The organism is Marmoricola sp. URHB0036 (assembly GCF_000426045.1).
GTDB lineage: Bacteria > Actinomycetota > Actinomycetes > Propionibacteriales > Nocardioidaceae > Marmoricola.
Genome location: NZ_KE384490.1, coordinates 402,690 through 459,836, shown reverse-complemented (window position 1 = coordinate 459,836; position 57,147 = coordinate 402,690). Strand labels below are relative to the sequence as shown.

49 protein-coding genes (2 of these 49 running past the window's edge) are annotated in these 57,147 nt (G+C 70.4%); 18 read left to right on the top strand and 31 right to left on the bottom strand.

Features of this window, described 5'->3' with window-relative positions:
- From cimA to H976_RS30965, 6 genes are all read right to left on the bottom strand, one after another.
- Window positions 1-1,516, bottom strand: the 5' portion of a protein-coding gene (gene cimA / locus H976_RS0122360; RefSeq protein WP_027863333.1) for a citramalate synthase. The gene continues 56 nt to the left of window position 1, outside the view; 1,516 of the gene's 1,572 nt are visible here — the first part of the coding sequence; it begins with the start codon at window positions 1,514-1,516; its stop codon lies beyond the left edge, outside the window.
- 184 nt (window positions 1,517-1,700) lie between these two features.
- Entirely contained in the window at window positions 1,701-4,562 is a 2,862-nt protein-coding gene (locus tag H976_RS0122355; protein ID WP_155918647.1) for a matrixin family metalloprotease, read from the bottom strand.
- 68 nt (window positions 4,563-4,630) lie between these two features.
- Window positions 4,631-6,301: a serine/threonine-protein kinase gene (locus H976_RS29290; protein ID WP_155918645.1), complete on the bottom strand. Its 1,671-nt coding sequence runs from the start codon at window positions 6,299-6,301 to the stop codon at window positions 4,631-4,633.
- Window positions 6,302-6,322: 21 nt separating this feature from the next.
- Entirely contained in the window at window positions 6,323-7,411 is a 1,089-nt protein-coding gene (locus H976_RS0122345) for a branched-chain amino acid aminotransferase (protein WP_027863331.1), read from the bottom strand.
- Window positions 7,412-7,487: 76 nt separating this feature from the next.
- A complete protein-coding gene (locus H976_RS0122340) occupies window positions 7,488-8,558 on the bottom strand; it encodes a 3-isopropylmalate dehydrogenase (protein ID WP_027863330.1) in 1,071 nt (356 codons plus the stop codon).
- Between the two features lie 9 nt (window positions 8,559-8,567).
- The gene (locus tag H976_RS30965; protein ID WP_255337330.1) at window positions 8,568-8,693 is read right to left on the bottom strand and encodes a hypothetical protein; all 126 of its coding nucleotides are present in this window, start codon (window positions 8,691-8,693) and stop codon (window positions 8,568-8,570) included.
- 365 nt (window positions 8,694-9,058) lie between these two features.
- On the opposite strand from H976_RS30965, the gene H976_RS0122330 reads away from it, so the two are divergent.
- Window positions 9,059-9,625 carry an O-methyltransferase gene (locus H976_RS0122330; protein ID WP_027863329.1) on the top strand — a complete coding sequence of 189 codons (567 nt, stop codon included), beginning with the start codon at window positions 9,059-9,061 and terminating at the stop codon, window positions 9,623-9,625.
- 34 nt (window positions 9,626-9,659) lie between these two features.
- Here the strand turns inward: H976_RS0122330 and H976_RS0122325 are convergent, their stop codons facing one another.
- Window positions 9,660-11,315, bottom strand: a complete 1,656-nt coding sequence (locus H976_RS0122325; RefSeq protein WP_081683120.1) for an APC family permease — start codon at window positions 11,313-11,315, stop codon at window positions 9,660-9,662.
- Between the two features lie 72 nt (window positions 11,316-11,387).
- A complete protein-coding gene (locus H976_RS28085; RefSeq protein ID WP_051277346.1) occupies window positions 11,388-12,119 on the bottom strand; it encodes a YitT family protein in 732 nt (243 codons plus the stop codon).
- A 61-nt stretch (window positions 12,120-12,180) separates the two neighbouring features.
- Between H976_RS28085 and H976_RS0122315 the strand changes: the two genes are divergently transcribed.
- Complete coding sequence (locus tag H976_RS0122315; RefSeq protein WP_027863327.1) at window positions 12,181-13,626, top strand: PLP-dependent aminotransferase family protein; 1,446 nt, start codon at window positions 12,181-12,183, stop codon at window positions 13,624-13,626.
- A gap of 14 nt (window positions 13,627-13,640) precedes the next feature.
- Here the strand turns inward: H976_RS0122315 and serA are convergent, their stop codons facing one another.
- Both serA and H976_RS30225 read right to left on the bottom strand, forming a co-directional pair.
- Entirely contained in the window at window positions 13,641-15,248 is a 1,608-nt protein-coding gene (gene serA, locus H976_RS0122310; protein ID WP_027863326.1) for a phosphoglycerate dehydrogenase, read from the bottom strand.
- 84 nt (window positions 15,249-15,332) lie between these two features.
- Entirely contained in the window at window positions 15,333-15,485 is a 153-nt protein-coding gene (locus tag H976_RS30225) for a hypothetical protein (RefSeq protein WP_196804186.1), read from the bottom strand.
- Between the two features lie 429 nt (window positions 15,486-15,914).
- On the opposite strand from H976_RS30225, the gene H976_RS0122300 reads away from it, so the two are divergent.
- Both H976_RS0122300 and H976_RS0122295 read left to right on the top strand, forming a co-directional pair.
- On the top strand, window positions 15,915-18,542 hold the full coding sequence (locus tag H976_RS0122300) for an AAA family ATPase (RefSeq protein ID WP_051277344.1): 2,628 nt from the start codon (window positions 15,915-15,917) through the stop codon (window positions 18,540-18,542).
- Between the two features lie 61 nt (window positions 18,543-18,603).
- Entirely contained in the window at window positions 18,604-18,858 is a 255-nt protein-coding gene (locus H976_RS0122295) for a DUF4242 domain-containing protein (protein ID WP_027863324.1), read from the top strand.
- A gap of 28 nt (window positions 18,859-18,886) precedes the next feature.
- Here the strand turns inward: H976_RS0122295 and H976_RS0122290 are convergent, their stop codons facing one another.
- A complete protein-coding gene (locus tag H976_RS0122290; protein ID WP_027863323.1) occupies window positions 18,887-19,600 on the bottom strand; it encodes a DsbA family oxidoreductase in 714 nt (237 codons plus the stop codon).
- Between the two features lie 240 nt (window positions 19,601-19,840).
- On the opposite strand from H976_RS0122290, the gene H976_RS0122285 reads away from it, so the two are divergent.
- The 3 genes from H976_RS0122285 to H976_RS0122275 all read left to right on the top strand — a co-directional run bounded on the left by H976_RS0122285 (window position 19,841) and on the right by H976_RS0122275 (window position 23,305).
- A complete protein-coding gene (locus H976_RS0122285) occupies window positions 19,841-20,740 on the top strand; it encodes an ABC transporter ATP-binding protein (protein WP_027863322.1) in 900 nt (299 codons plus the stop codon).
- On the top strand, window positions 20,737-21,549 hold the full coding sequence (locus H976_RS0122280) for an ABC transporter permease subunit (protein ID WP_027863321.1): 813 nt from the start codon (window positions 20,737-20,739) through the stop codon (window positions 21,547-21,549). The genes H976_RS0122285 and H976_RS0122280 overlap by 4 nt, the downstream gene beginning before the upstream one ends.
- A gap of 142 nt (window positions 21,550-21,691) precedes the next feature.
- Entirely contained in the window at window positions 21,692-23,305 is a 1,614-nt protein-coding gene (locus H976_RS0122275; RefSeq protein ID WP_027863320.1) for an ABC-F family ATP-binding cassette domain-containing protein, read from the top strand.
- Window positions 23,306-23,309: 4 nt separating this feature from the next.
- On the opposite strand, the gene H976_RS0122270 is transcribed toward H976_RS0122275, so the two are convergent.
- From H976_RS0122270 to H976_RS0122245, 6 genes are all read right to left on the bottom strand, one after another.
- Window positions 23,310-23,846 (bottom strand): rhomboid family intramembrane serine protease, encoded by a 537-nt coding sequence (locus tag H976_RS0122270; protein ID WP_027863319.1) that lies wholly within the window; start codon window positions 23,844-23,846, stop codon window positions 23,310-23,312.
- A gap of 92 nt (window positions 23,847-23,938) precedes the next feature.
- Complete coding sequence (locus tag H976_RS0122265) at window positions 23,939-24,433, bottom strand: nuclear transport factor 2 family protein (protein WP_027863318.1); 495 nt, start codon at window positions 24,431-24,433, stop codon at window positions 23,939-23,941.
- Between the two features lie 75 nt (window positions 24,434-24,508).
- On the bottom strand, window positions 24,509-25,537 hold the full coding sequence (ilvC, locus tag H976_RS0122260; RefSeq protein WP_027863317.1) for a ketol-acid reductoisomerase: 1,029 nt from the start codon (window positions 25,535-25,537) through the stop codon (window positions 24,509-24,511).
- 117 nt (window positions 25,538-25,654) lie between these two features.
- On the bottom strand, window positions 25,655-26,209 hold the full coding sequence (gene ilvN / locus H976_RS0122255) for an acetolactate synthase small subunit (RefSeq protein ID WP_027863316.1): 555 nt from the start codon (window positions 26,207-26,209) through the stop codon (window positions 25,655-25,657).
- A complete protein-coding gene (locus tag H976_RS0122250) occupies window positions 26,209-27,996 on the bottom strand; it encodes an acetolactate synthase large subunit (RefSeq protein WP_081683157.1) in 1,788 nt (595 codons plus the stop codon). Before H976_RS0122250 ends, ilvN begins: the two co-directional genes overlap by 1 nt.
- 263 nt (window positions 27,997-28,259) lie before the next feature.
- Entirely contained in the window at window positions 28,260-28,931 is a 672-nt protein-coding gene (locus H976_RS0122245; protein ID WP_027863314.1) for a VOC family protein, read from the bottom strand.
- Window positions 28,932-29,087: 156 nt separating this feature from the next.
- Between H976_RS0122245 and H976_RS28080 the strand changes: the two genes are divergently transcribed.
- Window positions 29,088-32,408, top strand: a complete 3,321-nt coding sequence (locus tag H976_RS28080; RefSeq protein WP_051277342.1) for a S8 family serine peptidase — start codon at window positions 29,088-29,090, stop codon at window positions 32,406-32,408.
- A 31-nt stretch (window positions 32,409-32,439) separates the two neighbouring features.
- Here H976_RS28080 and H976_RS0122235 read toward each other — a convergent pair whose 3' ends face one another.
- The gene (locus H976_RS0122235) at window positions 32,440-33,138 is read right to left on the bottom strand and encodes a GNAT family N-acetyltransferase (RefSeq protein WP_027863313.1); all 699 of its coding nucleotides are present in this window, start codon (window positions 33,136-33,138) and stop codon (window positions 32,440-32,442) included.
- Window positions 33,139-33,206: 68 nt separating this feature from the next.
- Here H976_RS0122235 and H976_RS0122230 point away from each other — a divergent pair, with 68 nt between their 5' ends.
- From H976_RS0122230 to H976_RS0122220, 3 genes are read left to right on the top strand one after another with little or no spacing between them, the layout of a single operon-like run.
- Window positions 33,207-34,598, top strand: a complete 1,392-nt coding sequence (locus tag H976_RS0122230; protein ID WP_027863312.1) for an aminotransferase class V-fold PLP-dependent enzyme — start codon at window positions 33,207-33,209, stop codon at window positions 34,596-34,598.
- A 10-nt stretch (window positions 34,599-34,608) separates the two neighbouring features.
- On the top strand, window positions 34,609-36,309 hold the full coding sequence (locus tag H976_RS0122225) for an aminotransferase class V-fold PLP-dependent enzyme (protein WP_027863311.1): 1,701 nt from the start codon (window positions 34,609-34,611) through the stop codon (window positions 36,307-36,309).
- 24 nt (window positions 36,310-36,333) lie between these two features.
- Window positions 36,334-36,642 (top strand): antibiotic biosynthesis monooxygenase, encoded by a 309-nt coding sequence (locus H976_RS0122220; protein WP_027863310.1) that lies wholly within the window; start codon window positions 36,334-36,336, stop codon window positions 36,640-36,642.
- Here the strand turns inward: H976_RS0122220 and H976_RS28075 are convergent.
- The 6 genes from H976_RS28075 to H976_RS0122190 are packed head-to-tail and all read right to left on the bottom strand — an operon-like array spanning window position 36,617 to window position 41,490.
- Entirely contained in the window at window positions 36,617-37,144 is a 528-nt protein-coding gene (locus tag H976_RS28075; protein ID WP_196804185.1) for a GNAT family N-acetyltransferase, read from the bottom strand. The genes H976_RS0122220 and H976_RS28075 overlap by 26 nt on opposite strands.
- A complete protein-coding gene (locus H976_RS0122210) occupies window positions 37,141-37,554 on the bottom strand; it encodes a VOC family protein (RefSeq protein ID WP_027863309.1) in 414 nt (137 codons plus the stop codon). Before H976_RS0122210 ends, H976_RS28075 begins: the two co-directional genes overlap by 4 nt.
- Before the next feature lie 27 nt (window positions 37,555-37,581).
- Window positions 37,582-39,264 (bottom strand): dihydroxy-acid dehydratase, encoded by a 1,683-nt coding sequence (gene ilvD, locus H976_RS0122205; RefSeq protein ID WP_027863308.1) that lies wholly within the window; start codon window positions 39,262-39,264, stop codon window positions 37,582-37,584.
- On the bottom strand, window positions 39,261-40,187 hold the full coding sequence (locus H976_RS0122200; RefSeq protein ID WP_027863307.1) for a carbohydrate kinase family protein: 927 nt from the start codon (window positions 40,185-40,187) through the stop codon (window positions 39,261-39,263). The genes ilvD and H976_RS0122200 overlap by 4 nt, the downstream gene beginning before the upstream one ends.
- Entirely contained in the window at window positions 40,184-40,837 is a 654-nt protein-coding gene (locus tag H976_RS0122195) for a class II aldolase/adducin family protein (protein ID WP_027863306.1), read from the bottom strand. Before H976_RS0122195 ends, H976_RS0122200 begins: the two co-directional genes overlap by 4 nt.
- The gene (locus H976_RS0122190; protein ID WP_081683116.1) at window positions 40,834-41,490 is read right to left on the bottom strand and encodes a TetR/AcrR family transcriptional regulator; all 657 of its coding nucleotides are present in this window, start codon (window positions 41,488-41,490) and stop codon (window positions 40,834-40,836) included. Before H976_RS0122190 ends, H976_RS0122195 begins: the two co-directional genes overlap by 4 nt.
- 65 nt (window positions 41,491-41,555) lie before the next feature.
- On the opposite strand from H976_RS0122190, the gene H976_RS0122185 reads away from it, so the two are divergent.
- A complete protein-coding gene (locus H976_RS0122185) occupies window positions 41,556-42,602 on the top strand; it encodes a hypothetical protein (RefSeq protein WP_027863304.1) in 1,047 nt (348 codons plus the stop codon).
- 12 nt (window positions 42,603-42,614) lie between these two features.
- On the opposite strand, the gene H976_RS0122180 is transcribed toward H976_RS0122185, so the two are convergent.
- Entirely contained in the window at window positions 42,615-43,694 is a 1,080-nt protein-coding gene (locus H976_RS0122180) for a glycosyl hydrolase (RefSeq protein ID WP_027863303.1), read from the bottom strand.
- Between the two features lie 218 nt (window positions 43,695-43,912).
- On the opposite strand from H976_RS0122180, the gene H976_RS0122175 reads away from it, so the two are divergent.
- The 3 genes from H976_RS0122175 to H976_RS0122165 all read left to right on the top strand — a co-directional run bounded on the left by H976_RS0122175 (window position 43,913) and on the right by H976_RS0122165 (window position 46,302).
- Entirely contained in the window at window positions 43,913-44,131 is a 219-nt protein-coding gene (locus H976_RS0122175; protein WP_027863302.1) for a hypothetical protein, read from the top strand.
- Window positions 44,132-44,227: 96 nt separating this feature from the next.
- Window positions 44,228-45,148: an alpha/beta fold hydrolase gene (locus H976_RS0122170; RefSeq protein ID WP_081683115.1), complete on the top strand. Its 921-nt coding sequence runs from the start codon at window positions 44,228-44,230 to the stop codon at window positions 45,146-45,148.
- Window positions 45,149-45,171: 23 nt separating this feature from the next.
- On the top strand, window positions 45,172-46,302 hold the full coding sequence (locus H976_RS0122165) for a sorbosone dehydrogenase family protein (RefSeq protein ID WP_027863300.1): 1,131 nt from the start codon (window positions 45,172-45,174) through the stop codon (window positions 46,300-46,302).
- Window positions 46,303-46,305: 3 nt separating this feature from the next.
- On the opposite strand, the gene gatB is transcribed toward H976_RS0122165, so the two are convergent.
- From gatB to gatC, 3 genes are read right to left on the bottom strand one after another with little or no spacing between them, the layout of a single operon-like run.
- Window positions 46,306-47,814, bottom strand: coding sequence for an Asp-tRNA(Asn)/Glu-tRNA(Gln) amidotransferase subunit GatB (gatB, locus tag H976_RS0122160; RefSeq protein WP_027863299.1), 1,509 nt, complete (start codon window positions 47,812-47,814; stop codon window positions 46,306-46,308).
- A complete protein-coding gene (gene gatA, locus H976_RS0122155) occupies window positions 47,811-49,334 on the bottom strand; it encodes an Asp-tRNA(Asn)/Glu-tRNA(Gln) amidotransferase subunit GatA (RefSeq protein WP_027863298.1) in 1,524 nt (507 codons plus the stop codon). The genes gatB and gatA overlap by 4 nt, the downstream gene beginning before the upstream one ends.
- Window positions 49,331-49,630, bottom strand: coding sequence for an Asp-tRNA(Asn)/Glu-tRNA(Gln) amidotransferase subunit GatC (gene gatC / locus H976_RS0122150; RefSeq protein WP_027863297.1), 300 nt, complete (start codon window positions 49,628-49,630; stop codon window positions 49,331-49,333). The genes gatA and gatC overlap by 4 nt, the downstream gene beginning before the upstream one ends.
- Window positions 49,631-49,715: 85 nt before the next feature.
- Between gatC and H976_RS0122145 the strand changes: the two genes are divergently transcribed.
- From H976_RS0122145 to H976_RS0122135, 3 genes are read left to right on the top strand one after another with little or no spacing between them, the layout of a single operon-like run.
- Window positions 49,716-50,876 (top strand): type III PLP-dependent enzyme, encoded by a 1,161-nt coding sequence (locus H976_RS0122145; protein WP_081683114.1) that lies wholly within the window; start codon window positions 49,716-49,718, stop codon window positions 50,874-50,876.
- A 1-nt stretch (window position 50,877) separates the two neighbouring features.
- On the top strand, window positions 50,878-52,197 hold the full coding sequence (locus H976_RS0122140; RefSeq protein ID WP_027863295.1) for an MFS transporter: 1,320 nt from the start codon (window positions 50,878-50,880) through the stop codon (window positions 52,195-52,197).
- Window positions 52,088-52,987, top strand: a complete 900-nt coding sequence (locus H976_RS0122135) for an SGNH/GDSL hydrolase family protein (protein WP_027863294.1) — start codon at window positions 52,088-52,090, stop codon at window positions 52,985-52,987. The genes H976_RS0122140 and H976_RS0122135 overlap by 110 nt, the downstream gene beginning before the upstream one ends.
- Window positions 52,988-53,003: 16 nt before the next feature.
- Here H976_RS0122135 and H976_RS28070 read toward each other — a convergent pair whose 3' ends face one another.
- The 3 genes from H976_RS28070 to ligA all read right to left on the bottom strand — a co-directional run.
- On the bottom strand, window positions 53,004-53,780 hold the full coding sequence (locus H976_RS28070) for a YrhK family protein (protein ID WP_027863293.1): 777 nt from the start codon (window positions 53,778-53,780) through the stop codon (window positions 53,004-53,006).
- Window positions 53,781-53,797: 17 nt separating this feature from the next.
- The gene (locus tag H976_RS0122125; RefSeq protein ID WP_027863292.1) at window positions 53,798-55,177 is read right to left on the bottom strand and encodes a glutamate decarboxylase; all 1,380 of its coding nucleotides are present in this window, start codon (window positions 55,175-55,177) and stop codon (window positions 53,798-53,800) included.
- A gap of 67 nt (window positions 55,178-55,244) precedes the next feature.
- Window positions 55,245-57,147, bottom strand: the 3' portion of a protein-coding gene (gene ligA, locus H976_RS0122120; protein ID WP_081683112.1) for an NAD-dependent DNA ligase LigA. Its footprint extends 248 nt past the window's final position; the window shows 1,903 of its 2,151 coding nt (coding positions 249-2,151); its start codon lies beyond the right edge, outside the window; it ends in the stop codon at window positions 55,245-55,247.

Below are 57,147 nucleotides of genomic sequence, written 5' to 3'. Positions count from 1 at the left end.
AGGCCTCGATGACGTTGTGGCCCACGCCCACGGTCACCCAGGAGCTCTCGCCGTCGGAGGTCTCGATCAGCACGCGCGTGATCGCGTCGGTGCCGTGGCCCTGGTCGAGGATGCGCACCTTGTAGTCGATCAGCTCGAACTTCACGATCTCCGGGTACAGCTGCTGGATCGCCTGCCGCAGCGCGTGGTCGAGCGCGTTCACCGGCCCGTTGCCCTCACCGGTGGTGACGATCCGCGCGCCACCGGCCCGGAGCTTGACCGTCGCTTCCGAGGTCGCCTCGTCGCCGGGGCGGGTCTCGGTGATGACGCGCCACGACTCGGTCTCGAAGTACGACGGACGCACGCCCTCGACCTCCTCGAGCAGGAGCAGCTCGAAGGAGGCGTCGGCCGCCTCGAAGGTGAACCCGCGCGACTCGAGGTCCTTGACCCGCGCGGTGATCCGCTTCACCGCGTCGACGTCGAGGTCGAAGCCCAGCTCGCGACCCTTGAGCTCGATCGACGCCCGGCCGGCCATGTCGGAGACGAGCAGTCGCATGTCGTTGCCGACGCCCTCGGGGTCCATGTGCTGGTAGAGGTTCGGGTCGACCTTGATCGCGCTCGCGTGCAGTCCGGCCTTGTGGGTGAACGCCGAGACGCCGACGTAGGGCTGGCGAGACGCCGGCGGGAAGTTGGTGACGTCGGCGACGGCGTGCGCGACCCGCGTCGCCTCGCGCAGCAGCCCGTCGGGCAGGACCTTCTTGTCCAGCTTGAGCTCGAGGTTGGCGACCACGCTGACGAGGTCGGCGTTGCCGGTGCGTTCGCCGTACCCGTTGAGGGTGCCCTGCACGTGCGTCGCACCTGCATCGACGGCGGACAACGTGTTGGCGACGGCGCAGCCGGTGTCGTTGTGGCAGTGGATGCCGACGCGGACACCCGTGGACTCGACGACGTCGTTGACCACGTCGCCGACCCAGCCCGGCAGCATCCCGCCGTTGGTGTCGCACAGCGCGGCGACGTCGGCCCCGGCCTCGAACGCAGTCCGCAGCACCTCGAGCGCGTAGTCGCGGTTGTCGCGGTAGCCGTCGAAGAAGTGCTCGGCGTCGAGGAACACCCGCTGCCCCTCGGCCGTCAGGTGGGCCACGGTGTCGCGGACCATGGCGAGGTTCTCCTCGAGCGTCGTACGCAGCGCCAGCTCGACGTGCCGGTCGTGCGACTTGGCCACCAGGGTGACCACGCCCGCCCCCGAGTCACGCAATGCCGCGACCAGCGGGTCGTCGGCCGCGGCGACGCCGGCACGACGGGTCGCCCCGAACGCCGCGAGCTGCGCGTGCTCGAGGCGCAGCTCCTCGCGAGCGCGGCGGAAGAACTCGGTGTCCTTGGGGTTGGCGCCCGGCCAGCCACCCTCGATGAACCCCACGCCCAGGCCGTCGATGTGGCGCGCAATGGACAGCTTGTCGGCAACGGAGAGGTTGAGCCCCTCCTGCTGCGCGCCGTCGCGGAGCGTCGTGTCGTAGACGTGGAACAGGTCGCTGGTCATGTCCGGAATCCTCGGTGGGTCACTGGCGATCTCGTGGACAAACAAAAAACCTCCCGTGGGGACGAGAGGTTCAGCGCGACGAAGGAGCTCGTCGCGCTAGTCGATAATGATGCTGCGGTGCTGCACGTCCCCGAGTGTGCCACAGCAGTCCACCCCTCGGTACGTCGTTCCGCGATCCGGCCGGTCAGCCCTGCGGGACCGTCAGGTCGACCGGCGTACCGAAGCTCACCGGCACCGGACCCTGTCCGGCGTCGTTGTAGAACGTCACGCACGCGTGCGGCAGCGGCGGACTGAGCTGGGCAGTACCGCCTACCTGCAACAAGGAGATCGACTGCGTTCCCGACGTGCCAGGCGGCGGGCAGGTGGTCGGGTCGGACGGGTCGTAGATCGCGCGCAGGCCCTGCACGTGCGACACCGGGATCTCGAACTTCCCGCTCGTCGAGTTCCAGACAGGAGTCCCCACGGTCGGGGGCACCGGACCTTCGTCGACGAACTCCTTCATCAACACAGGACCGTGTCGCTCGGTCAGCCAGCCGCTGGGCCTGGAACCGGTCCAGTAGAACCAGTCGACGCTCGTGTACACCAGGCAGTTGGTGTCGGCCGCCGGGGACGGGAACATCGCCCAGTCGGCGTGCGGATCACTCGATGTGCCGGAGTAGCCGTCGCTCTGCCGCTGCGTCCGCCATTGTGTGACAGCTGGGGGCGTCTGCGGACACGCGCCTGCGAACACCTGGTATCCGAGCTTGTTACCGGCCGCAATACCAGCGGGCTGGGCCTCGAACCAGGGGTAGAGCCGATCCATGACGGAGATGGGTCCGATCGTTGGCGTCTCCGTGGGCAGTGGCGCGTCCACCGTCACCTGCGTGGATGCGCTGGTGACTCCGGACCGGTTGTCGACCGCGAAGAACGAGACGCACTGGTGGGGATAGAGGGTCTGGAAGTCCGTGACCCCGTTGCTCACCGCGAGGGTCTGGCCATTCGCGGCGGTCGTGGCCGGGCAGACCGAGGCCGTGTTGGTCATGCTGTAGACGAGGTGGGTGCCGGCCGCGATGCTCGCCGGAGCGTGGAACTTGCTGGCGGCCGCGTCCCAGGTCGCGGTCCCGATGGTGGGGGAAGCAGGAGTCGGAACAGCCAGCGTGACCGAGGTCGCGACGCTGTACCGGCTGTGCTGTCCGTCGTTGGCGAAGAAGGAGACGCAGCGCGGGGACGTCCCTGACTCGGCGATGGTGGCGACCCCGTCGGCGAAGGCGATGCCCACGGAGCTCCCCCCGGTCGCAGACGTGACACAGGTGCCCGGGGACGCCGAGTTCCAGCGCGCCACGAGCTGAGCCCCGTCGGGAACGGTCACCGGGACTGTGAACTGCGCACCGACGCGGTCGTAGGTCGGCGTGCCGACGACGGGCGCGTCGGGGTTCGGCCAGTTCGGCTCGGTGAACGTCACGAACACCGGGTCGCTGAACAGGTTTGTCTCCGGGTCGCTGGCGAAGAACGAGACGCACTGCGGCAGCGTCGTCGGGATCACCAGAGATCCCTGACCACCGTCGACCGGGACGAAGGCCCCGTTCGTGCCGCCGGTCGGGGAGGTGACGCAGGTCGACGGGTGGCCCGTGTCCCAACGCGCACGCAGCGCCGCTCCGTCGGGAACCGTGGCGGAGAAGGTGAACTGCTCCGCGTCGAAGTCGTACGTCGGCGTGCCGACGACGGGCGCGTCGGGGTTCGGCCAGGTTGGCTCAGTGAAGGTCACGAACGTCGGGCTGCTGGAGCGCCCGGTCTCGGAGTCGGTGGCGAAGAACGACACGCACTGCGGCAGGGTGCCGGGGATCACCAGGGAGCCGTGGCCGTCGATCACCTGGACGAAGTCTCCGTCCGTGCCCCCGCTCGGGGAGGTCACGCAGGCGGTGGGGTGGGCGGCGTCCCACCGGGCGCGCAGGGTGGTGCCGGCCGGCACCGAGGCGGTGAAGGTGAACTGCTCCGCGTCGAAGTCGTACGACGGGACGCCGATCACGGGCGCGTCGACGGAGGGGACCCATCTCGCGAGCACCCGCTTCTGGGGGGCCGGGCCGGCGCCGTACCGGTTGACGAGCTGGACCTGGAAGCAGTCGACCTCGGCGTCGTAGGTCGGCTGGTCCAGCCACACGCCCAGGCTCATCGACGGCCGGGACGTCTCCGCCCAGGAGGGCGCAGCTCCGCACGTCGAGGACGGCCAGCGCTTGACCACCAGGGTCGAGCCCGCCGGGACCGAGGTCGGTCGGTTCCAGTGCACGGCCACCGGCGAGCTGGTGCCGCCCGTGAAGGTGACGCCGGTCAGGGCCTGCGGGAGCGGATCGATCAGGCACCAGGAGGCGCTCGGGTAGCGGGCCCGTCCGCCGTACAGCCGGACGAAGCGTTGCACGAGCGGGGTGTCCAGGGTGTGGCACTTGTAGTAGCCGGGAATGGTCGCGGGCACGACGTTGCAGGCGTCGATGTCGAGGACCGGAGACATCAGTGAGCACCGGGCCGTCGTGTGCTGGAAGCCGAGCACGTGCCCGAGCTCGTGGGCCAATACGTTCATGATCGCGACCCGGTTGCGGGCGTTGAGCGCGTCCATGCTGCTGAACCGCGAGCTCAGCCGCACGAACGCGTTCCTGGTGGCCCCGACCGTCGCCAGGCCGGCGGCGCTGCCGATGTTGCCGTAGCCGATCCGGACCTGGGCGTTCCTGGCCTTGGCCACGCGGGCCAGGCGGATGTGGGCGCCGGCCGCGTTCCACTTCGCGACCGCCGTCTGCAGGCTCCAGTCCCACTTCGCGGGCAGCGCGTCGTAGTAGTAGAGCGTGCGCACCTTCCACTTCTGCACCGGCGCTGCACGACCGGCCTGGTGCGGACGCACGGTGTCCGCGCCGAGGTTCAGCGAGTCGTCAGAGGCGGTGGCGGTCGTTCCGGCGGTGGCCGGAGCAGCCTCGCGAGAGGCGCTCGGGGACGCGACAGCAGACCCGTCGACGGTCACGGCCAGGGTGGCGACCATGGCCATCGCCAGGACAGCGACAAGCCTCCGAGAATGTGCGGGCACCACCGAACGATAAGGCCCGATTCAGGGGTGAATGCGCGTTTTGCGAATTTCCTGAACGGTCGGTCGGCTCAGCGCCAGGGAGCGTGCACGTACGGCGCCCAGTTCGGCCCGTTGCCGAACAGCAACCCGAGGAGCACGACGGCTCCCAGCACGCTCATCCCGGCCACGAACCAGCCACCGAACTCGGTCCGCGCCGTCCGCGTCACCAGCCCCCTGGTCATCTCGCGCAGCCGGCCCGAACCCGGGCCCCACCACAGCGTGGCGGCGAAGCCGAGGCCGGAGATCGCGAGCGACGGGGCCACCGGCTGCCCGAAGAGGTAGCCGGCCGAGAAGATCGCCAGCGCCACCAGCGAGGCGGTGCCGACGAGGAGCATCGACCCGAACAACGCCAGCACGGCGTAGCCCGGTGTGGAGAGCGTGGTGGCCGGGACGTCGTACCACCGGGCGCGGCCGCGGACGATCCGGCGCCGGCTGTGCCGTTGCCGGGTGACCGACGCAGTGCGCAGCAGCAGCACGATCAGGGCCACCAGCGCGGTGCCGAGGTACGGCGCGTATGCGACCGTGGCGCCGGCCAGCATCCCGAGCCCGACCAGCTGCAGCGCGCGTTGCCACCGGCTCGGGTCCGAGACCGGGGCAGGCGAGCCGAGCGGCGTGAACGGCTGGTCGGGACGCCGCTGCTCCGGTGGCAGGGCCTTGGTCGTCGGCGCGGCCGGGGGCAGTGGTGGCGGGGTCGGTTGCTGGTAGGGCGTCGCCTCGCGGACCGGCACCTCCCCGAGCAGTCCGGCGGGCGCAGCCGGTTGCGGCGTCGTCAGCGGCACGCCGACGGTGCGGGCGGTCTCCGGTGTCGGCGCCGGCTGGAACGGCATGGTCCACAGCCCGGCGTCGGCCGGTGGCGACGACTGGGACACGACGGAGGCCTGACGGGCGGCGGCGACGTGCTGACGCAGCTCGTGCAGCGAGGGTCGCTCGAGGGGGTCCGGCGACAGCGCCTCGCGCAGCACCTGGCGCAGCGGTTCGTCGATGCCGGTCAGGTCGTGCTCGCCCCGGCGTACGCGGTCCATGATCGCCATCGCCGGTCCCTTGCCGTACGGCGGACGGCCGGTCGCCGCGAACACCACGGTCGCCGCGAGCGCGTGCACGTCGGAGGCAGGGCTGGCGTCGTCGCCGTACAGGATCTCCGGCGCGAGGTAGCCGGGCGTCCCGAGCAGCCAGCCGGTCTGGGTCAGCCGCGGGTCCTCCGCCACCCGGGCCAGGCCGAAGTCGATGAGGACGGGCGACCGCCCCTCCATCAGCACGTTGGTCGGCTTGACGTCGCGGTGCAGCACCCCGACCGAGTGCACCGCGAGCAGCGCCTCGGCGAGGCAGTCGGTGAAGTGCAGCAGGTCGCCACCGGTGATCGCTCCCTCCTCGGCCACGTGGTGGTAGAGCGAGAGACCGGGCACGTAGCGGGTGACGACGTAGGGCACCTCGCCGTGCGGGTCGGCGTCGATGATCTCCGCGATGCGCGGACTGGTGATCCGCTTGAGGGAGCTGACCTCGCGGGCCAGGCGCTCACGGGCCTCGTGGTCGCCGACGATGTGCGGGCGCAGCACCTTCAGGGCGACCCGGCTGCCGTCAGGAGCCTGGGCCAGGTGGACGACGCCCATGCCGCCCTCACCGATCGGCGCGAGCAGCCGGTAGGGGCCGACGCCGGCCACCTTCCGGGGCTCCTCGGGGGAACCAGTGGGCAGGGAGGTCACCGCACAACGGTAGCCGTGCGGTCAGCAGACCCGGTGCATCCACCCGAACGCGTCGTCGGCCCGGCCGTACTGGATGTCGACCAGGTCACGCCGGATCTCCATGGTCAGCGGCCCGGCGTCGTCGGTGGCCTTGCCGGAGACCTCGCCGCCGTCCCACTTCAGCGTTCCCACCGGCGTGACGACCGCGGCCGTCCCGCAGGCGAACACCTCGGTGATGTCGCCGCTGGCCACGCCCTCGCGCCACTCGTCGATGGAGAACTTCCGCTCCTCGACCTGGTGGCCCTTCTTCTGGGCCAGCTCGATGATCGCGGAGCGGGTGATCCCCTCGAGGATGGTGCCGGTCTCGGGAGTGACGACGTGGCCGTCGGCGTACACGAAGTACATGTTCATCCCGCCGAGCTCCTCGACGTACTTCCCCTCGGCGACGTCGAGGAAGACCACCTGGTCGCAGCCGTTGGCGGTGGCTTCCTGCTGCGCGACCAGCGAGCTGGCGTAGTTGCCGCCGGTCTTGGCCGCGCCCATGCCGCCGCGACCGGCCCGGGTGTAGTCCTCGGTCAGCCAGAGGGTGAGCGGCTTGACGCCGCCCTTGAAGTAGGCGCCAGCCGGCGAGGCGATGACCATGAACGTCACGTGCTGGGCGGGCCGGACGCCGAGGAACGCCTCGGAGGCGATCATGAACGGCCGGATGTAGAGGCTCTTCTCCCCCGCCCCCTCAGGCACCCAGCGCTGGTCGACCTGCACCAGCTCATCGACGGCCTGGACGAAGTCGTCCGGCTCGAGCACCGGGAACGCCAGCCGGTGGGAGGACCGCGTCATCCGCTTGGCGTTCTCCTCGGGCCGGAAGGTCCAGATCGACCCGTCGGCGTGGCGGTAGGCCTTCATGCCCTCGAAGGTCTCCTGCGCGTAGTGGAGTACGGCGGTCGCGGGGTCCAGGCTCAACGGCCCGTACTTCGTGATCCGGCCGCCGTGCCAGCCCTCGCCGGGAGTCCACTCGAGGGTGAACATGTGGTCGGTGAAGTACGTGCCGAACCCGGGGTTGGCCAGGATCTCGGCGACCTCGGACTCGCTGCGCGGGCTGTCCGAGGCAGTAGTGGTGATGTCGAGGGTCATGAGGTGAACGCTATCTCTCGTTGTTCGTTGGTCGAGGAGCGAGCGCCAGCGAGCGTCTCGACACCGACGTCGAGAATCAGCCGGCCACGCGCGATGCGATCGAGTCGCCGATCTCGGCGGTCGTGAGGGTCGCTCCCGGCGTGCGAGCGGCCAGGTCGTCCACGACCGCCCGCTCTACTCGGGCCGCGGCGTCGTCGAGGCCGAGGTGCTCGAGCATCAGCGCGGTGGACAGGATGGCGGCGGTCGGGTCGGCCTTCTGCTGGCCCGCGATGTCGGGCGCCGAACCGTGCACCGGCTCGAACATGCTCGGGGCGGTGCGGTCGGGGTTGACGTTGCCGCTCGCCGCGAGCCCGATGCCGCCGGTGATGGCGGCGGCGAGGTCGGTGACGATGTCGCCGAACAGGTTGTCGGTGACGATCACGTCGAAGCGGCCGGGGTCGGTGACGAGGTGGATCATCGTCGCGTCCACGTGCATGTAGTCGACGGTGACGTCGGGGAACTCCCGGGCGATCTCCTGGGTCAGCCGCCACCAGACCGCGCCGGCGTGGACGAGCACGTTGGTCTTGTGGACCAGCGTCAGCTTCTGGCGACGCTTTTGTGCCCGGCGGAAGGCGTCGCGCACGACGCGTTCCACCCCGAAGGCGGTGTTGACCGACACCTCGGTGGCGATCTCGTGCGGCGTACCGACGCGCAGCGCACCGCCGTTGCCGGTGTAGGGACCCTCGGTGCCCTCACGTACGACGACGAAGTCGACGTCTCCTCGCCCTTCGAGAACATGGTCGGCCAGGGGTGAGGCTGCTCCGGGGTAGATCCGCGAGGGTCGCAGGTTGACGTAGTGGTCGAGCTCGAAGCGCAGTCGCAGGAGCAGGCCCCGCTCGAGGATGCCCGGGGGCAGGTTGGGGTCGCCGGGCTTGCCGCCCACCGCGCCTAGGAGGATCGAGTCGTGCTGACGGATCTCGTCGAGCACGGAGTCGGGCAGTACCTCGCCGGTGGCGAGGTAGCGCTCGGCGCCGAGGTCGTAGCGGGTGGGCTCGAACTTCACGCCGGTAGGCGCTGCCTCGAGCACCTTGAGCGCCTCGGCGGTCACCTCAGGACCGATCCCGTCACCCGGGATCACGGCAAGCTGCAACGACGTCGTCTCAGGCATGCGGCAAGGCTAGTTGTCGTCCGGGCGCTGGCCGCCGTTGTCCCGCAGATCGAGCGCGGCCTGCACGGCCTGGGTGCTCGTCGGGCTCTCGGGGTTGTGCTTGGCCGGACCCCACTCGGGGTACATCTCGTACATCTCTCTGGTCTCCTGGAAGTCGCTGACGAAGGACGTGTCTGGAACGGACTCCGGAGGAGATGAACCGGCTCGGACGTCCGTGGATCGCACGGAACGGAGTGGTTCGGAAGTAGCGGGTGGAACTTCGTCGTCTCGCTCGCGGAGGTGATGGGCCTGGTGGCGGGGTGCGCCGAACTCCGCGGCGAGGTGGCCTATCGAGTGTCAGGCCCCGCCACGGCGGCAAATAAGTACGAAGTTCCTCCGCATGGTGAAACCAGCCTACGGGTCCGACCCCTGACCCTGTCCGCCCTTTGGCAACATGTCCCACGATTCGAGACACTCCGCTCAGCGTTGGAGTCGACCCGAGGATTTGCGAGACTCACACCATGAGTGCACCTCCCGAGGTGCCGGCGATCGTCTCGCGGGCCTTCGACGTCTCCCTTCGCGCGGGATACGCGTCCTTCTGCCGCAACGAGACCGGTCGGCTGCTCGCCACCCTCGCGGCCACGCGCGGCGGCACGATGGCCGAGTTCGGCACCGGCTGCGGAGTCGGTACGGCGTGGCTGCGCTCCGGCGTCCGCCCCGGTACGACGATCCTCTCCGCCGAGCTCGACGCCGACCTCGCGACGGCGGCCCAGGAGATCTTCGTCGACGACCCGCAGGTCGAGGTGCTCGCCGCCGACTGGTCGACGCTGCGCAACAAGGGGCCCTACTCGCTGCTGTTCCTCGACCCCTCCGTGCCGCAGGACGCCAGCGTCGAGGCGGTGGCCGACCTGGTCGAGCCGGGCGGCATGGTCGTGCTCGACGACTTCGCGCCGTGCGAGATCTGGCCACCCATCACCAACGGGCGGGTCGACACCCTGCGCGAGGGCTGGCTCAGTGACGAGCGGTTCACCGCCGTCGAGGTGATGGTGGCCAGCGACGCGACGGTCCTCGTCGCGACCCGTCGCTGACCCCGGTCACAGACGCCCGGCCCCAGACATCCGGTCAGCCGAGCGGCTGCTCCATGCCCTCCTCCTCGGGCAGGACGACCTCGGTGACCATCTCCTCGATCTCCTCGGTGGTCAGCGCGACCGCCAGCGCCCAGTAGTAGATGGCGGCGCTGAAGATCACCGTGACCACGATGCCGGCGTAGTCACCGAGCACCGGGTCGTCCAACGGACCGAAGGAGCTGATGTAGGTGATCAGCCCCATGCCGACGAGGTAGACCGGCAACCAGGCGGCACCACGCAGGTTCAGGTGGACCGGCTTGTCGTTCCATTTGAACAGCAGGTTGGCGGCGAGGATGACGTAGCCGATCAGGATGGCGATGCCGAGCTTCCAGTCGGTGTCCCACCCGGACCAGAGGATGATCAGGCCGGAGATGGCGAAGCCCAGGGGCGCCAGGATCTCGGCCGCCGGCAGCACGTAGGGACGGTCGGCGTTGGGAAGACGCCGACGGAACGCGCCGAGCGACAGCGGGGCGCCGGCGTACATCAGCACGCTCGCGCTGGTGATCAGGCCGACCAGCGACTGCCAGCTCGGGAACGGCAGGAAGCAGATGCATCCGGTGATGAAGGCAGCGATCAGGCCCACCCACGGGACCTGACGCTTGCTGGTCCACTCGAACGGCGTCGGCACGTAGCCGTTGCGGCTCAGTCCGTAGGAGACGCGCGAGCTGCCGGTGACGTAGATCAGGCCGGTGCCGGCCGGAGAAACGATCGCGTCGAGATAGATGATCCACGCCAGCCAGCCGATGCTGAGCGCCGTCGCCACTTCCGCGAAGGGACCGGTGAACGTGGTGTAGAGCCCCTGACCGGTGGCGTCCCACGTCTTCCCGATCGCGTCCGCGGGCAGCGCCACGAGGAAGGCGACCTGGAGCAGGATGTAGACCACCATGCCGATCAGGATCGAGCCGATGATCGCGAAGGGGATGTCCTTCTTGGGATTCTTGGCCTCACCGGCGAGCTGGTCGGCCTGCTCGAAGCCGAGGTAGCTGAAGATGATGCCGCTGGTCGCGACGGCCAGCAGGATGCCGTGCAGCCCGTTGGGGTTGAAGCCGTCGGCGGCGGTGAAGTTCGAGCCGTGGAAGTTGAACAGCGCCAGGACCAGGATGGTCAGCAGCGGTACGGCGATCTTCCACCACGTCATCGCACTGTTGGTCGCGGCAAGCATCTTCACGCCGAGGAAGTTCACGGCGGTGAGGATCGCCATCAGGATGATCGCGACGATCAGGCCCGTCGTGGTCAACGTGCCGTTGCTCTTCAGCCAGTTCTCGGCGAAGGACCAGTGGCCGGCGTACTCGATCATGGCCGAGACCTCGATGGGCGCCACCGTGGCTGCCTGGAGCCAGGAGAACCAGCCGAACGAGGCGCCGGCGGCGCCGCCGAACGCGTAGTGCGGGAAACGGGCGGTGCCTCCGGACACGGGATACATGCCGCCGAGCTCGGCGTGGATCAGGGCCAGGACCATGATCATGACGCCACCGATGATCCACGAGATGATCGCGGCGGGACCGGCGGCGACGAGGCCCTTCTGGGCGCCGAAGAGCCACCCGGAGCCGATGATGGAGCCGACCGAGGCCCAGATGAGCCCGATCTTGCCGACCTCACGGACGAGGGACGTGGAGCGCTGCGGACGAGGCGCTGTCGCGGTGTCAGACATGGGCGACCAACCTTCTTGAGAAGTTGCCCCCCGTCAACTGATCAACTTACGACTGGCGCGCCCCGGAGACCATCACTCAGCATGGTTTTTGTCCGTCGTGTCGCGACGCGCCACGGGTGCCTCGGTCGGCAGCTCGACGATGCACCGCGGCAGCATGACCTGCACGAGGGGCCCGATCGCGAGGGCGTAGAGCACCGTGCCGATGCCGACCACACCGCCGAGCAGCCATCCGATCGCGACGACACCGACCTCGAGGCCGGTGCGCACCGTCCGGATGGACAGGCCCGTACGCCGGTGCAGGCCGGTCATCAACCCGTCGCGCGGGCCCGGCCCGAACTGGGAGCCGATGTAGAGCGCGGTCGCGAGCGCGTTCAGCACGATCCCGCCGACCATCAGCAGGCTGCGCTCCCACAGCGCCTCGGGAGCGTCCAGCAGGCTGAGGGTGAGATCGGCGGTGAGCCCGACGGCGAACGAGTTCGCGACCGTGCCCAGTCCCGGGAGCTCGCGCAGCGGGATCCAGAACAGCAGCACGACCAGGCTCATCACGATCACGGCCTGACCGATGCTGATCGGCAGGTGGATCGCCATCCCCTGGTGAAGCACGTCCCAGGGCGCATTGCCCAACGTCGCACGGATCATCATGCCGAGGGTGAGGCCGTAGAGCGCGAGGCCCAACGCGAGCTGCGAGAGCCGGCGCGGCAGCCGCCCGGCGCGCAGCTGGGCGACCGGGCCGAGGCGCGCGAGCTCACGCACGCGACGGGGCGCCGCGTCACCGAGGGTCTCGAGGGAGACATCGCTGGTCATGGGGACAGTCCACCATCAATTGGTCTGGTCGCAGATAGCCAATCGTGTTTCACTGGCCTGCATGACCCGCGTCCTCGCCGCCTCCCGGATCGCCACCCTGCTCGGCAGCTTCGACCGGGATCCGGCGTACAAGGGGCTGGCCGAGGGGCTGCGGGTGCTGATCACCGACGGCCGGGTCCCGGTCGGCGCCCGGCTGCCCAGCGAGCGCGAGCTCACCGAGGCGGTTGCCGTCAGCCGCACCACCGTGACGCGGGCGTACGCCGAGCTCCGCGACCACGGCTTCCTGGTCTCGCGGCAGGGCTCGGGGAGCGTGGCCAGCCTGCCGGCCAACCGGGGCCACCTCGTCGACCACGTGCTCCACCCCGGCACCCTCGACGAGGGCCAGATCGACCTGACCGTGGCCGCTCCGGCTCCGGGCCCGGGGGTGCTGGCCGCCTACGAGCGTGCGACCGAGCAGCTCCCGGCCTACCTCGCCGGCTCCGGCTACTTCCCCTGTGGCTTGCGGGTGTTCCGGGAGGCCGTCGCCGCGACGTACGACGCCCGCGGACTGCCTACGGACCCCGAGCAGATCATGGTGGTCCCCGGTGCGCAGGCCGGCGTGGCGATCACCGCCCGGGCCCTGCTCTCGATCGGCGACCGTGCACTCGTGGAGAGCCCCACCTACCCCAATGCGATCGCCACCCTCACCCACTCGGGCGCCCGACTGGTCGGCGTCGACGTGCCTCCCGACGCGGCTGCCCGGACACCGGACGTCGACGGGCTGGTCACGACGCTGGGGCAGGTCGCACCCCGGGTGGCCTACCTGATCCCCGACTTCCACAACCCGACCGGTGCGCTGATGACCGACGAGCACCGGGTGCAGGTCGCGAGGGCGCTGAAGCGCACGCGCACCACGGCCATCGTCGACGAGTCGATGGTGGCGCTGGCGCTGGACGGGCAGCAGATGCCGGCACCGTTCGCGTCGTACTCCCCCACCGCGATCTCGGTGGGCAGCCTGAGCAAGCCGTTCTGGGGAGGCTTGCGGCTGGGTTGGCTGCGGCTGCCGCACGACCGGCTCGACGCCTTCTTCCGGGCCCGGCTCAGCCTCGACCTCGGCTGCCCGGTGCTCGAACAGCTGGTGGGCGTGAACCTGCTGGAGGACAGCGAGCACCTCCTCGAGCACCGCCGGGCCCAGCTGCGCACCTCGCGCGACGGCGCACTGCGGGCAGTCGCCACGCACCTGCCCGAGTGGCAGGTCGCGCGCCCGTCCGGAGGGCTGAACCTCTGGTGCGAGCTGCCACGGGCGCTGTCCTCGGCCCTCGTGCCGCACGCGGTCGGCCACGGCGTACGGCTCGCGCCCGGTCCCGCCTTCGCGCCGGAGGGCGGGCTCGACCGCTTCGTGCGGATCCCGTACACGCAGCCGCACCACGTGCTGACCGAGGCGATCGCCCGGCTGGCCGACGCGTGGCGGGAGGCGATCGGCGATCCGGGCCAGCGCCAGTCGGGTACGCCGACGCTGGTGGCCTGACCGCAGCAACCTGGTCAGCCGGTCGGCTGCTCCTTCTCGGTGAGGCTGACGCCGCGCACCATCTGTGCGTCGATCGAGCCGCGGATCTCCTCCAGGACCTCGGCCGGCACCGGCGAGTCCACGGACAGGGCGACGAGAGCCTGGCCGCCCTTGGCGTTGCGGGAGACCTGCATGCCGGCGATGTTCACGCTCGCCTCGCCGAGGATCTTGCCGACGGTGCCGACCATGCCGGGGCGGTCCTCGTAGGTGAAGAAGGCGAGGTGCTGGGTGGGCTCGAGGTCGACCACGAAGTCGTTGACCTCGACCAGCCGCTCGCGCTGGTTGATCCCGATCAGGGTGCCGGAGACCGAGACCTGGGAGCCGTCGGCCAGCGTGCCGCGGATGGTGATCAGGTTGCGGTGGTCGGGGCTCTCGGAGTCGGTGACGAGCCGCACCTCGGTGCCGCGCTCGGCGGCGAGCAACGGAGCGTTCACGAACGAGACCTGGTCCTCCACGATGTCGGCGAAGACGCCCTTGAGCGCGCCGAGCTCGAGCACCTTGACGTCGTGCTCGGTGATCTCGCCGCGCACCTCGACGTCGATCTGCTGCGCGACCTCGCCCGCGAGCGCGGTGAAGATGCGGCCGAGCTTCTCCACGAGCGGGATGCCGGGACGCACGTCCTCGGCGATCAGCCCGCCCTGGACGTTCACGGCGTCGGGCACGAGCTCACCGGACAGGGCGAGGCGCACCGACCGGGCCACGGCGACACCCGCCTTCTCCTGCGCCTCGTCGGTGGACGCCCCGAGGTGAGGGGTGGCGACCACGTTCTCGAGCTCGAAGAGTGGTGAGTCGGTGCACGGTTCCTGGGTGAAGACGTCGAGCCCGGCGGCGGCGATGCGACCGGTCTTGAGGGCGTCGTAGAGCGCCTTCTCCTCCACGATCCCGCCCCGCGCTGCGTTGACCAGCACCAGGCCGGGCCGCGCGATCGCGAACTCGTCGGCGCCGATCAGCCCCACCGTCTCCGGGGTCTTCGGCAGGTGCACGCTGATGAAGTCGGACTCGGTCATCAACTCCTCGAGGCTGACCATCCGCACCCCCATCTGGGCTGCCCGGCCGGCCTGCACGTAGGGGTCGTAGGCGATCACGTCCATGCCGAAGGCGGACAGGCGCTGGGCGACGAGTACGCCGATGCGACCCAGCCCGACGATGCCGACGGTCTTCTCGTAGAGCTCGATGCCGGTGTACTTGCTGCGCTTCCACTCCCCGCGGGTCAGGGCGGCGTGCGCCGGGCTGATGTGCCGGGCGGCGGCGAGCATCAGGGCGACCGCGAGCTCGGCGGCGCTGACGATGTTGGAGGTGGGTGCGTTGACGACGAGGACGCCGTTCTGGGTGGCCGCCCGGACGTCGACGTTGTCGAGGCCGACACCGGCCCGTGCGACGACCTTCAGCCGCTTGGCCGCGCCGAGCGCTTCCTCGTCGAGCTTGGTGGCCGAGCGGACCAGGACCGCGTCGGCGTCGGTGATCGCCTCGAGCAGCTGGGCCCGGTCGGAGCCGTCGCAGTGACGGATCTCGAAGTCGGGGCCGAGCGCCTCGACGGTCGCGGGGCTCAGCTCTTCGGCGATGAGTACGACGGGCTTGGTCACAGGTCCTCGCAGGAGTCGTCGGTGGGACGTGGCCCAGCAACCGGGCCGCGCACGACGCTGTGCGGAGCCGTCACACTACCCCGGTCACGTGGCCTCGGCGCGATCCTCGCCGGGCGTCGGGACGGGCCAGACATAGGGCAGGTCGTCAGGCACGTCGCTGACCCTCGACGCGTAGAAGTCGGGGTCCTTGTGGACCAGGGCCGAACGGTGGCTGCGGTTGAACTCTTCGTCGCCCAACCGGGAGGAAGGTCTGCACGCCTCCGGTGTACCCACTGGACGCGTCGGCCGCGGGGGGAAAGGCGAAGGGCCCAGCAAGTATGAGTTGCTGGGCCCTTCAGTTGATCGGAGAACGGTGACCTTCCGATCGACCACTCTCAGCTCCGGTCCCGGCTGCCGTCACCGTGCTGACCGCGACGAGTTGCCTCGTCGTGTGGACCTTCTGCTTCGAGTGATCCCGCTCTCCCCGGAGGGAGTGCGTGAGAGAAGTTCTATGCCCCCGGGACCTGCGGCCGCAAGAGGGTTTCACCAACTATTTCTGCGAATTCTGCATTCGTGGTCCGTCGTCCACAGAACCACTGCCACCGTCCACAGATAGTGCCCCGAGTCCACAGGTGGTTGACCAGTCCTGTGGACGACGAGATCTGCGGATCGGGGTTGAATGGGGCTGTGCTGGTCGAGCGGGGCTCTTTCGTCGCACCGCTCCTGGAGGCGGTGCCGTCGGCCGCGACCGGGACGGGCCGCTGGATCTTCCTCGGTGGCGAGGCCGGCGTCGGGAAGACCTCGCTGGTGGGGCTGCTCCTCGACGAGCTCGCAGCGCTGCCCCATCCGCCTGTCGTACGACGAGGGTCGAGTGACGGCGTGGCCACACCGGCCCCCCTCGGCCCGGTGATCGAGGCGTTGCCCGAGCTCGAGGCGATGCTCGCGGAGACGACGCTCGAGACCAGGCCGCGCCTGTTCCGCGAGGTGCGCACCCTGCTGGCGGGTCAGCCGACGGTGCTTGTGCTGGAAGACCTCCACTGGGCCGATGAGGCCACCCTGGAGCTCGTGCGCCATCTCGGACGCCGGCTGGAGGGACTGCCGTTGCTCGGAGTGGCCACCTTCCGGGACGACGAGGTCGGGCCGGGTGACCGGCTGACCACCCTGATCGGCGACCTGGCCACCACCAACGGCGTTGCCCGGATGCACGTGCCGACACTCACCCTCTCGGCAGTGGCGGAGCTCGTGGAGACGTCCGGGTCAGCCCTCGAGCCGACGTCGCTGCATCGTCGTACGAACGGCAACCCGTTCTTCGTGACCGAGGTCCTCGCGGCCGAGGAGGCGGAGGTGCCGGCCACGGTGCGTGACGCCGTACGAGCCAGGGTGAGCCGGGTCTCCACCGCGGGCCAAGACGTGCTCGCGGCGGCGGCGGTGCTCGGCCCGGGCGCTCGGGTGGACCTCCTCGCGAGAGTCGCCGAGCGTCCAGCCGAGGCGATCGACGAGTGCGTCCAGCGAGGACTCCTCGTCGCGGGGTCGGACGCGCAGGGGCTGGCGTTCCGCCACGACATCGCTCGGGAGACGGTCGAGACCGGCCTCGCACCCGCGGTCCGCACCCGGCTCCACGAACGCGCCCTGGGCGCCTTGACCGCGCTCGGCAGCAGCGACCACCACCGCCTGGCCCACCATGCGGCCGAGAGCGACCACGGGAGCGCGGCCGTGACGCACGCCGTGGCGGCCGCGGCCCTCTCGGCACGGCTGGGAGCCCACCACGAGGCGGCCGAGGAGTACCGCCTCGCCCTGCGGTTCGCAGACGTCCTCGACCGACGTACCGTCGCAGACCTGCACGACCGGCTCTCCTACGAGTGCTACCTCACCGACGACCTCAGCAATGCGATCGAGGAGCGGCGGCAGGCCCTGGCCTTGCACGACCTCGAGGGTGACGTCGAGCAGGTGGGAGCGGCACAGCGCTGGCTGTCGCGCTACTCGTGGTTCTTCGGCCGAGGCGAGGACTCCCGGCGGTACGCCGACCAGGCGATCGCGACCCTGGAGGCGCTCGCGCCCGGGCACGAGCTGGCGATGGCCTTCAGCAACAAGGCCCAGCTGGCCATGCTCGCCGGGGTGGAGGACGAGACCGTGCTGTGGGGTGACCGGGCCATCGCGCTGGCGCGGGTCCTCGGTGACCACGAGGTCGAGGCGCACGCGCTGAACAACGTCGGCACCGCCCTGCTCCTCGGCTCCGACAAGGAGCTCGGGCTCACCCGACTGGGCCAGAGCCTCGACATCGCGCTCGTCCACGACCTGCACGAGCACGCCGCTCGCGCCTACACCAATCTGGGCGCCGCCCAGGTCGTGTTGCGCCGCTATGCCGGGGCCGACGAGTACCTCACCGCCGGCATCGCCTACTGCACCGACCGCGACCTCGACGCCTGGTCGACCTACATGACGGCCTGGCACGCCGCGTCGGCCTTCGAGCAGGGACGGTACCCGGAGGCCCGCCGGCTCGCCGAGGAGGTGCTGCGTCGACCCGGGCAGTCGCCGGTCAGCCGGATCCCGGCGCTGGTCGTCGCCGGGACGATCGCAGTTCGTGGAGGCGCCCCGGCCGCCGAGGCACTGCTCGGCGAGGCCCGGGACCTGGCGGAAGCGACGGGAGAGGCTCAGCGCATCTTCCCCGTGGCACTCGCCCTGGCCGAGGCGGGCTGGGTGCGTGGCGACCGGGACGCCTTGACCCGCGAGGTGACCAAGGCCCACGACCTGAACGCACTGGTCTTCACCGCCGTGGAGCGAGGCGAGCTGGCGTGGTGGCTGCGGGAGAGCGGTCTGGAGACCCCGCCTGACCTTCAGGTGTCAGGCCCGTTCGGGCTCATGCTCGGTGGGCAGTGGCTGGCTGCGGCTGCGGCGTGGGAAGGCGTGGGGTGCCCCTGGTGGCAGGCAGTGAGCCTCGCGCACTCGGAGTCCGTGGACGACGTACGCGCTGCCGGCGAGCAGCTGCGCGCCATGGGAGCCGACGCGACGCGGCTGGCCCTGCTGCGGGACCGCCACGAGGCCGGGCTGCCCGTGCCCCGTGGACCGCGGGCGCGGACCAGGGGCAACCCGGCCGGGCTCACCGGGCGGGAGCTGGAGGTGCTGGTACTTCTGGCCGATGGCCTCACCAACGCCGAGCTGTCCGCGCGACTCTTCGTGTCTCCCAAGACCGTCGACCACCACGTCTCCGCGATCCTGCGCAAGCTCGGCGAGGCCAACCGATCGGCCGCCGTTGCCGCTGCTCGGCGGGAGGGGATGTTGCCCAATCTGGGGAAATCCCCCGATGTCCCGGGCTGACGAACACGGTTCTCTGGATGCAGGCCGAGATCCGGCCGTTGAAGGAGAAAGAGAGCCGATCATGGCGCTGTTCATGGATGTCCACCACATCGAGGAGGGTCACGTCTCCGCCGACGACGTGGCAGGAGCCCACGCCGCCGACCTGCAGACGCAGGACGCCCACGACGTGAAGTACCTCCGCTACTGGGTCAACGAGGACCAGGGCAAGATCTTCTGCCTGGTCGACGCCCCGAACGCGGAGGCGGCCAACACGGTCCACCGTGAGGCCCACGGTCTCGTCGCCGACGAGATCTACCCGGTCGCCGAGGGGATCTGAGGGCGGTGTCGCTCGAGCTGCGTGAGCCTCAGATCTCGCAGCCGTCCGGACCGCAGGCGTCGGTGGGCTCGGGCCCCCCGACGTGCTCCAGCCTCGCGTGCGACTCGTCCCAGGCCCGGTCCAGCACCTGTCCGAAGACCTCGGCCGGCTGAGCGCCCGAGATGCCGTACTTGCGGTCGATGACGAAGAACGGCACACCGGTCGCACCGAGTGCGGCCGCCTCACGGATGTCGTGCTCGACGGCGTCGGCGTAACGGTCCCCGTCGAGGACGGCGTCGACCGCGTCGGCATCGAGGCCCACCTGCTCCGCCGTACGACGCAGCAGGTCGTGGTCGGCGACGTTCTCCGCACGCAGGAAGTACGCCGCCAGCAGCTCCTCCTTCAGCGAGGCCTGGAGCGCCGGCCCACCGGTCTCGAGGGCGAGGTGCAGCAGCCGGTGGGCGTCGACTGTGTTGGCCCGCTGCGCCTCGCCGAGCCGGAAGAGCAGGCCTTCCTCGGCCGCCACCGCCTCGGTGCGCTCGACCATCTGCCGGCCGGCCTCGGGGCCGCCGCCGTACTTCGCACCCAGGTGCTCCGCGACCGTCTCCTCGGGAACCCGCGGCGCCGCCGGGTCGAGCTGGAAGGAGCGGTAGACGATCTCCGCGTCGTCCGCGTGCGGGAAGCCCGCCAGGGCAGTCTCCAGACGGCGCTTGCCGATGTAGCACCAGGGGCAGACGACGTCGGACCAGATCTCGATCTTCACGACGGGCACAACCGCGCAAATGACCTGATTGTTCCTGCGCAGGTGCCAAGGTGTGCGGCATGAGATCCACCTACACCGCGCTGAAGGCGACCGAGTAGGAGCGACCGGTTGCCGCTGGTCTGCGCGCGGATGCCCGCTTCCTCCTCAGGGCGACCCTGAGGGTTTTCCGGGGGTGTATCAGGGGCCGATCCAGCAGCCTCCCCGATGTGGACGGGGGCTGTCTGAAGAGAGGCTCTGCCCATGATCACTGTTGACTCCCTCACCAAGAGGTACGGCGCCTTCACCGCCGTCGACGACGTCTCCTTCACGGCTGAGGGCGGTCGCGTGACCGGCTTCCTCGGTCCCAACGGCGCCGGCAAGTCCACGACCATGCGTGTCATGGTCGGGCTGACTCCCCCGACGTCGGGCACGGCCCGGGTCTCCGGCCGACTGTTCTCCGACCTGCCCAACCCCGGCCTCGAGGTCGGCGTCCTGCTGGACGCCTCGGCCCAGCACGCCGGCCGGACCGGGCGGGAGATCCTCAACATCGCGGCCCGGACGATGGGTCTGCCCCGGCTACGCGTCGAGGAGATGCTCGACCGGGTCAGTCTCACCGAGAAGGAGGCCGACCGCCGGGTGCGCAACTACTCCCTCGGCATGCGCCAGCGCCTCGGCATCGCCCACGCACTGCTCGGGGACCCGACGGTGCTGATCCTCGACGAGCCGGCCAACGGTCTCGACCCGGCCGGCATCCGCTGGATGCGCGACCTGCTGCGCTCGTACGCCGACCAGGGCGGCACGGTGCTGCTCTCCTCGCACCTGCTGCACGAGATCGAGGTCATCGCCGACGACATCGTGGTGATCGGCAACGGCAAGATCGTCGCGCAGGGCACCAAGAACGACCTGCTGGCGGCAGCCGGGACCGTCGTACGAAGTGCGGCGCCGAGCACGCTGGCGCACGCCCTCGAGCTGGCCGGTATCGCCAGCACGCTCGGCCCCGACGGCGCCGTCCGCACGCAGGCGGACGCCGCCCGCGTCGGTGAGGTCGCCCTGGCCGCCGGCGTCGCCCTCACCGAGCTCCGCCCCGCCGACGGCGCGGGCCTGGAGGAGATGTTCCTCGAGCTCACCTCCGAGACCCAACGAGAAGGAGCAGCGGCATGAGCACCGTGACCGCCAACAGCATGGACGCAGTCCGAGAGAAGAAGAGCCCGACCGTCGACCAACGCATCCCCACCAGCCGGGTGGTGGCGGTCGAGCTGCGCAAGATGTTCGACACCCGGTCGGGCTTCTGGCTGATGATGAGCGTCGCGATCACCGCGACGCTCGCCACCGGCGCCGTGATCCTCTGGGCACCGGACAGCGAGCTGACCTACGACACCTTCGCCGCGGCGATCGGGTTCCCGATGTCGGTGATCCTGCCGATGGTCGCGATCTTGTCGGTCACCAGCGAGTGGACCCAGCGCAGCGGGCTGAGCACCTTCACCCTCGTCCCGCACCGCGGCCGGGTGATCGGGGCCAAGGCTGTCGGCGCCGTGCTGGTCGGCGTCGGTTCGATGGTCGTCGCGATGGCGATCGGAGCGCTCGGCAACATCGTGGGTACGGCGATCACCGGTACCCCGACGATCTGGGACGACTCGTTCCTGCACCTGTCCGAGATCGTGCTGGCCAACGTGCTGGGCATGCTGATCGGCTTCATGCTCGGGGTGGTCATCCGCAACTCGGCCGGCGCGATCGTCGGGTACTTCGTGTTCACGCTGGTGCTGCCCACCCTGTCCGGGCTGCTCGCCGCGAACGCTTCCTGGTGGCACGACGCCCAGGCTTGGGTCGACTTCAACTTCGCCCAGGGCGGGTTGTTCGACGGCGAGATGGCCTCCCGTGACTGGGCCCACCTCGCGACCGCGACCATGATCTGGTTGGTCATCCCGCTCGCCGTCGGGCTGCGGTTGATGTTGCGCTCCGAGGTCAAGTAGCACCCCTCCCAGTACAGCCGCCTCTCCGCGAAATCCACTCGCGGGGAGGCGGCTGTTCGGCGTACGGTCTCGCCCGTGGACATCCGCTGACGACCTCGCCCCCCACCACTGGTGGTTCACTCGTCATGCACAGGAGCTCTCCATGTCCGCCACTCTCACCCTCACCGGGCTCGACGTCGCGTACGGCGCCCGCACCCTCGTGCGCGGCCTCGACCTCGTGGTCGCGCCGGGAGACGTCACCGCGCTCGTCGGCGCCAACGGCTCCGGCAAGTCGAGCCTGATGCGCACGGTCGTCGGCGAGCTGACGATCGAGTCCGGGTCGGTCCGGCTCTCGCCTCCCGACGCCACGGTCGGCTGGTTGCCGCAGAGCGCACCCGACCCGACCGAGTCGCTGCTCGACTACGCACGTCGGCGTACCGGGGTGGCGGCGGCCGACCGGTCGCTCCAGGACGCCTCCACCGCCCTGGCCGCCGGGGACCCGGGGTCCGACGACCGCTACGCCGTCACCCTCGAGCAGTGGCTTGCCCTGGGCGGCGCCGACCTCGAGGACCGGCTGCCGCAGGTGGCCGCGCAGCTGGGTCTCGACGCGGCGCCGGACCGGCCGCTCGGCACGTTGTCCGGTGGCCAGGCCGCCCGCGCCGCCCTGGCCTCGATCCTGCTCAGCCGCTACGAGGTGCTGCTGCTCGACGAGCCGACCAACAACCTGGACGCAGCGGGGCTGGAGCTGATGGTCGACTTCGTGACCGGCCATGAAGGGCCGGTGATGGTGGCCAGCCACGACCGCGCCTTCCTCGACCGGGTGGCCACCAGCGTGGTCGAGCTCGACCTGGCCCAGCAGCGGATCGGGCACTACACCGGCGGCTGGTCGGAGTACGCCGAGGCGCGCTCGCTCGAGCGACGCCAGGCCCGTGAGGCGTTCGAGGAGTACGCCGACACGAGGGATCGCCTGCTCGGCCAGAGCCGGCAGCGCGCCGACTGGGCCGACAAGGGACTCGGCAACCTCAAGCGCAGCGGCGAGGCCGACAAGCACATCCGCGAGAAGCACCGTGCTCGGGCCGACCGCCAGGCCGCGAAGGCGGCCCGCATCCACCGCGCGGCCGATCGGCTCGCGGCGGTCGAGCAGCCGCGCAAGGAGTGGCAGCTGCGCTACTCCATCGATCCCGGTCCCGAGTCGGCGGAGGTGGTGTGGACGCTCGACCGCGTGGTGGCGCGCCGCGGCGACTTCACGCTGGGCCCGATCGACCTCGCCGTCTCGCGGGGAGACCGGCTGCTGCTCGCGGGCGACAACGGGACCGGCAAGACCACTCTGCTCGCCGCGATGCTGGGGGACCTGCCGGTCGCGTCGGGGCGGGTGTCCGTCGGGTCGCGGGTGCGGCTCGGCCTGATCGACCAGGAGCGGGCGCTGCTGTCCTCGGAGCGGTCGGTCGTCGAGGTCGTCCGTGCGGCGCTCGGAGACGCCGTGCCGGCCGGGGAGGTGCGCACCCTGCTGGCCAAGTTCGGACTCGGCGCCGAGCACGTGGACCGCCCCGCACACAGCCTGTCGCTGGGCGAGCGCACCCGCGCACTGATGGCGCTCTTCCAGGCCCGGCAGGTCAACGTGCTGGTGCTCGACGAGCCGACCAACCACCTCGACGTACCCGCCATCGAGCAGCTGGAGTCGGCACTCGCCGACTACACCGGCACCCTCGTCGTGGTCAGCCACGACCAGGCCTTCCTGGAACGGGTCGGGATCGACCGGGTGCTCGAGCTGGGCTAGCTGGTCAGTCCCAGCGAGGGTCGACCGGGCGACGTCGCTGACGACTGGCGGCGAGCACGCCGCCGATCGCGCCGCCGAGGTGGGCCTGCCAGGAGACGCCGGTGTCGGTGGGGAGCACGCCGAGCAGCAACCCGCCGTAGAAGAGCATCAGCACGACGCCGAGCGCCACCTGGCCGGGTGCCCGGGTGTAGAGGCCACGGACCATCAGGTAGGTCAGCCAGCCGAAGACCACACCGCTGGCACCCAGCGTCACTGAGCCGGCCGGGGCGATCAGCCACACCGTGGCGCCGGAGGCGACCACGACCCACAGCGTGACGGTGAGCCACTGCCGCCAGCCGTCGAGGAGCACGATCACCCCGAGCACGAAGAACGGGATCGTGTTGGCCGCGAGGTGGGCCCAGCCGATGTGCAGGAACGGTGCGGTGAAGACCTCGAACAGTCCTTCACCGGTGCGCGGCTGGATGCCGTACCGGTCCAGGGAGTTGCCGCTGGCCTGATCGACCCCCTCGAGCAACCAGAGCAGGCCGACCAGCAGCGCCATCGAGAAGGACGCGCCCAGGACGCCGATGCGGTTGCGGGTGGCCAGCGTGCTCACGGGGCCATTGTCCGGTGCGGGTCCAAGGGACGGACCGGTCAGTGCTTGAGCTCGGGGTCCCAGCGGTTGGCGATCAGCTTGAAGCTCGGGGTGTCGTCGAGGGAGGTCATCGCCTCGTAGATGCGCTCGTAGCCGGTCGACGCGATCCGCCAGGCGCCGTCGACGTCCCGCCGATAGGTGTCGTGGTAGTAGCCCGCACCCCGGATCAGCACTTTGAAGTCGGGCACGATCACGGTGTCCTCGAACCCCCACGAACCGCTGGCGGTGTCCCCGTCCCCCTCCTCATGAATGGTGATCTCGGGGTGCTGCGCCACGTGCATCGTGACGACGCCCGGCCCGAGGTTGGACGACATGAACTCCACGACGGCCGCTCGGTTGTCGTAGTGCAGCGGCTCGCCCATCGCCTGCGTCCCGTACTTGGCGGAGACGTCCTCGGCCAGGCAGTCACCGAAGGTGTCCCAGTCCTTGAGGTCGAGGGAGCGGAAGTAGCGGTACTTGAGGCGCTTGATCTCCTCGAGGGCGTCGTGGTCCATGTCGTCAGGGTAGAACGTGTTCTAGAAAACGAACAGGGCCCGACGGATCGCCGGGCCCTGGTGCGTCGTACGACGTCAGCGGGCGGAGCTGCCCTCGACGTAGTCGCTGTCGTGGCTCTTCACCCAGGCCATCAGCTTGCGCAGCTCGCGGCCGGTCTTCTCGATCGGGTGCGCCTCGGCCTGCTCGCGGAACTTCTTGAACTCCGGAGCGCCGTTGTCCTGGTCGTTGATGAACCGCTCGGCGAAGGAGCCGTTCTTGATGTCCTCGAGGACGCCGAGCATGTTCTGCTTGACGCGCTCGTCGATCACGCGCGGGCCGGAGACGTAGTCGCCGTACTCCGCGGTGTCGGAGACCGACCAGCGCTGCTTGGCGATGCCGCCCTCGTACATCAGGTCGACGATCAGCTTCAGCTCGTGGAGGCACTCGAAGTAGGCGACCTCGGGCTGGTAGCCGGCCTCGGTGAGCACCTCGAAGCCGTACTGCACGAGCTGGCTGGCGCCACCGCACAGGACGGCCTGCTCGCCGAACAGGTCGGTCTCGGTCTCCTCGGTGAAGGTGGTCTTGATGCCGCCCGCGCGCAGGCCGCCGATGGCCTTGGCGTAGGAGAGGGCGAGGTCCCAGGTGGTGCCGGACTCGTCCTTCTCGACGGCGACGAGGACGGGTACGCCGCGCCCGTCGACGTACTCGCGACGCACGAGGTGCCCCGGGCCCTTGGGCGCGACCATGAACACGTCGACGCCCTCGGGCGGGGTGATGTAGCCGAAGCGGATGTTGAAGCCGTGCCCGAAGACGAGGGTGTCGCCCGGGGTGATGTTGGGCTCGACCGACTCCTTGTAGAGCTTCCTCTGCACGTGGTCGGGGGCGAGGATGACGATGACGTCGGCCTCCTCGACCGCCTCGGCCGGCGTGAGCACACGCAGGCCCTCGGCCTCCGCCTTCTCGCGGCTCTTGGACCCCTCCGGGAGCCCGATCCGTACGTCGACACCGGAGTCGCGCAGGGACAGCGAGTGCGCGTGCCCCTGGCTGCCGTAGCCGAGCACGGCCACGTTCTTGCCCTGGATCAGGGACAGGTCGGCGTCGTCGTCGTAGAACATCTCAGCCACGGGGGCTCTCCTTCATTGGTGGGTTGTATCGAGTCGATGCGGAGGGGCAGAACTGCGAGTGGAGGGGTGAAGTTTCAGCCCTCCACTGGAGGTTTGGCCGGGCGCCCGGCCAAACCGTCACGAGGAGATCACCGCAGCCGCCGCCGGGACCGCCACCGGCACCGGACGCAGGGTGCGCTCGGTGATGGAGCGGCTGCCACGGCCGATGGCGACCATGCCGGACTGGACGAGCTCGCGGATGCCGAAGGGCTCGAGCACGGCGAGGAAGTCCTTGAGCTTGGCGGCGTTGCCGATGACCTCGATGGTGACGGCATCGGGCGCGACGTCGACGACCTTGGCGCGGAACAGCTGGACGGCGTCGAGCACCTGACCGCGGGTGTCGGCGTCGGCCTTCACCTTGACCAGCAAGAGCTCGCGCTCGATGGACTCCTTGTCCTCGAGCTCGACGATCTTGATCACCTCGACCAGCTTGTTCAGCTGCTTGGTGACCTGCTCGAGCGGCGAGTCCTCGACGCCGACCACGATCGTCATCCGCGAGATCTCCGGGTGCTCGGTCGGGCCGACCGCGAGGGAGTCGATGTTGAAGCCGCGGCGGCTGAACAGGCCGGCGATGCGCGCGAGCACACCGGGCTTGTTCTCGACCAGGACGGACAGGGTGTGGGTGGTCGCCATCAGAGGTCGTCCTCCTCGAACTCGGGAGCGAGATCCCGGGCGTACTTGATCTCGTCGTTGGAGGTCCCGGCAGCGACCATCGGCCACACCATCGCGTCGCGCTCGACCCGGAAGTCCACGACCACCGGCACGTCGTTGATCTCCATCGCCTTGTTGATCGTGGCGTCCACGTCGCCGGGGCTGTCGCAGGAGAGCCCGACGGCGCCGTACGCCTCGGCCAGCTTGACGAAGTCGGGGATCCGCTTGGACTGGAGGTCGGTGTTGGAGTAGCGGCCCTCGTAGAACAGCGTCTGCCACTGCCGCACCATGCCCAGCGACTCGTTGTTGATGATCGCGACCTTGATCGGGATGCCCTCGATGGTGCAGGTGGCCAGCTCCTGGTTGGTCATCTGGAAGCAACCGTCACCATCGATCGCCCACACGGTCGTGTCCGGACGGCCGACCTTGGCGCCCATGGCCGCCGGGACCGCGAAGCCCATCGTGCCCAGGCCACCAGAGTTGATCCAGGTGTTCGGGTGCTCGTAGCCGACATAGTGGGTGGCCCACATCTGGTGCTGGCCCACGCCCGCGACGTAGATCGACTCGGGTCCGGCGATCTTGCCGAGGCGCTCGATGACGTACTGCGGGGCGAGGCCCTCGGCGGGGGCGTCGTACCCCAGCGGGTACTGCGACTTCACGCCGGCGAGGAACTTCACCCAGCCCTCGTAGTCGCCGGTGTTCCCCTGGGCCTGCTCTGCCTGCAGCGCGACGATCAGGTCGGCGATCACCTCGCGGCAGTCACCCACGATCGGCACGTCGGCGACGCGGTTCTTGCCGATCTCGGCCGGGTCGATGTCGGCGTGGATCACCTTGGCGCCGGGGGCGAAGGAGTCGAGGTTGCCGGTGACCCGGTCGTCGAAGCGCGCGCCCAGGCTGATGATCAGGTCGCTCTTCTGCAGCCCGGCGACGGCCGCCACGGTGCCGTGCATGCCCGGCATGCCGAGGTGCTGCGGGTGGCTGTCCGGGAAGGCGCCGCGCGCCATCAGGGTGGTGACCACCGGGATGCCGGTCAGCTCGGCCAGCATGCGCAGCTCCTTGCTGGACCGGGAGCGGATCACGCCGCCACCGACGTACAGCACCGGCCGGCGCGACTCGAGCAGCAGTCGGGTCGCCTCGCGGATCTGCTTGGAGTGCGGGCGCGTCACCGGCCGGTAGCCGGGCAGGTTCAGCTCGGTCGGCCAGTTGAACGTGGTCATCGCCTGCTGCGCAGACTTGGCGACGTCGACGAGCACGGGGCCGGGGCGGCCGGTGGAGGCGATGTAGAAGGCCTCCGCGATGACGCGAGGGATCTCGTCGGCGTCGGTGACCAGGTAGCTGTGCTTGGTGATCGGCAGCGTGATGCCGCGGATGTCGGCTTCCTGGAAGGCGTCGGTGCCGATCGAGGACGCCACCACCTGACCGGTGACGGCGACCATCGGCACGGAGTCCATGTAGGCGTCGGCGATGGGCGTCACCAGGTTGGTCGCGCCGGGACCGCTGGTCGCCATGCAGACCCCGACCTTGCCGGTCGCCGTCGCGTACCCCGCCGCTGCGTGGCCCGCGCCCTGCTCGTGGCGCACCAGGATGTGCCGGATCGTGCTGTCGTAGAGGGGGTCGTACGCCGGGAGGATCGTGCCGCCCGGGATGCCGAAGATGTTCTCCACACCGGCGCACTCGAGCGAGCTGATCAGGCTCTGCGCACCCGTCACGGCCCCGGCAGCCTCGTGGGGTGCCATCGCCGGCCCCTTCACTGCCTTCTGCTCAGTCATCTGCTCCACTTTCCTGTCCTGCTGTCGCCCTGCGCCTTGCCTGACCAGTGTCAGCCCAACAAAAAACCCCTCGAGCCGGTCGGCTGACGAGGGGTCGACGCGTGTGCTGCGGCCAGGGCCGTTAGCTCACGCGTCGCGTGCGTACGAGAATCTCGCGGTGGTGCTGGAAACGCTGCATGCGCACAGCATGCCCCTCGCGCGCGACGGCGCTCAACTCAGTGTGCCAGTCGTCCCGGATGCTGGGATCGGCATCCCACCATCTGTCAGTCGCGGGACTGCCAGGTGCAGATGCAGGACCGGTTGCCGTCAGGGTCCTCGAGCACCCAGAACGCGGGGGCCCGCTGGTCGTCCACCAACGTCCCGCCGGCGTCGATCGCGGCCTGGATCCGCGCCTCGGCGACGTCGTGGGGGACGCTCACGTCCAGGTGCCAGCGCTGCCGATCCGGGGCGTCGGAGTCGGTCTTCTGGAACCACACCGACGGCGTGCGGTCGGCCGGGTCGACCAGGTCGTCGCTGGCGTGGGCGTCGTACCCGAGCAAGGCACGATAGAACGGCGCCACCTTCTCGTGGTCAGGGGTGTCGAGCGCGATCTCGATGACGTCGGGAGCGTGCTCGGCGGCGCGCACCCCCGCCTCCGCGGCCAGCTCGCTGATCCGGCGGGCCAGACGGACGTCGCGTGGGGTGAGGGCGTCGACGTCGTGACTGAGCAGCGAGACCGTCAGGTGCGGGTAGCGCAGGTCGACGTCGGGGTGGTGGTTGGCCTCGTCGGCGACCTCGGCGATCTTGCCGACCAGGGCCGCTCCGGTGTTGAAGTCGCCCGTCTCGAAGCGGACCACGAGCTTGTTCAGCACCTTGCGCCAGCCCTCGAGTCCCTCGTCGTGGACCTGCTGCCCGGTGAGGGCGCTCTTGTCGTCGGTCGTCCCGGCTTCGCTCATGTTCCCTAGATTCGCACAGGGCAGGTTCTCCCCTTTGGGGGTGATTCGGGGCTATGGTGCCGAAGTTGTTGTGAGCCACCGCACATTTTCGGGCTGTGCGACCCGCTCCCCCGCAGTCTTCCGGCTGTTCCCTTGCCCGGCGAAAAGGAATCTCGGGTGTTCCCATCACGCACGGGACGGGTCGGCGTCGCCGTACTCGCCCTCTCCACTGCTGCCGCCACGGCGCTGGGCTTCGGCTCGGCGGCGTCCGCGGCAGACCCCGGACCGGCCCAGAAGGCACCGGTCTCGACCAAGAAGATCCACTCCCCTGCGCTCACCAAGCTGCACGGGATCGATCGCACCAAGCGCGGCACGCAGACCGTGTTCGTCCAGCTCTCCGGTGAGGGCTCCGCCGACCTGGCCGCGCCGAACGCGTCCGCCAAGTCCGACGCCGACAAGGTGAAGGCGCACCGCACCGCCGTCAACCGCCAGGGGAACGAGGTGCTCTCGACCGCCAAGGGCGAGGACTCCCGTGCCACCAAGCTGTTCACGATCAGCAACACCCTGCCGGGCGTCGCGATCCGCACCGACCAGGCCGGCATCGAGGCCGTCGCCGAGCGCGACGACGTCGTCAAGGTCTCGAAGATCGTTCCCAAGCACCTGACCAACGCCAACACCGCGGCGCTGACCCGGGCCTACGACACCTGGAAGTACGCCGGCACCCTCGGCAAGGGCGTGCGCATCGGCATCATCGACACCGGGATCGACTACACCCACAGCGACTTCGGTGGCGTCGGCACGACCGCGGCGTACGACGCTGCCAAGGCCGCCTCGACCTCACCGACCTGGCGCGACAGCCTGCCGGCCCTCGGCAAGGCCAAGATCGCGGGCGGGCACGACTTCGTCGGCGACGACTACGACGCGAGCCCGACCACGGACACCGGCGCACCCAACCCGAACTACCAGCCGGTGCCGCACCCCGACGAGAACCCGCTCGACTGCAACGAGCACGGCACCCACGTCTCGGGCACGGCAGCCGGCTACGGCGTCAACGCCAACGGCTCCACCTTCACCGGGAAGTACGCCAACCTGACCAAGCCCGGCCTGCTCGACATGAAGGTCGGCCCGGGCATGGCCCCGGCCGCGACGCTGTACGGCCTGAAGGTCTTCGGCTGCGAGGGCTCCACCGACGCCGTCATCCCGGCGCTCGACTGGGCGCTCGACCCCAACGGTGACGGGGACTTCTCCGACCACCTCGACATCATCAACATGTCCCTCGGCGGCGACGACGCCCCCGCGGACGACCCGGAGAACGCCGTCATCGACGAGCTCTCCTCGCACGGCGTGCTCTCGGTCATCGCCGCCGGCAACGCCGGCGACGTCACCGACACCGGTGGCGCACCGGGCAACGCCGTCAGCTCCCTCGGGGTCGCCAGCACGGTCGACGCCTACCAGCTGCGCGACGGGCTGAAGGTCAACGCTCCCAGCGGGGTCGCCGGCATCGCTGCCGGGCAGATGTCCGTCGCCTACGACTGGCCCAACAACGGTCCGACGCACGCACCCGTCACCGGCACCGTGGCCACCGTGCCCGGGGCCAACGCCGACGGCTGCCAGCCGTTCTCGGCCGCCGAGGCTGCCAGGGTGGCCGGCAAGGTCGCCTGGCTGGAGTGGGACGACAACGACGCCACCCGTCGCTGTGGCTCGGTCGGCCGGTCGGCCAACGCCAGGGCCGCTGGAGCGATCGGCGCGATCTTCACCTCGACCAAGGACGTGTTCGGCGCCGGCATCACCGGTGACGCGACCATCCCGGTCTTCCAGCTCCCCAAGGCGGGCACCGACAAGCTGCGCGCCGCGGCCGAGGCCGGCACGCTCAACGTGACGTTCGACGGGGCCCTCCAGGCCACCATCAAGGACATCAACGACTCGATCACCGACACGCTGTCGAGCTTCAGCTCGCGCGGCGTGCACGGATCGCTCGGAGTCGTGAAGCCCGACGTCGCCGCACCCGGTGACACCATCGCGTCGGCGGGCATGGGTACCGGCTCGGACACCTTGGTCATCTCCGGTACGTCGATGGCGACCCCGCTCACCGCGGGCGTCAGCGCGCTGGTGCGCTCGGCCCACCCGGACTACTCGCCGCTGATGCTCAAGGCCGTGGTGATGAACCAGGCCGGCCACGACGTGTTCACCGGTCCGAACAGGACCGGGCACGCCTACGGTCCGGCCCGGGTCGGTGCTGGTCGGGTGGATGCCCTCAGTGCCGTCGACACCGACACGATCGCGTTCAGTCCCGGCGCCGACAACCCTGTCTCCGCGTCGTTCGGCGTCGTACCCGCTCGGGTCGACAAGGGGACGCTGACCAAGAAGCTGCCGCTGACGGTGATGAACACGAGCCGTCGCTCGACGCGCTACGACCTGTCCTACGACCCGGTGATCACCCAGCCAGGTGTGAGCTACTCAGTCTCCCCGTCGACACTGACGGTGGCGGGCAACAGCAAGGGCAAGGCGACGGTCACGATGCGTGTGCGTCCCTCGGCGCTGCGGCACACGATCGACCCGACCATGGAGACCACCCAGCTCGGCGTGCCGAGGCAGTTCGTCTCCGACGCCTCGGGCCGGGTCCTGGTCAAGCCGTCGGGCGAGAGTGCCGCGCGCGTCCCGGTCTACGGTGCCGCCAAGCCGGTCTCGGCCACCGACGCCACGGTCAACGCGAAGCGCATCTCGCTGTCCGGCCAAGGCTTCCAGCAGGGTGCCGGCAGCACCGGGTGGACGTCGATCGCGTCGGTGCTGCAGCTGGGCGCCACGTCGGGCACGCTGCCCACCTGCCTCCCCGGGCAGGCCGGCGGCTGCGCCTCCACGAAGAGCGAGCAGTCCGGCGACCTGCAGTACGTCGGCGCCGGCAGCTCGGGCGACTGGCTGTGGTTCGGCCTGAGCACCTACGCCGACTGGGCGAAGGTCGGCACCGGCCTGCAGCCGTTCGTCGACTTCGACACGACCGGTGACGGCAAGCCGGACTACGAGACCGTCGTCCAGACGGTGCCGTCCAGCGACGTGCTGATCGCCGCGACGTTCGACCTCAACGACCCCAGCCGCGAGGACGACCAGCCGGTCAACTTCAACTGGGGCGATGTCGACACGAACGTCTTCGACACCAACGCGCTGACGATCCCCGTGTCGAAGGAGTTCATCGGGGTCGGGTCCACGAGCAAGCCGGTCACCTACACGGTGAGCACGTGGAACGCGACCAACGGGACGGTGACCGACTCGGCCGGTCCGGTCGTCTTCGACGCCGGTACCCCGGCGTTCAGCACGGCCGGCCCGCTCTACCGCGACCAGGGAGGGACCCGCATCGACTACACCGTCTCGGGCCCGCTCCCGGTCAAGGCGCTGCTCCTGCACCTGCACGGCGCGAGCGGCAAGCGCGCCGAGGTGCTCGCCCTGCCGCGCTCGGGAGTGGCCCCGAGCACGGCACCCAGCACGGCACCGGCGACGCCGTAGCCGGTCAGGACCTGCCCCGGACCCCTGTCACTCAGGCCCGGGGCAGGTCCTGCAGCCGTGCGCGCTGCCGGCCCTGCTCGTCGAAGTTGGCCGGGTCGAGCCAGGCCTCGAAGGCGGCTCGCAGGCGCGGCCACTCGCCGTCGGTGATGGCGAACCAGGCGGTGTCCCGGTTGCGGCCCTTGGTGACGACGGCCTGCCGGAAGGTGCCCTCGTAGGTGAAGCCGAGCCGGGCCGCCGCGCTGCGTGAGGCGGCGTTGAGCGCGTCGCACTTCCACTCGTAGCGGCGCACGCCGACCACGTCGAAGGCGTGGGCCGCCATCAGGTACATCGCCTCGGTCGCCGCCGTCGTCCGCTGGAGCGCCGCCGAGTAGCTGATGTAGCCGACCTCGGCCGTGCCGTTGGCATGGTCGATGCGCAGGAAGGTCGCGATTCCGACCGGGACGCCGTCGGGCAGCAGGATCGCCATCGGGACCATCGCCGGTGTGGCGCGCAGCTTCGCCACGTGCTCGGCGAAGGCGCCGACGTCCGCGAACGGGCCGGTCGGCATGTAGGTCCAGATGCTCGGCGGGGAGCCGGCGCACAGGGCGGCGTACAGGCCCTCGACGTGGTGGTCGCCCAGCGGCTCGAGCCGGCAGCTGCGCCCGGTCAGGACGACGGGGACCAGGGGCGGTCCGGGGGTCCAGTCGACGGGGTCCCCGACCGGTTGGCCGTACTCGTTCACGGTGCTCACGCCGACGAGGCTAGACCGGGGAAGCCGGAGGGATGGCGCCGGGAAGGTGGGCGGCCAAGACTCGACGCATGACCACGCACGCCACGGACACCGACCTCGACACCCAGCGGGCCCTCCCGCTCGACCGCGCCCACGAGCACGCCCGTCGCTGGCTGGCCAGCCTGGCCGACCGCCCCGTGTCGCCGCAGGCGGACGCCGATGCCGTCGCCGCTGCCCTGGGTCGCGACCTCCTCGACGGCCCCACCCCGGCGGAGGACGTGGTCGACCTGCTCGCCACCGCCTGCGAGCCCGGGCTCACCGGCATGCCGTCGGGCCGCTTCTTCGGCTTCGTCATCGGCGGCTCCCAACCGGCCGCGCTGGCGTCCGACTGGCTGGCCAGCGCCTGGGACCAGAACACCGTGCTGCGGAAGGTCACCCCGGCCGTGGTGGCGGTCGAGGAGGTCGCGGCCGCCTGGTTCCTGGAGCTGCTGGGCCTGCCCGCCGACAGCGGGGTCGGCTTCGTGACCGGCGCGACGATGGCGAACTTCACCGGACTGGCGGCGGGACGCGACACCTTGCTGATGAAGGCGGGCTGGGACCTCTCCCGCGGGCTCGCCGGCGGACCGCCGTTGCGGGTGCTGGCCGGGGAGGAACGGCACGTGTCGGCCGACCTCGCGCTGCGCTTCCTGGGACTCCCCGCCGCTGAGCTGGTGGAGGCCGACGAGCAGGGTCGCATCGTCCCCGACGCCCTTCGACGCGCGCTGGCGCAGTCCCCTCACCAACCGACGATCGTGCTGCTTCAGGCGGGCAACCTGCACTCCGGTGCGTGCGACCCACTCGCCGAGTGCATCGAGATCGCCCACCAGCATCCGACGTGGGTGCACGTCGACGGCGCCTTCGGGCTCTGGGCGGCCGCCAGTCCGGCGTACCGACACCTCACCGCGGGGATCGAGCAGGCCGACTCCTGGGCGACCGACGCGCACAAGACGCTGAACGTGCCCTACGACTGCGGCATCGTCGCCGTCCGGGACGCCGCTGCCCTCAACGCGGCGATGGGCGCGCAGGGCGACTACTTCATCCCGGACGCCGCCGGCGACCCGATGGACCGCGTCCCCGAGATGTCGCGCCGGGCCCGTGGAGTCCCGGTGTGGGCCGCGATCCGGGCCTCGGGTCGCGACGGCGTGGCCGGGATGGTCGAGCGGATGTGCCGGCACGCACGTACGTTCGCCGAGGCGATGGCCGAGATCCCGGGAGCCGAGGTGCTCAACGACGTGGTCTTCACCCAGGTGTGCGTGTCCTTCGGCAGCGACGAGCGCACCCTGGCCGTGGTCGACCGGATGCTGGCCGACGGCGTGGCCTGGACGAGCGGGTCGCGCTGGCGCGGCCGTGCGGTACTCCGGATCGCGGTCAGCAACGCCTCCACCACCGACGACGACGTGGCGAGGAGCATCGAGGCGCTGCGCCGGGCGGCGGGCGCGTAGCCTGCGTGGCATGGAGGTCGAGTCGGGGCTGGTCGAGTCGGGGCTGGTGCGCCTGGTCCGGGATTCCGTGATCGGCGAGGACCACGTCATGCGCACGCCGTACGGCGACCGGCGGGTGACCTACGCCGACTACACCGCCTCGGGACGCGCCCTCTCCTTCATCGAGGACTTCATCCGCGACGAGGTGCTGCCGAGCTACGCCAACACCCACACCGAGTCCAGCGGCACCGGCCTGCAGACCACCCGGCTGCGCGAGGACGCTCGCCGCATCATCCACGACGCGGTCGGTGGCGACGACGAGACCGTGGTGCTGTTCGCCGGATCGGGCACGACCGGTGCGGTGTCGAAGCTGATCGGCGTGCTGGGGCTGCGGATCCCCTCAGCGCTCGAGGACCGCTACCGGCTGGACGCGCACATCCCGGCCGCGGAGCGCCCGGTCGTGTTCATCGGCCCCTACGAGCACCACTCCAACGAGGTGCCGTGGCGCGAGACCATCGCCGACGTCGTCACCATCCCGCAGGACGCCGACGGCCACATCGACCTCGACCGGCTCCGCGAGACGTGCGTGGAGTACGCCGACCGGCCGCTCCGGATCGGGTCGTTCTCGGCCGCCTCGAACGTGACCGGCATCGTGTCGAACACGGTCGCGATCGCGGAGATCCTGCACGAGCACGGTGCCCTGTCGTTCTGGGACTTCGCGGCCGCAGCGCCGTACATCGACATCGAGATGTACCCCTCCCGAGACGAGCACCCGCTGGCCTGGAAGGACGCGATCTTCCTCTCGCCGCACAAGTTCATCGGCGGCCCGTCGACACCAGGGGTGCTGGTGGCCCGGCGCGAGCTGTTCGGCAACCGCGTGCCCGACGTGCCGGGCGGCGGGACGGTCGCCTACGTGAACGACTCCGACCACGCCTACCTGCCCGAGCCGGAGCACCGCGAGGAGGGCGGCACCCCGGCCATCATCGAGTCGATCCGGGCCGGGCTCGTCTTCCAGCTCAAGCAGGCGATCGGGGTGGAGACGATCCGGAAGGCCGAGGAACGGTTCCTCTCCCGCGCGGTGGCGAGGTGGAGCCAGGAGCCCGCGATCGAGATCCTCGGGAACATCGACGCCGACCGGCTCTCGATCGTGTCGTTCGTCGTACGCGCTCCGTCGGGTCGCTACCTCCACCACAACTTCGTGGTCGCCGTGCTCAACGACCTGTTCGGCATCCAGTCGCGGGGTGGGTGCTCGTGCGCCGGTCCCTACGGTCACCGGCTGCTGGGCATCGACATCGAGCGCAGCCACGAGTTCGAGCGCGAGATCACCGGCGGCTGCGAGGGCATCAAGCCCGGCTGGGTGCGGGTGAACTTCAACTACTTCCTCTCCGACGCCGTGGCCGACTACATCATCGAGGCGGTGCGGCTCGTCGCGCGCGACGGCTGGCGGCTGCTCGGCGACTACCACTTCGACACCGTCACCGGTCGCTGGACCCATCGTGAGGGCCTGGTCGAGCCGCCGTTGCGGCTCTCGGCGATCTCCTACGACGAGGACGGGATGCACGCCCCGACCTCGCGCCTCGCCGGCGACGAGTCGCTGCTCGCCCAGCACCTCGCCGACGGCGCCAAGATCCTGTCCGAAGCCCCCGACCCCGACCTCACTCCCCCGACCTCGTTGAGCTCGGACTTCGAGCACCTGCGCTGGTTCGACCTGCCGGCGACCGCGATCGGCTGAGGGCTCCTCGCTAGCCTCGGGGACATGCCAGTCGTGAAGATCAACGCCATCTCCGTGCCCGACGCCGCCCACGAGGAGCTGGAGAAGCGGTTCGCCAACCGGGCCCACACGGTCGACGGGTCGCCGGGCTTCCTCGGCTTCCAGCTGCTCCGCCCGGTCAGGGGCGAGGACCGCTACTTCGTCGTCACGACGTGGGAGGACGAGGAGTCCTTCGCTGCCTGGCGCGACGGCCCCGCCATCGAGGCACACTCGGGTCAGCGCGCGAAGCCGGTCGCCTCGGGCGCGGACCTGCTGGAGTTCGAGGTCGTCATGGACGTTCGCGCCGGCGAGTGAAGTAGACGATCTCCTCCCAGTCGGGCACGTCCACCTCCGCGCGGAAGCCCGCGCTCTCCGCGCACCGACGGCTGGCCACGTTGTCGTGGTCGATGCCGAGCACGAACACGTCGACGTCCTCGACCTCGAGGGTCTCCACCCACGCCAGCAGCAGGGCCGAGCCGATCCCCTGTCGCCAGCGGTCCGGAGCCACGACGTACGCCGTGCCCATCGCCGGACCTGGCTCCCAGGCGGTCACCCGCTGCCCGTCCCAGACCGTCCACCGGTCGTAGACCTCGCCGCCGAGGTAGCCGACCGGCGTGCCGGCCAGCCGCGCCAGCCAGGTGTGCGACCGCAGCACCCGCATGCCACGGAACTCGTCGTCGTCCAACTCGGCCACCGTCAAGGAGCGCACCGGCCAGTCCGGACCGCCCAGCCGGTGCCGGACCTCGTCGTTCTCGAACCACGGCTGCACCAGCGGCAGGTGCTCGACGAGGAAGGGCTCGAGGGTCAGGGCAGTCACGGCAGCACGGACCGACCGATCTCGTCGGGGTTCATGGCGATCTCCCAGCGGAAGCCGTCGGGGTCGGCGAAGTAGCCGGTGTAGCCGCCCCAGTCGCGGCGCTGTCCCTCGCCGGCCTCGGCCCCGAGCGACGCCGCCAGCGCCAGGATCTCGTCGACCTCGGACTCGGTGGCGACGTTGTGCGCCAGCGTGATCGGGACGATTCCCGCGCCGCGACGGATCGGTCCGACCTCGGCCTCGAACCCCTCCTCGGACCACAGCGACAGGATCAACCTGTCCCCGGCCCGGATCATCAGCACCTCATCCGGCACGAGCAGCTCCGGCTTCCAGCCGAGACCGTCGACGTAGAAGGTCCTGGTCCGGTCGAGGTCGGCGACGGCAAGCGTGACGAAGCTGATCCGCTGGTCCATGCCCCCCAGCCAAGCACGGGGGGCTGGTCAGCCGCAGACGGCGCCGTGAGCAGCCGACTGGACGACCTTGGCGTACTTGCCGAGAACGCCGCGGGTGTACTTGGGCTCGTTGGGGGTCCAGCCGTCCTGGCGGGAGGCGAGCTCGGACTCCTCGATCGCGACGTCGAGGGTGCGGTTGGCGACGTCAAGGGTGATCTGGTCGCCGTCGCGCACGAAGGCGATGGGTCCCGCGTCGACGGCCTCGGGGGCGATGTGGCCCACACACAGGCCCGTCGTACCGCCCGAGAAGCGGCCGTCGGTGATCAGCAGGACGTCCTTGCCGAGCCCGGCGCCCTTGATGGCACCGGTGATCGCGAGCATCTCGCGCATCCCCGGCCCGCCCTTGGGACCCTCGTAGCGGATCACCACGACGTCGCCGGCGACAATTTGCTTCTGCTCGAGGGCGTCCATCGCGGCGCGCTCGCCGTCGAAGACCCGTGCGGTGCCGGTGAAGGTGGAGTCGTCGAAGCCGGCCGACTTCACGACCGCTCCCTCGGGAGCGAGCGTGCCCTTCAGGATCGTGAGCCCGCCGGTGGCGTGGATCGGCTTGTCGAGCGGGCGGATCACCTCACCGTCGATGCCGTTGGGGGCGAGCGCCTCGAGGTTCTCGCGCATCGTCTTGCCGGTGACGGTGAGGCAGCCGCCGTGCATCAGGCCGGCGTCGAGCAGCGCTTTCATCACGACCGGGATGCCGCCGATCTTGTCGACGTCGTTCATCACGAACCGGCCGAACGGCTTGAGGTCGCCGAGGTGCGGCACCTTGTCGCCGATGCGGTTGAAGTCGTCGATGGTCAGGTCGACCTCGGCCTCGCGGGCGATCGCCAGCAGGTGGAGTACGGCGTTGGTGGAGCCGCCGAGGGCCATCACGACGGCGATCGCGTTCTCGAAGGCCTCCATGGTCAGGATCTGGCGGGCGGTGATGCCCTGGCGCAGCATCTCCACCACGGCCTCGCCGGAGCGATGGGCGAACCCGTCGCGACGACGGTCCACGGCCGGCGGGGCGGCCGAGCCGGGCAGGCTCATCCCGAGCGCCTCGGCGACGGCGGCCATCGTGTTGGCGGTGTACATGCCGCCACACGCACCTTCCCCCGGGCAGATCGCACGCTCGATCTCGTCGACCCGCTCGCGCGAGATCTTCCCGGCCAGGCAGGCACCGACGGCCTCGAAGGCGTCGATGATCGTCACGTCCTGGCCGTCGACCTGGCCCGGCATGATCGAACCGGCGTACAGGAACACCGAGGCGAGGTCGAGCCGCGCGGCGGCCATCAGCATGCCGGGCAGCGACTTGTCGCAACCGGCCAGCAGCACCGAGCCGTCGAGCCGCTCGGCCATCATCACCGTCTCCACGGAGTCGGCGATCACCTCGCGCGAGACCAGGGAGAAGTGCATCCCTTCGTGGCCCATCGAGATGCCGTCGGAGACCGAGATGGTCCCGAACTCGAGCGGGTAGCCCTGGGCGGCGTGCACACCGTTCTTCACGGCCTGCGCCAGCCGCTGGAGCGACAGGTTGCACGGGGTGATCTCGTTCCAGCTCGAGGCCACCCCGATCTGCGGCTTGACCCAGTCGTCGTCGCCCATGCCTACGGCACGGAGCATTCCCCGGGCGGCGGCCTTCTCCAGACCGTCCGTGACGTCGCGGGAACGGGGCTTGATGTCGGGCGTCTCGGTCATGCCCCGAGATTAGTGCTCGCGAAGGCCTGGACGCTCTCGAGGGTGTAGTCCCCCGCGTCGGTGCCCAGCCCCTGCGCCACCTGCGCGGCGGTCGCGCAGCCGAGCTCGGCCGCTCCCCGGAGGTCGAGACCCAGCGAGAGGCCACGCAGGAAGCCGGCCGAGAACGCGTCGCCGCAGCCGGTGGTGTCCACCACGTCGATGTCGTACGCCGGCACCTCGATCGTCTCGTCGGCGGTGACGACCAGCGCACCCTTGGCTCCCTGGGTCACGGCCACGCAGCCCACGCCACGCTCGACGAGGGCTCGTGCACCGTCGTCCAGCGAGGACGCGCCGGTGAAGCCGAGGACCTGCTCGTCGTTGGGCAGCAGGTAGTCGGCGTGGGGCAAGGCATCGGCGATCCAGGCCAGCATGTCGGGGTCACCCGGAGCCAGGATGTCGAGCGAGGTGGTCGCTCCGATCGAGCGGGCATGTGCGAGCAGCCTGCCGGCCGCCTCGCCTCCGAGGAACTCCGGACCGCCGAGGTGCACGTGGGTGCTGCCGTCGAGTGCCGTGAGGTCGAGGTCGTCGAGGGTGAAGGCACCGTTGGCTCCGATGCAGTGCCAGGCCGGGCGGTCGCCGTTGGGCCGCACCGGAATCACCGACGAGGAGGTCTGCTGGTCGGCCTTGCGCACCAGACCCGAGACGTCGATGCCCTCGCGGGCGAGCAGTGCGAGCAGGCTGTCCGCGATCGGGTCGTCGCCCACGGCACCGAAGCTGTGCACCTCCGCACCGAGGCGGCTGAGCACGACCGCCGTACCTCCTGCGGTGCCGGCCGGCGAGAACCGGATCGTCTCGACCAGCTGGCCGTCCGAGCCGTCGGGGATCGACTCGATGCCGATGACGTGGGTGTCGAGGACGTGCACGCCGACGGTGGCGATCTTCATGGGTTCTCCTGGGTGATCTCTGCGGTGGTGCCGTAGCTGCGGGCGAGGGCCTGGGTGATGACGTCTGCCTGCTGCTGCTCGCTGAGCACGCGCGGCGCGCCGAGGGCAGACGCGCGCTGGTGGAGGGCGGCCAGCCACTCCAGCAGCAGCGCGTTCTCGACGGCCTTGTCGAGCGAGCTCCCGACGGCGACCGAGCCGTGGTTGGCCATCAGCGCGGCCTGCCGGTCGGTGAGGGCGGCAGTCACGTGGGACGCCAGACCGGGCGTCCCGAAGGTGGCGTACGGCGCGACCCGGATGGTGCCGCCGAGCAGCAGCTGTTGGTAGTGCAGCACCGGCAGCTCGTCGAGGACACAGGCCACCGCGGTCGAGAACGGCGCGTGGGTGTGTACGACGGAACCGGTGCCGGTAGCGGCGTACACGGACAGGTGGAGGTCGAGCTCGGAAGTCGGCAGCAGGGTGCCCTCGACGACCTCGCCGGTCGGCGTGACGACCGTGACCTGCTCGGGTGTGCAGTCGGCGAGGACCACCCCGGTCGCGGTCACGGCGATGCGGTCGCCCTCGCGGGCCGAGACGTTCCCGGCCGTGCCGATGAGCAGACCCTCGGTGGCCAGCCGGCGGGCTGCCCCGGCCACGTCGTCACGAAGCGTCACTGGCGGATCCCCTTACGCCCCTTCGCGGTGGCGTAGCGGTCGAGGTAGGAGCTGACGAGGACGACGCCCTCCTCGATCAGCTCGGGGTCACCGTGGTCGTCCTCGGCGAAGGCGAGCTGGAAGATCCGGTCGCCGACCTCGACGGCCAGGTGCGCGATCTTCCCGGTCAGTCGCTCGTCGGCGAGCCCGGCGTCGATCGCGAAGGCCCGCAGGTTCTCGGCCACGCGCTGGTTGTGCTCGCGGCCGAACTGGTGCACGGCCTGGTTGGTGCGGCCGCGCAGGTAGATCTCCACGAAGGCCGGGCGGCGGTGGTAGACGCTGACGAACGCCAGCATCGTCGTACGCACCAGCGTGTCCACGGAGAGGACCCTCAGTGCGGCGAGGTCCTCGGCGACCTGGGCGTCCATCTCGTCCATGTCGCGCTGGGCGAGGGCGAGCAGGACGTCCTCCTTGTCGTTGAAGTACTGGTAGAGCGAGGCCACCGGGGCCTCGGCCGCATCGGCGATGTCGCGCGTGGTCAGGGCGTCGACACCGCGCTCGACCACGATCCGGGCGGCGGCGTCGAGGAGTCCCTCGACCCGGCGACGGCTCCGTTCCTGTCGAGGGACCCGTCGCCTCGGCGATGTGGTCCAGGTCGCATCCACCACAGGCATGTGGCGAGTGTAGGGTCTGAACCTGAATCTGACACTTATTCAGGTTGTTCGTCACAGGAGTCGCCATGCCCCAGCACCCAGTCGTACGACGCGCGGCCGCCCTGGTCCTGGTGGGGTTCCTCGCCATGTCGCTCTGCTCCCCCGCCTCGGCGGCTGCTCGGCCACGCGGCGACACCCGGGTCTTCGCATCGATGCCGGCACCCGGCTTCCCGGCGTACGTGCACGTGCACACCAACGGTCGGGTCTACGCCGGCAGCTACGTCGACTCCGGCAGCACCGCGCCCTCCACGGTCGTCGAGTGGAGCGCCGACGGCAGGCAGCTCCGCTCCTGGACGGTGCCCGGCCAGGTCCTGGACGAGGACCACGGGGTGCAGGTCGCCAACCAGACCCACGACGGGAAGCTGGTACTGCTCGAGACCTCGACCGCGTCGGTCCTGACCCTCGACGTGCGCACCGGTCGGTTCCGGCGGGTGGTCCGCTTCCCCGACGGGACCGTGCCCAACTACGCGACCTGGGGGCCGGGCGGGAACCTGTTCGTCACCGACTACGGCCACGGGGTCATCTGGAAGGTGCCGCACGGTTCGCCCACCCCCCAGCGGTGGTTCAGCTCGCCGGCCCTGTCGTCGGTCGAGTTCGGTACGACGGGCATCCGCTACCGCGCCGCCTCGCACGACCTCCTGATCAGCCAGCAGACCTCCACCGACGGGGCCTCGCTGCCGACCAACGGACACCTCTACCGGCTGCCGGTCGACACCGGGGGGCGGCCCGGCACCCTGCGGACGCTGTGGACCTCCCGGCCCGGTGACCTGCCCGACGGCTTCGGCATCGCCCGCTCCGGGCACGTGTACGTCGCCCTGTCCGGGCTGTCCAACCAGGTGGTGGAGCTGAGTGCCACGGGTCAGGAGATCACCAGGTTCGGGCAGCCGATCACCGGCGACAACGCATCGACGGTGCCCTTCGACACCCCGTGCAGCGCGACCTTCTTCGGCACCCGGGTGCTGGTCGCCAACCAGTCGGCCGTGGCCGGCGACGCCTCCCACCAGGCCATCCTCGACGTCGAGGTCGGCAAGCCGGGGCTGCCGGCGTACCTGCCGACGACCGCGACCTTCTAGATCACCCGGCTACTAGATCACTCCGGCCCGGACCACCATCACGTCGGGCAGGTTGGCGGCGACGTCGTGCCAGGTCTCGCCGGAGTCGGCCGAGCCCCAGACGCTGCCGTTGCGGCCGCCGAAGTAGAGGCCCGCCGGGTCGTGGGTGTCGGCGCACATGGCATCACGCATCACCGCTGCGTAGAAGGCCTCGGGCAGACCTTCGCCCAGCGGCTCCCACGTCTCCCCGGCGTCGCGGGAGCGCCACACGCGCGGGCGGCCCTCGGGCGGGAAGCGCGAGTCGCCACCTCCGATGGGGAACACGAAGACGGTGTCGGGCTCGTGCGGGTGCACCACGATCGGGAACCCGAAGTCGGACGGCAGCCCCTCGGCGATCGAGACCCAGGTCTCACCCTCGTCGTCGGAGCGGTAGACGCCGCCGTGGTTCTGGGCGAACAGCCGCCGCGGGTTGGAGGGATGACGGGTCACCTTGTGCACGCACTGGCCGAACTCGGGGTACTGCTGGCCCTCGGGGAGGAACTCGGCCCGGATGCCGTGGTTGCGCGGCTCCCAGGAGGCTCCCCCGTCGTGGGTCTGGTAGACACCGCCGGTCGAGAGGGCCACGGTCACCGACTCGCTGTCCTGCGGGTGTGGGAGCAGGGTGTGGAACGCCTGGCCGCCGAAGCCGGCACCCCACTCGGTGCGGTGGGGGTGCTCCCACAGCGCACGCTCGAGGTCGAAGGTGGCGCCCCCATCGGTGGACTTGAAGACGGCGGCCGGCTCGGTGCCGGCGTACACCACCTCGGGCTCGGGTCCGGGGACGAGCTGCCAGACGCGCTCGACCGAGGCGTCGAGACCCTCGGGGAAGCCGATGGGGTGCTCCTGCCAGCTCTGGCCGAGGTCGTCGGAGCTGAACACCTGGGGGCCGGTCCAGCTCAGCGAGGCGCCGACCAGCAGGCGTGGTCGCTCCCCCCGGGTGTCGACGAGGCAGGAGTAGATCTCCATCATCGGGAAGTGGGGACCCTCGATGGTCCACCGCTGGCGGAGCGCGTCGGACCTGCCGAGCCACAGGCCCTTGCGCGTCCCGATCATCAACAACGTCTCGTCAGGCATTCCTGACCTCCTCGCCTCGAGTCGCAATGTAGACCCGGGCACGGACACGAACTCATCGGTTGCGCACAGGTTCGTCCACAGGTACCCGGCCCGGACCCGGTTTTGTTCACACACCCGTCACACAGGCGTGACGCCCGGGACTCCACCGTTGCCTAGTTTTGAGGCACTGCGGGGGGACGGGCCGCTCGGGGCCCACCCGCTGAGCAAGGGAGATCCTCATGAACCAGCTCGTCGGACCGCTGTTCGCGCCGCTCCAGCGCTGGGCGGAGAACAGCCAGCGCCAGGCGTGCCGCAACGCCATGGTGGCCTCCACGGCCCTGGCGGCCGGCCGACGGGAACGGGACGAGACGCAGGAGTTCGTCGACTCGGTGCTCGCCCGACGTGCTCGCCGGGCCGGTGCCGCGCCTCCCTCTCTCCCTGCGGCCCGGCTCGGCTGAGGCGGCTCCGACCGCTCCGACCGCTCCGGCACCCGGCCGCGGTGACCTCAGCCACGAATCCGCCCCGCGGACGGGTTGGTGGGGGACAATCCAGCCATGTCCGCTGCCCAGACGCTGCACGTGGCGCCCTCCGTCGACGACGGCTTGGCCCTGCGCCACTACACGGTCACCAGCGGTGACGGCACCAGGCTCCAGGCCTGGACCAACGACGTCGACGGGCCGACCGTGCTGTTGTGCAACGGGCTCGGCACCAACCCCTACAGCTGGCCCGCCCTGCTCGACCCCGCGTGCGGGGTCCGGGTGATCTCCTGGAACCACCGCGGCACCGGCGGGTCAGAGCGTCCCGTCGACACCGAGCACGTCGGCATCGACGCCTTCGCCGAGGACGCCATCGCGGTGCTCGACGACGCCGGGGTCGACGCCTGCGTGCTGATGGGCTGGTCGATGGGGGTCAACACGATGTTCGAGGTGGCGGTGCGCCATCCGGAGCGGGTCACCGGCCTGTTCGCGGTGGGCGGCGTCCCGGGCGACACGTTCGCCTCGATGCTCGCGCCGGTCTTCGTGCCCCGCCCGACCCGCAAGCCGATCACCGTCAACGCGGCCCGGGTGATGAAGCTGATCGGCAAGCCGCTCACCCAGATCGCCTCCCGACTGCCGGTCGGGCCGGTCTCCATCCAGGTGATGACGCACAGCGGCTTCATGCTGCCGATGCCCGACCCGGAGCTCGCCCGTCGCGCGATCAAGGAGTTCCTGACCACTCCGATCGACTGGTACATGCACCTGGCGCTGCACTCCTCGTTGCACCTACGGGTCTCGCTGCGCACCATCGACGTCCCGACCAGCTTCCTCGCCGGCAAGTACGACATCCTCGCCTCCTCCCACGACATGTCGACCGCTGCCGAGCGGATCCCCGGGGCGACGTACGTGGAGATCGGGGCCACCCATTTCATCTCGATGGAGAAGCCGACCGAGGTGCACGAGGCGTTGCTCGACCTTCTCGACCGGGTGCCCGAGTAGGCGTCGCTGGCTACCCTCGCCAGATGAAGCGGCCCCTCGCGCTCGTCCTGGTTGCGCTGGTGCTCACCGCGTGCGCGCACGTCGACCCGTCGGCCGACAAGAAGGTGGAAGGCAGCGGTACGCCGTCCCCGGAACCGTCCGCTACGCCCACCCCCACTCCGACCCCGACGCCCTCGCCGGCGGCCTCCGCCGCACCCAAGGTCATCGGCACCATCGCCGACCACCTCGCCGTGCCGTGGGGCATCGCCTTCCTGCCCGACGGTTCGGCCCTGGTCACCGAGCGCGACTCCGGTCGGGTCCTGCAGATCACCGGCCGCCAGGTGACCGAGGTCGGTCGGGTCGAGGAGGCCGAGCCCAACGGTGAGGCCGGTTTGCTCGGCGTCGCGGTCTCACCGTCGTACGAACGGGACAAGCGGGTGTTCTTCTACGCCACCGCCCAGGATGACAACCGGGTCCTGCGCACCACGTTCACCAACGGGAAGCTCGGGCCCCTGCGGCCGATCCTGACCGGCATCCCGAAGGCGGGGAACCACGACGGCGGGCGGATGATCTTCGGCCCGGACGGCTGGCTCTACGTCTCGACCGGCGAGGCCGGCCAGCCCGAGCTCGCGCAGGACATGGACTCACTCGGCGGCAAGATCCTGCGCATCGGCCAGGACGGGAAGCCGGCGGAGGGGAACCCCGACCCGTCGTCGCCGATCTGGACCGCCGGTCACCGCAACGTGCAGGGACTCGCGTTCGACCACGAGGGCAACCTGTGGGCCTCCGAGTTCGGCCAGGACACGTGGGACGAGCTCAACCTGATCAAGCGTGGCTTCAACTACGGCTGGCCCGAGGTCGAGGGCAAGGGCAGCGACACTCCGAGGTTCACCGACCCGCAGGTGCAGTGGCACACCGACGAGGCCTCACCGTCGGGCCTCGCCTTCCTCGACGGGAAGCTCTGGCTCGGCGCGCTGCGCGGCGAGCGGCTCTGGCGGATCGACGTCCACGGGCAGAAGGTCAGCGCCGAGAAGTCGTTCTTCGTCGGGAAGTACGGCCGGATGCGCACCGTCGCCGCCGCCCCCGACGGCAACCTCTGGGTCACCACGTCCAACCGCGACGGCCGTGGCGAGCCGGCCGCGCAGGACGACCGGATCCTGCTCGTCCGCCCCTGAGCCCTACGACAACCGCTCGAGGATCAGCTCGCGGACCCGGCCGGCGTCGGCCTGGCCGCGCATCTCCTTCATCACGGCGCCGATCAGGGCACCGGCGGCCGCCACCTTGCCGTCGCGGATCTTCTCGGCGACGTCGGGGTTGGCCTCGATCGCGCGGTCGACGGCCTCGCCGAGGGCGCCCTCGTCGGAGACGATCGCCAGCCTGCGGGCGGCGACCACCTCGTCGGGCGTGCCCTCGCCGGCGAGTACGCCGTCGAAGACCTGCCGGGCCAGCTTGTCGTTGATCGAGCCGTCGTCGACGAGGGCCTGGATGCGGGCCACGTCGGCCGGCGTGATCGGCAGGGCGGAGATCTCGGTGTTCTGCTCGTTGGCGCGGCGAGCCAGCTCGGATAGCCACCACTTGCGGGCAGCCTGCGGGGAGGCACCGGCGGCGATGGTCTCCTCGACCAGGCCGAGGGCCCCGGCACCCACGGTGTCGCGCATCTCGAGGTCGGAGAAGCCCCAGTCGGCCTGCAGCCGGGCGCGACGCTCGCGCGGCGGCTCGGGCAGCGAGCCACGCAGCTCCTCGACCCACTCGCGCGACGGCGCGACCGGGACGAGGTCGGGCTCGGGGAAGTAGCGGTAGTCCTCGGCGTCGGACTTCTCACGCCCCGACGTGGTGATGCCGGTGTCCTCGTGCCAGTGCCGCGTCTCCTGCAGGATCGAGCCGCCGGCGGCCAGGATCGCGGCGTGACGACCGATCTCGTAGCGCGCCGCCCGCTCGACCGAGCGCAGCGAGTTGACGTTCTTGGTCTCGGTGCGGGTGCCGAGCTGGCCCGAGCCGGTCGGCGCGAGTGAGAGGTTGACGTCGCAGCGCAGTGATCCCTGCTCCATGCGTACGTCGGAGACACCGAGGCCGAGGATCAGCTCGCGCAGATGGGCGACGTAGGCACGGGCCACGGCCGGCGCCTTCTCGCGCGTCCCCATGATCGGCTTGGTGACGATCTCGATCAGGGGGATGCCGGCGCGGTTGTAGTCGACGAGGGAGTACTCCGCGCCGTGGATGCGGCCGGTGGCGCCACCGACGTGCAGCGACTTGCCGGTGTCCTCCTCCATGTGGGCGCGCTCAATCTCGATGCGGAAGGTCTCGACCCCGTTCTCTCCTGGGACCTCGACGTCGGTCCAGCCCTCGAAGGCGATCGGCTCGTCGTACTGCGAGGTCTGGAAGTTCTTCGGCATGTCCGGGTAGAAGTAGTTCTTCCGCGCGAACCGGCACCACTCGGCGATCTCGCAGTTCAACGCCAGACCGATGCGGATGGCCGACTCGACGGCCTTGCCGTTGACCACCGGCATCGACCCCGGCAGGCCGAGGCAGGTCGGACAGGTCTGGGTGTTGGGCTCGCCGCCGAAGGTCGCCGGGCAGCCACAGAACATCTTCGTGTTGGTGTTGAGCTCGACGTGGACCTCGAGCCCCAGCGCCGGGTCGTAAGCCGCGAGCGCGTCGTCGAACGAGAGCAGCTCTGCCGTCGTCATCGGGCCACCGCCTTGTCCAGCTTGTCGGGATCGAGCAACGGTCCGCCCCACTGCTGCTCCAGCAGCGTCTCGAGCGCGGCACCGACGCGGTAGAGCCGGTCGTCCGCCAGGGCGGGAGCCAGCACCTGGAAGCCGACCGGCAGGTCGTCCTCGGGTGCGAGACCGGCCGGCACGGAGAGCCCGGGGACGCCGGCCAGGTTGGCCGGGATGGTGGCGATGTCGTTGAGGTACATCGCCAGCGGGTCGTCCAGCTTCTCCCCCAGCCTGAACGCTGTGGTCGGCGCGGTCGGCGAGACCAGCACGTCGGCCTGCTCGAAGGCGCGCTCGAAGTCGCGACTGATCAGGGTGCGCACCTTCTGGGCCTGGCCGTAGTAGGCGTCGTAGTAGCCGCTGGACAGCGCGTAGGTGCCCAGGATGATGCGCCGCTTCACCTCGTCACCGAAGCCGGCGTCGCGGGTCGCGCGCATCACCTCCTCCGCGCTCGGCGCCTCCACCCCCTCGGGCAGCACCCGCAGGCCGTAGCGCATCGCGTCGAAGCGGGCGAGGTTGGAGGAGGCCTCGCTCGGCATGATCAGGTAGTACGCCGCCAGGGCGTGCACGAAGTTGGGGCAGCTCACCTGCACGATCTCGGCACCGGCCTTGACCAGCAGCTCGACCGCCTCGTCGAAGCGCTGCTGCACGCCGGCCTGGTAGCCCTCGCCACCCAGCTCGGCCACCACGCCCACCCGCAGGCCGGCGAGGTCTCCGGTCACTCCGGAGTACGCCGACTCCGCGACCAGCGGGACCGGCTGGTCGATGCTCGTCGAGTCGAGGGGGTCGTGCCCGCCGACGATCTCGTGCAGCAGGGCGGCGTCGAGGACGGTGCGTGTGACCGGACCGGCCTGGTCGAGCGAGTTGGCCATCGCCACCAGTCCGTAGCGGGAGATCCCGCCGTAGGTCGGCTTGACGCCGACGGTGCCGGTGACGGCGCCCGGCTGGCGGATCGAGCCGCCGGTGTCGGTGCCGATCGCGAGCGGCGCCATGAAGGCGGCCACCGCCGCGGCGGAACCGCCGCCGGAGCCTCCGGGGATGCGGTCGAGGTCCCACGGGTTGCGGGTGGGCCCGTAGGCCGAGTGCTCGGTCGAGGAGCCCATCGCGAACTCGTCCATGTTGGTCTTGCCGAGGATCGGGAGCCCGGCTTGCCTGAGGCGCCGGACCACCGTGGCGTCGTACGGCGGGATCCAGCCCTCGAGGATCTTCGAGCCGCAGGTGGTGGGCAGGCCCTCGGTCGCGAGCACGTCCTTGACCGCGACCGGGACGCCGTCGAGACGGGAACGGATGTCTCCCGTGGCCCGCCGCTCGTCGGAGTCGCGGGCGGCGGCCAGCGCCCCCTCGGCGTCGACGTGCAGGAACGCGTGCACGTCGGCGTCGACGGCCGCGATCCGGTCGAGGAAGGCCTGGGTGATCTCGACGCTCGTCGTCTCGCCCGCCCCGAGCGCCGTGGCGAGGTCGGAGGCGCTCCGGGTGATCAGGGTGTTCACTGCTCGTCCCCGAGGATGCGGGGTACGGCGAAGCGCTGGTCCTCCACCGCCGGAGCGCCGGACAGGGCCTGCTCGGGGGTGAGGCACGGGACCTCGACGTCCTCGCGGAACACGTTGGTCACCGGGATCGGGTGCGAGGTCGGCGGGATGTCCTCGGCGGCGACCTCGTTGATCGAGGCGACCGACTCGAGGATCACCGACAGCTGCGGCGCCAGGTGGTCGAGCTCGGCGTCGTCGAGGTCGATGCGGGCGAGGTCGGCCAGATGGCGCACCTCGTCGCGGGTGATCTCAGGCATGGCCGCAATCCTAGGCGCCGGGCTGCAGGCGTATCTGCCGGGCCACCGGCGCACTCCTCCGGGCAACGAGTCCCCAGGAGACGCGATGACCAGCACGCTCCCGCACCGACTTCCCCGCCAGCGCACCGCCGAGGTGGCACCCTCGCGCACCACGCCGTACCTCGAGCTGGACGTGCTAGCCGCCGTGCGTCACTTCGTCGACCTTGCGGCCGCACTCCCCGGGACGGCCGTGCACTACGCCGTCAAGGCCAACCCGCACCCGCAGCTGCTCCGCGAGCTCGCCGCCGTCGGGTGCCGGTTCGACGTCGCCAGTCCGGTCGAGGTCCGAGCGGCGCTGGCCGCGGGTGCGACTCCCGACGACCTCGTCTACTCCAACCCGGTCAAGCGGCGCGACCACGTCGTCGAGGCGGCAGCGCTCGGGGTCCGGCTGTTCGTCGTGGACTCCCTCGACGAGGTCGACAAGGTGGCCGAGGCCGCCCCCGGGAGCCGCGTGCTGTGCCGACTCCTGACGTCCGGCGAGGGCTCCGACTGGCCGCTCTCACGCAAGTACGGCTGCTCGACGTACGAAGCGGTCGAGGTGCTCACCCTCGCCGACCAGCTCGGCCTCGAGGCCGCCGGCGTCTCCTTCCACGTCGGGTCGCAGCAGCGCGACCCCGAGGCGTGGGCCGGACCGATCGCGGCCTCCGCGCGCGTCTTCGAGCTGCTCCGCACCCGCGGGATCTTCCCCACCGTCCTGGACCTCGGTGGCGGCTTCCCGGCCTCCCACGAGGAGGGCTGCCGCCCGGTCTCGTCGTACGGCGAAGCCATCGACCGCCACCTCCGACACTCCTTCGGCGAGGACCGCCCCGAGACCCTGGTCGAGCCGGGACGCGGCATCGTCGGTGACGCCGGGACTCTCGTCGCCTCGGTCATCGGTGTCATCGACCGGGGCGGGGTGCGCTGGGTCTACCTCGACGCCGGCGTCTTCACCGGGCTGGTCGAGACCCTCGAGGAGGCGATCCGCTACCGGATCACCACCTCCGCCGAGGAAGCCGCCGAGGGTGCCGCCACGCGACCGTGCGTGCTGGCCGGGCCGACCTGCGACAGCGCCGACGTGCTCTACCAGGACCGGATGGTCGACCTGCCGGTCAGCCTCTGCGAGGGCGACGAGGTCCGGCTGCTCTCGTCGGGCGCCTACACCAGCTGCTACTCGACCGTGGGGTTCAACGGGTTCGCCCCGTTGCCGACCTTCCTCCTGGATCGATGAGATGTCCCGTCTCGACGGGACCACCCGTCGCGCCATCGTCGCCCACGCCATCGGAGCCCTCGCCGTCGCGCTCCCCTGGCCGCTGCTGCTCGTCCTGGTCGCGGCCAACACCGACAACCCGTGGCTGCTCGGCCTGGCCGGCAGCGCCCGGATGCTGCCCTACGTCGCGATCTCCTGGCTGACCGCCCGCCTGGCCGACGCGATGCGCCGTGACCTCATCGTGCGGGCCACCCTGCTGGCTCGCGGTGTGCTGCTGACCGCGACCGCACTGGCCGTGGTGGCCGAGCGCCCGTGGGTGGCGGTGGTCTGCTGCACCCTGGCCGTCGCGATCGCGACGCCTGCCTATCCCGCGATGGTGGCCGCGATGCCCGGAATAGCCGGTGCACGACGCCGCTCGGCCACCGACCTGCTCGTCACGGTCGAGGTCGGCGCGTTCGTCGTCGGTGCCGCCGTCGGCGGGCTGCTGCTGGGCTCGGCCACCCGCGACGTGCTGCCCTGGGTCCCGGTCGCCATGACCGTCGTCGCCCTGGTGCTGATCCTGCCGGTCACCATGCCGGCCCCCCGTCGACGTCAGGGTCGCGACCGGCGTCCCTCGGCGTACGCAGCCTTGCGACGCGCGCCTTCTGCCTGGCGCGCGATCGCGGTGATGGCCGCGGTGAACCTGGGCATCTCGCTGGTCGCACTGGCCCTGCTCCCGATGGCGTTGGACTCCTGGTCCTCCGACGCCGCGGGCTACGGGCTGGCCACCGGGGTGCTCGGGTTCGCCGCTCTCGGCGCGCCACTGCTCCGCCGGATCGGCGCGACCCCGGTCGTGTCGATGCGGCGCGGCCTGTTCCTGGTCGCGCTCGGCGTGCTGCTCGTCGTCCCCGCCCCCTCGATCGGGTGGGCGCTCGTCCCGCTCGCCCTCGCCGGTGCCGCCGCGGTCAGCGTCGAGGCAGCCGCCACGAGCGTGCTGCAGGAGGAGGTCTCCGACGAGGTCAGGGCTTCCGTCTTCGGGCTGAACGACAGCGTCATCGTGGCGGCCGCGCTCGTCGGTTCACTGCTGGCGCCGGTGTCGGTCGAGGTGGTCGGCGGTGGTCCTGCCCTCACCGTGACCGCGGTCGGCCTCGCGCTCGCGGCCTGGTGGGCCCGGGCCTCGGCCGCGACTCCCAGCGTCCGGCTACCGTCGGTGGTCAGCGAGAAGGAGACCGATGACGACGCGCAGACGCCAGATGGCGTCCCGAAGAGGGGCGGCCCTCCTCACGTGCCTGCTCAGCGGACTCCTGCTGACCGGCTGCTCGACGTCGACAGCCGAGGGCACGCAGCCGAGCGGATCCGGTGACACCGCCCTGGTGCCCAGCGCGCCGCCCACGAGCCTGAGGTACGTCGCCCTCGGCGACTCCTACGTGGCCGCACCACTCGTGCCCGTCACCGACGTGGCCAACGGCTGCTTCCGCTCCTCGTCGAACTACCCCTCGGTCGTGGCCAAGAAGCTCGGAGCAAAGCTCGAGGACCGCAGCTGCGCCGGAGCGAGCACCAAGGACTTCGAGCAGAGCCAGTACCCCGGCATCCCCCCACAGCTGACTGCGCTCAAGCCGAGCACCGACGTCGTGACGGTCGGGATCGGCGGCAACGACGAGAAGGTCTTCGGCCGGCTGGTCGGTCGATGCCCGGCGCTGCGGGCCAGCGACCCCGGCGGCGCGCCGTGCCAGGCCGCGATGGACGTGTCCGGGAAGGACTCCCTGCTCGGTGCTCTGGACCGCACGGGCGTCGTCGTCACCCGGCTGCTCCGCGACGTCCACCAGCGATCACCGAAGGCGCAGGTGCTCGTGGTCGGCTACCCCCAGATCGTCTCGGCCACCAACGCCTGCCCCGAGCTCCCCCTCGCCCGGGGTGACTACGCCTATGCCGAGCGGATCAACCTCGCGCTCACCGAGATGCTGCGCAAGGCGGCCAGGGCGTCGAAGTCGCAGTACGTCGACGTGTGGACCGCGAGCAAGGGTCATGACATCTGCTCGGATGACCCGTGGATCAACGGCTCGGTCGACAACGAACGGCAGGCCGCGCGCTACCACCCGTTCGCCAAGGAGCAGGCCGCTGTCGCCGACCTGGTGGTCCGAGCCATCCGCTGACCCGGAGTCCGCAGGTTCAGTCAGGCCTGCCCTCGCCCATCATCAGCAGTGAGGCGACCAGGAAGCACACCGCTCCGAGGACGGTCCCGCCGTTCGCGAGCTGCACGTGCGAGATCGACCCCGACGGGTCGTAGTGCGCACCGACGGCCGACAGCCCGAAGAAGACCGAGCCCCACATGTTGAGCGCGGTGATGTGCCAGTCGCGCTCGCCCGGCCGCCAGGACCACCAGCGGTGGCCGGCCTCGACGAAGGCGAGGGCCGAGGCGACCAGGAAGCACACCGAGCCCAGGGCATCGGGACGCCAGACGATCCGGTTGGCCAGGTCAGTGGGTACGTCGAACAGGCCCGCGAAGGTGGTCACGTTGAAGTAGAGCGTGCCGACCAGCTGGATCGAGGCGGCCCAGAACCCGAGGTGGCGAGGCATCCATCCGAACCATCGGTGCCCGTCCTCGCGTACCACCTGTACGTAGGTCAGGTAGCCGGCCGTGGTGAAGAACAACGAGCCGACGAAGAAGGTGTAGGCATCGGCGCGGGCACCGACCGCCTCGGCGTACGCCGGAAGCGGGCCGACGACGAAGCAGACCGATCCCACCGCGAACAACAACGCCGTCCACCAGGTGAGGCCGCGTCCGTGGACCTTCCGGTGGGCCCGTGCCTGCCAGTGCACGACGCGACCGTCGGAGCGCACGTACCGCACCCGCGTCACGAAGGGTCGCGGCCCGTCGGTCGTCACCTCGGTGGCGTCGGCCGGTACCCGGATCGGTAACCCGGAGAGGGCGGTGCCGGCGGCCATGAGCGGACGACTCGGGATCAGTGGCCCGGACCGACCACCATCTTGCGTCGCTCCGACTCATGGGCTCCGCCCTTGGCCTCGAGCGTCGCGCACGCGTCGATGATGTCGCGCGCCAGCGTGTCGACGTGCTCCCGGCTCATCGTCTCCTTCACCAGGGCGCGCATGATCGTGACGTCCTGCGCATCCGGCGGAAGGGTGTACGCCGGCACCATCCAGCCTCGTTCCGCCGAGAGCTGCCAGGCGATGTCGAACTCGTTGTAGCTGCGCTCCTCCTTGAGCTTGAACGCGACGAGCGGGAGCTGCTCCTGGTCACGCCCGATCACCTCGAACAGGTCCATGGCCTCGAGCTTGTCGGCCAGCACCTCGGCGTTCTGCTGCATCGCCTGCATGATGTAGGTGTAGCCCTCGCGGCCGTAGCGGACGAGGTTGTAGTACTGCGCGAGCACCATCGCCGAGCCGGTCGAGAAGTTCAGGGTGAACGTCGCATCGGTCTTGCCGAGGTAGTTCTCCTCGAAGACGAGGTCCTTGGCGAGGTCGTCCTTCTCGCGGAAGATCAGCCAGCCGATGCCGGGGTAGACGAGACCGAACTTGTGCCCGGATACGTTGATCGAGTGGACCTGCTCGAGCCGGAAGTCCCACGGGGAGTCGGGGTAGAGGAAGGGCCACACGAAGCCACCGCTCGCACCGTCGACGTGCAGGGGTACGTCGAGTCCCTGCTCGGCCTTGAGGCGCACGAGGAGGTCGTTGATCCCGACGACGTCGTCCTTGTGGCCGGTGAAGGTCGTGCCGAGCACCGCGGCGACACCGATCGTGTTCTCGTCGACCCGGGGCGCAACATCGTCCGGGCCGATCGTGTACTTGTCCGGCTGGAGCGGCACGATCCGTGGTTCGACGTCGAAGTAGCGGCAGAACTTCTCCCACACCACGTGCACGTCGCCACCGAAGACCAGGTTCGGCGCAGCAGTCGAAGCGCCCGCGGCCTCGCGGCGCTTGCGCCAGTTCCACTTCAGGGAGAGCCCGCCCAGCATGATCGCCTCCGACGATCCCTGCGTGCGCGCGCCCGTGGTCTCGCCGGGAGCGTGGAAGAGATCGGCGAGCATGCGGATGCAGCGCTGCTCGATCTCGGCAGTGCGGGGGTACTCGGCGTGGTCGATGAAGTTCCGGTGCAGGTTGCCCGCGATGATCTTCCGGGCCTCGGGCTCCATCCACGTCGTCACGAAGGTGGCCAGGTTGCGGGCCGGGTCGCCCTCGAGGGCGATGTCCTCACCCACCAGCCGCATCGCCTCGACCGGCGACATACCGCTGTCAGGGAAGGTCTTCGTGGGCACCTCACGGGTCAGGAACCTGTTCCCGAACAGTGCTGCGCTGGCGGTCGCGGGGCTGGGAGTCTCAGTCACCTTTCGACACCACCGCACGACTGGCGGCCCGGCTTCACCCGGATCAGGTGACACCGGGAGTCCCGCGTCAGGCGGTGCCGTCCTCCAGCAGGGCCTTGAAGCCGTCCTCGTCGAGAACGGTCACGCCGAGTTGCTCGGCCTTCTCCGCCTTCGATCCGGGGCTGTCCCCCACCACCACGTAGTCGGTCTTCTTGGACACGCTCGAGGCCGCCTTGCCGCCACGCGAGACGATCGCCTCCTTGGCACCGTCGCGGCTGAACTCGGCAAGCGAACCGGTGACCACGATGGTCATGCCGGCCAGGGTCTGAGGTGTCGAGGTGTCGCGCTCGTCCTGCATGCGTACGCCGGCCTCGGCCCACTTGCGCACGATCTCGTTGTGCCAGTCGGACTCGGGACCGTCGAACCAGTCGCGCACCGACGCGGCGATCGTCGGGCCGACCTGCTCGGCGGCCGAGATGTCGGCCTCCGAGGCCGCGCGGATAGCCTCCATCGAGCCGAACTCGGTGGCCAGCGCTCGCGCAGCCGTCGGGCCGACGTGGCGGATCGAGAGCGCCACGACCACCCGCCACAGCGGGACGTCCTTGGACTTCGCGAGGTTGTCGAGCAGCTTCTCGCCGTTGGCGGAGAGCTGGGGACCCTCCTCGCCCCTCTTGGCAGCCCGGGTGAACAGGTCGGTGCGCAGCAGCTTGTCCCGGTCGAGGTCGAAGACGTCGCCCTCGTCCTCGATCACGCCCGCCCGGAGCAGCTCGTAGGCCGCCTCGGAGCCCAGACCCTCGATGTCGAAGGCGCCCCGACCGGCGACGTGGAAGACGCGGTCGAGCAGCTGGGACGGACAGGTGTGGTGGTTGGGGCACCGGAGGTCCTTGTCGCCCTCCTTCTCCTCGACCAGCGTGGTGCCGCACGACTCGCACTCGGTCGGCATCACCCACTCGGCCAGCCCCGTCGGGCGTACCGCGAGCACCGGGCCGAGGATCTCCGGGATCACGTCGCCGGCCTTGCGCAGGATCACGGTGTCGCCGGGACGGACGTCCTTGCGCTTCACCTCGTGGGCGTTGTGCAGGGTGGCCCGCTCGACGGTGGAGCCGGCCACCTTGGTGGGCTCCATCACGCCGAACGGCGTCACCCGACCCGTGCGGCCGGTGTTGGTGCGGATCTCGAGGAGCTTGGCGTTGACCTCCTCGGGCGGGTACTTGAACGCGATGGCCCAGCGCGGCGCCCGGCTGGTCGAGCCCAACCGGCGCTGGAGGGTGACGTCGTCGACCTTCACCACGACGCCGTCGATCTCGTAGGGCACGATCGAGTGCCGGTGCTCGCCGGCGTTCTCGATGTAGGCCTCGACCTCCTTGAGGGTGGCGACGACCTTCACCTGGTCGGAGACCGGCAGGCCCCAGGCCGCCAGCGCCTCGTAGGAGTGCGACTGTGCCCGGGGCTGGAAGCCCTCGCGCTTGCCGAGGCCGTGGCAGACCATGCCGAGGGCGCGGCTGGCGGTGACCTTGGGGTCCTTCTGGCGCAACGACCCGGCCGCGGAGTTGCGCGGGTTGGCGAACTGCTGCTTGCCGGCCTCGAGCAGCGACTCGTTGAGCCGCTGGAACGCCTCGACCGGGAGGAACACCTCGCCGCGCACCTCGATCAGCTTCGGCACCGGGAACTTCTTGGTCCCCTTCAGCCGGTGGGGAACCGAGTCGATCGTCTTGACGTTGGGCGTCACGTCCTCGCCGGTGCGTCCGTCGCCACGGGTCAGGGCCCGGACGAGACGGCCGTCCTCGTAGAGGAGGTTGATCGCCAGGCCGTCGACCTTGAGCTCGCAGAGCAGCGCGGGCGCCTCGATGCCGTCGCGACCGAGCCGGGCGTACCACGTCTCCAGCTCGTCGTAGGAGAAGGCGTTGTCCAGGCTCTCCATCCGCTCGAGGTGGTCGACCGCGGTGAACTCGGTGGACACCGCGCCGCCGACCTTCTGGGTGGGTGAGTCG

Bases quoted from the DNA above. Each gene is read 5' to 3' on its own strand.
- H976_RS0122345 (WP_027863331.1), bottom strand. From the start codon at position 7,411: ATGACCCTCGACATCACCACTACTGCCTCGGACAGCCCGCGCAGCGAG.
- H976_RS0122340 (WP_027863330.1), bottom strand. From the start codon at position 8,558: ATGCCTGAGACGACGTCGTTGCAGCTTGCCGTGATCCCGGGTGACGGG.
- H976_RS30965 (WP_255337330.1), bottom strand. From the start codon at position 8,693: ATGTACGAGATGTACCCCGAGTGGGGTCCGGCCAAGCACAACCCCGAG.
- H976_RS0122330 (WP_027863329.1), top strand. From the start codon at position 9,059: ATGAGTGCACCTCCCGAGGTGCCGGCGATCGTCTCGCGGGCCTTCGAC.
- H976_RS0122325 (WP_081683120.1), bottom strand. From the start codon at position 11,315: ATGTCTGACACCGCGACAGCGCCTCGTCCGCAGCGCTCCACGTCCCTC.
- H976_RS28085 (WP_051277346.1), bottom strand. From the start codon at position 12,119: ATGACCAGCGATGTCTCCCTCGAGACCCTCGGTGACGCGGCGCCCCGT.
- H976_RS0122315 (WP_027863327.1), top strand. From the start codon at position 12,181: ATGACCCGCGTCCTCGCCGCCTCCCGGATCGCCACCCTGCTCGGCAGC.
- H976_RS0122295 (WP_027863324.1), top strand. From the start codon at position 18,604: ATGGCGCTGTTCATGGATGTCCACCACATCGAGGAGGGTCACGTCTCC.
- H976_RS0122285 (WP_027863322.1), top strand. From the start codon at position 19,841: ATGATCACTGTTGACTCCCTCACCAAGAGGTACGGCGCCTTCACCGCC.
- H976_RS0122280 (WP_027863321.1), top strand. From the start codon at position 20,737: ATGAGCACCGTGACCGCCAACAGCATGGACGCAGTCCGAGAGAAGAAG.
- H976_RS0122275 (WP_027863320.1), top strand. From the start codon at position 21,692: ATGTCCGCCACTCTCACCCTCACCGGGCTCGACGTCGCGTACGGCGCC.
- H976_RS0122270 (WP_027863319.1), bottom strand. From the start codon at position 23,846: ATGGCGCTGCTGGTCGGCCTGCTCTGGTTGCTCGAGGGGGTCGATCAG.
- H976_RS0122265 (WP_027863318.1), bottom strand. From the start codon at position 24,433: ATGGACCACGACGCCCTCGAGGAGATCAAGCGCCTCAAGTACCGCTAC.
- ilvN (WP_027863316.1), bottom strand. From the start codon at position 26,209: ATGGCGACCACCCACACCCTGTCCGTCCTGGTCGAGAACAAGCCCGGT.
- H976_RS0122250 (WP_081683157.1), bottom strand. From the start codon at position 27,996: ATGACTGAGCAGAAGGCAGTGAAGGGGCCGGCGATGGCACCCCACGAG.
- H976_RS0122245 (WP_027863314.1), bottom strand. From the start codon at position 28,931: ATGAGCGAAGCCGGGACGACCGACGACAAGAGCGCCCTCACCGGGCAG.
- H976_RS0122230 (WP_027863312.1), top strand. From the start codon at position 33,207: ATGACCACGCACGCCACGGACACCGACCTCGACACCCAGCGGGCCCTC.
- H976_RS0122225 (WP_027863311.1), top strand. From the start codon at position 34,609: ATGGAGGTCGAGTCGGGGCTGGTCGAGTCGGGGCTGGTGCGCCTGGTC.
- H976_RS0122220 (WP_027863310.1), top strand. From the start codon at position 36,334: ATGCCAGTCGTGAAGATCAACGCCATCTCCGTGCCCGACGCCGCCCAC.
- H976_RS0122210 (WP_027863309.1), bottom strand. From the start codon at position 37,554: ATGGACCAGCGGATCAGCTTCGTCACGCTTGCCGTCGCCGACCTCGAC.
- ilvD (WP_027863308.1), bottom strand. From the start codon at position 39,264: ATGACCGAGACGCCCGACATCAAGCCCCGTTCCCGCGACGTCACGGAC.
- H976_RS0122200 (WP_027863307.1), bottom strand. From the start codon at position 40,187: ATGAAGATCGCCACCGTCGGCGTGCACGTCCTCGACACCCACGTCATC.
- H976_RS0122190 (WP_081683116.1), bottom strand. From the start codon at position 41,490: ATGCCTGTGGTGGATGCGACCTGGACCACATCGCCGAGGCGACGGGTC.
- H976_RS0122185 (WP_027863304.1), top strand. From the start codon at position 41,556: ATGCCCCAGCACCCAGTCGTACGACGCGCGGCCGCCCTGGTCCTGGTG.
- H976_RS0122180 (WP_027863303.1), bottom strand. From the start codon at position 43,694: ATGCCTGACGAGACGTTGTTGATGATCGGGACGCGCAAGGGCCTGTGG.
- H976_RS0122175 (WP_027863302.1), top strand. From the start codon at position 43,913: ATGAACCAGCTCGTCGGACCGCTGTTCGCGCCGCTCCAGCGCTGGGCG.
- H976_RS0122170 (WP_081683115.1), top strand. From the start codon at position 44,228: ATGTCCGCTGCCCAGACGCTGCACGTGGCGCCCTCCGTCGACGACGGC.
- H976_RS0122165 (WP_027863300.1), top strand. From the start codon at position 45,172: ATGAAGCGGCCCCTCGCGCTCGTCCTGGTTGCGCTGGTGCTCACCGCG.
- gatB (WP_027863299.1), bottom strand. From the start codon at position 47,814: ATGACGACGGCAGAGCTGCTCTCGTTCGACGACGCGCTCGCGGCTTAC.
- gatC (WP_027863297.1), bottom strand. From the start codon at position 49,630: ATGCCTGAGATCACCCGCGACGAGGTGCGCCATCTGGCCGACCTCGCC.
- H976_RS0122145 (WP_081683114.1), top strand. From the start codon at position 49,716: ATGACCAGCACGCTCCCGCACCGACTTCCCCGCCAGCGCACCGCCGAG.
- H976_RS0122140 (WP_027863295.1), top strand. From the start codon at position 50,878: ATGTCCCGTCTCGACGGGACCACCCGTCGCGCCATCGTCGCCCACGCC.
- H976_RS0122135 (WP_027863294.1), top strand. From the start codon at position 52,088: ATGGCGTCCCGAAGAGGGGCGGCCCTCCTCACGTGCCTGCTCAGCGGA.
- H976_RS28070 (WP_027863293.1), bottom strand. From the start codon at position 53,780: ATGGCCGCCGGCACCGCCCTCTCCGGGTTACCGATCCGGGTACCGGCC.